Source organism: Salinicola sp. MH3R3-1 (assembly GCF_001937155.1).
In the GTDB taxonomy this organism is placed as follows: Bacteria; Pseudomonadota; Gammaproteobacteria; order Pseudomonadales; family Halomonadaceae; genus Salinicola; species Salinicola halophyticus.
In genome coordinates, this window is record NZ_MSDP01000006.1 from 1 (window position 1) to 53,321 (window position 53,321).

Annotated in this window: 45 protein-coding genes and 1 tRNA gene; 28 read left to right on the forward strand and 18 right to left on the reverse strand. The window is 63.0% G+C overall.

Going from position 1 to position 53,321, the window contains the following annotated elements; genetic code table 11:
• A partial coding sequence (locus tag BTW08_RS04470; protein WP_139313574.1) for an EAL domain-containing protein occupies positions 1–801 on the forward strand: 801 nt, incomplete at its 5' end.
• Between the two features lie 43 nt (positions 802–844).
• On the opposite strand, the gene BTW08_RS04475 is transcribed toward BTW08_RS04470, so the two are convergent.
• The 7 genes from BTW08_RS04475 to BTW08_RS04505 all read right to left on the reverse strand — a co-directional run bounded on the left by BTW08_RS04475 (position 845) and on the right by BTW08_RS04505 (position 8,216).
• The gene (locus BTW08_RS04475) at positions 845–2,122 is read right to left on the reverse strand and encodes a cyclopropane-fatty-acyl-phospholipid synthase family protein (RefSeq protein WP_075561333.1); all 1,278 of its coding nucleotides are present in this window, start codon (positions 2,120–2,122) and stop codon (positions 845–847) included.
• Complete coding sequence (locus tag BTW08_RS04480; protein ID WP_075561334.1) at positions 2,119–2,901, reverse strand: DUF1365 domain-containing protein; 783 nt, start codon at positions 2,899–2,901, stop codon at positions 2,119–2,121. The genes BTW08_RS04475 and BTW08_RS04480 overlap by 4 nt, the downstream gene beginning before the upstream one ends.
• Positions 2,898–4,226: an FAD-dependent oxidoreductase gene (locus tag BTW08_RS04485; RefSeq protein ID WP_075561335.1), complete on the reverse strand. Its 1,329-nt coding sequence runs from the start codon at positions 4,224–4,226 to the stop codon at positions 2,898–2,900. The genes BTW08_RS04480 and BTW08_RS04485 overlap by 4 nt, the downstream gene beginning before the upstream one ends.
• Positions 4,223–5,014, reverse strand: coding sequence for an SDR family NAD(P)-dependent oxidoreductase (locus BTW08_RS04490; protein ID WP_075561336.1), 792 nt, complete (start codon positions 5,012–5,014; stop codon positions 4,223–4,225). The genes BTW08_RS04485 and BTW08_RS04490 overlap by 4 nt, the downstream gene beginning before the upstream one ends.
• Before the next feature lie 70 nt (positions 5,015–5,084).
• Positions 5,085–5,522, reverse strand: a complete 438-nt coding sequence (locus tag BTW08_RS04495) for a nuclear transport factor 2 family protein (RefSeq protein ID WP_075561337.1) — start codon at positions 5,520–5,522, stop codon at positions 5,085–5,087.
• Between the two features lie 126 nt (positions 5,523–5,648).
• Positions 5,649–7,139, reverse strand: coding sequence for a deoxyribodipyrimidine photo-lyase (gene phrB / locus BTW08_RS04500; RefSeq protein ID WP_075561338.1), 1,491 nt, complete (start codon positions 7,137–7,139; stop codon positions 5,649–5,651).
• 138 nt (positions 7,140–7,277) lie between these two features.
• The gene (locus BTW08_RS04505) at positions 7,278–8,216 is read right to left on the reverse strand and encodes a MerR family transcriptional regulator (RefSeq protein ID WP_075561339.1); all 939 of its coding nucleotides are present in this window, start codon (positions 8,214–8,216) and stop codon (positions 7,278–7,280) included.
• A gap of 628 nt (positions 8,217–8,844) precedes the next feature.
• Here BTW08_RS04505 and BTW08_RS04510 point away from each other — a divergent pair.
• The gene (locus tag BTW08_RS04510) at positions 8,845–9,750 is read left to right on the forward strand and encodes a TIGR01777 family oxidoreductase (RefSeq protein ID WP_075561340.1); all 906 of its coding nucleotides are present in this window, start codon (positions 8,845–8,847) and stop codon (positions 9,748–9,750) included.
• A 14-nt stretch (positions 9,751–9,764) separates the two neighbouring features.
• Here BTW08_RS04510 and rapA read toward each other — a convergent pair whose 3' ends face one another.
• Positions 9,765–12,719 carry an RNA polymerase-associated protein RapA gene (rapA, locus tag BTW08_RS04515; RefSeq protein ID WP_075561341.1) on the reverse strand — a complete coding sequence of 985 codons (2,955 nt, stop codon included), beginning with the start codon at positions 12,717–12,719 and terminating at the stop codon, positions 9,765–9,767.
• Between the two features lie 214 nt (positions 12,720–12,933).
• On the opposite strand from rapA, the gene BTW08_RS04520 reads away from it, so the two are divergent.
• Positions 12,934–13,161 carry a hypothetical protein gene (locus BTW08_RS04520; RefSeq protein ID WP_075561342.1) on the forward strand — a complete coding sequence of 76 codons (228 nt, stop codon included), beginning with the start codon at positions 12,934–12,936 and terminating at the stop codon, positions 13,159–13,161.
• A 60-nt stretch (positions 13,162–13,221) separates the two neighbouring features.
• Here the strand turns inward: BTW08_RS04520 and BTW08_RS04525 are convergent, their stop codons facing one another.
• The 6 genes from BTW08_RS04525 to ispB all read right to left on the reverse strand — a co-directional run bounded on the left by BTW08_RS04525 (position 13,222) and on the right by ispB (position 17,732).
• Entirely contained in the window at positions 13,222–13,998 is a 777-nt protein-coding gene (locus tag BTW08_RS04525) for a hypothetical protein (RefSeq protein ID WP_075561343.1), read from the reverse strand.
• A 128-nt stretch (positions 13,999–14,126) separates the two neighbouring features.
• The gene (locus BTW08_RS04530; protein ID WP_075561344.1) at positions 14,127–14,897 is read right to left on the reverse strand and encodes a molybdopterin-binding protein; all 771 of its coding nucleotides are present in this window, start codon (positions 14,895–14,897) and stop codon (positions 14,127–14,129) included.
• Positions 14,884–15,735 (reverse strand): cytochrome b/b6 domain-containing protein, encoded by an 852-nt coding sequence (locus BTW08_RS04535; protein WP_075561345.1) that lies wholly within the window; start codon positions 15,733–15,735, stop codon positions 14,884–14,886. Before BTW08_RS04535 ends, BTW08_RS04530 begins: the two co-directional genes overlap by 14 nt.
• A gap of 170 nt (positions 15,736–15,905) precedes the next feature.
• Positions 15,906–16,268 carry a hypothetical protein gene (locus tag BTW08_RS04540; RefSeq protein ID WP_075561346.1) on the reverse strand — a complete coding sequence of 121 codons (363 nt, stop codon included), beginning with the start codon at positions 16,266–16,268 and terminating at the stop codon, positions 15,906–15,908.
• A gap of 302 nt (positions 16,269–16,570) precedes the next feature.
• Positions 16,571–16,647: transfer RNA gene (locus BTW08_RS04545), tRNA-Pro, on the reverse strand.
• 92 nt (positions 16,648–16,739) lie between these two features.
• On the reverse strand, positions 16,740–17,732 hold the full coding sequence (gene ispB, locus BTW08_RS04550) for an octaprenyl diphosphate synthase (RefSeq protein WP_075561373.1): 993 nt from the start codon (positions 17,730–17,732) through the stop codon (positions 16,740–16,742).
• Positions 17,733–18,096: 364 nt separating this feature from the next.
• On the opposite strand from ispB, the gene rplU reads away from it, so the two are divergent.
• The 16 genes from rplU (at position 18,097) to BTW08_RS04630 (ending at position 36,563) form a co-directional block, all read left to right on the forward strand.
• Entirely contained in the window at positions 18,097–18,408 is a 312-nt protein-coding gene (gene rplU / locus BTW08_RS04555; RefSeq protein ID WP_075561347.1) for a 50S ribosomal protein L21, read from the forward strand.
• A gap of 32 nt (positions 18,409–18,440) precedes the next feature.
• Positions 18,441–18,698 (forward strand): 50S ribosomal protein L27, encoded by a 258-nt coding sequence (gene rpmA / locus BTW08_RS04560; protein ID WP_075561348.1) that lies wholly within the window; start codon positions 18,441–18,443, stop codon positions 18,696–18,698.
• A gap of 135 nt (positions 18,699–18,833) precedes the next feature.
• Positions 18,834–20,027, forward strand: coding sequence for a GTPase ObgE (gene obgE, locus BTW08_RS04565; protein WP_075561349.1), 1,194 nt, complete (start codon positions 18,834–18,836; stop codon positions 20,025–20,027).
• Between the two features lie 90 nt (positions 20,028–20,117).
• Complete coding sequence (gene proB / locus BTW08_RS04570) at positions 20,118–21,254, forward strand: glutamate 5-kinase (protein ID WP_075561350.1); 1,137 nt, start codon at positions 20,118–20,120, stop codon at positions 21,252–21,254.
• Positions 21,255–21,524: 270 nt separating this feature from the next.
• A complete protein-coding gene (gene rpsT / locus BTW08_RS04575) occupies positions 21,525–21,791 on the forward strand; it encodes a 30S ribosomal protein S20 (RefSeq protein ID WP_075561351.1) in 267 nt (88 codons plus the stop codon).
• A 127-nt stretch (positions 21,792–21,918) separates the two neighbouring features.
• Entirely contained in the window at positions 21,919–23,484 is a 1,566-nt protein-coding gene (gene murJ / locus BTW08_RS04580) for a murein biosynthesis integral membrane protein MurJ (RefSeq protein WP_075561352.1), read from the forward strand.
• A gap of 158 nt (positions 23,485–23,642) precedes the next feature.
• Complete coding sequence (gene ribF / locus BTW08_RS04585) at positions 23,643–24,788, forward strand: bifunctional riboflavin kinase/FAD synthetase (protein WP_075561353.1); 1,146 nt, start codon at positions 23,643–23,645, stop codon at positions 24,786–24,788.
• A gap of 98 nt (positions 24,789–24,886) precedes the next feature.
• On the forward strand, positions 24,887–27,757 hold the full coding sequence (gene ileS, locus BTW08_RS04590; protein ID WP_075561354.1) for an isoleucine--tRNA ligase: 2,871 nt from the start codon (positions 24,887–24,889) through the stop codon (positions 27,755–27,757).
• A 28-nt stretch (positions 27,758–27,785) separates the two neighbouring features.
• On the forward strand, positions 27,786–28,343 hold the full coding sequence (gene lspA / locus BTW08_RS04595) for a signal peptidase II (RefSeq protein ID WP_083627682.1): 558 nt from the start codon (positions 27,786–27,788) through the stop codon (positions 28,341–28,343).
• A complete protein-coding gene (gene fkpB / locus BTW08_RS04600; protein WP_075561355.1) occupies positions 28,340–28,807 on the forward strand; it encodes an FKBP-type peptidyl-prolyl cis-trans isomerase in 468 nt (155 codons plus the stop codon). Before lspA ends, fkpB begins: the two co-directional genes overlap by 4 nt.
• Positions 28,808–28,858: 51 nt before the next feature.
• Entirely contained in the window at positions 28,859–29,830 is a 972-nt protein-coding gene (gene ispH, locus BTW08_RS04605) for a 4-hydroxy-3-methylbut-2-enyl diphosphate reductase (protein WP_075561356.1), read from the forward strand.
• A 131-nt stretch (positions 29,831–29,961) separates the two neighbouring features.
• Positions 29,962–30,504, forward strand: a complete 543-nt coding sequence (locus BTW08_RS04610; protein ID WP_168170634.1) for a prepilin-type N-terminal cleavage/methylation domain-containing protein — start codon at positions 29,962–29,964, stop codon at positions 30,502–30,504.
• The gene (locus tag BTW08_RS04615; protein WP_075561358.1) at positions 30,501–31,289 is read left to right on the forward strand and encodes a PilW family protein; all 789 of its coding nucleotides are present in this window, start codon (positions 30,501–30,503) and stop codon (positions 31,287–31,289) included. The genes BTW08_RS04610 and BTW08_RS04615 overlap by 4 nt, the downstream gene beginning before the upstream one ends.
• On the forward strand, positions 31,286–31,840 hold the full coding sequence (locus tag BTW08_RS04620) for a PilX N-terminal domain-containing pilus assembly protein (RefSeq protein ID WP_075561359.1): 555 nt from the start codon (positions 31,286–31,288) through the stop codon (positions 31,838–31,840). Before BTW08_RS04615 ends, BTW08_RS04620 begins: the two co-directional genes overlap by 4 nt.
• A 25-nt stretch (positions 31,841–31,865) precedes the next feature.
• Positions 31,866–36,140, forward strand: coding sequence for a PilC/PilY family type IV pilus protein (locus tag BTW08_RS04625; RefSeq protein ID WP_075561360.1), 4,275 nt, complete (start codon positions 31,866–31,868; stop codon positions 36,138–36,140).
• Between the two features lie 3 nt (positions 36,141–36,143).
• On the forward strand, positions 36,144–36,563 hold the full coding sequence (locus tag BTW08_RS04630) for a type IV pilin protein (protein ID WP_075561361.1): 420 nt from the start codon (positions 36,144–36,146) through the stop codon (positions 36,561–36,563).
• Positions 36,564–36,598: 35 nt separating this feature from the next.
• Here BTW08_RS04630 and BTW08_RS04635 read toward each other — a convergent pair whose 3' ends face one another.
• The gene (locus BTW08_RS04635) at positions 36,599–37,195 is read right to left on the reverse strand and encodes a GspH/FimT family pseudopilin (RefSeq protein WP_083627685.1); all 597 of its coding nucleotides are present in this window, start codon (positions 37,193–37,195) and stop codon (positions 36,599–36,601) included.
• A gap of 59 nt (positions 37,196–37,254) precedes the next feature.
• Between BTW08_RS04635 and thiO the strand changes: the two genes are divergently transcribed.
• Both thiO and BTW08_RS04645 read left to right on the forward strand, forming a co-directional pair.
• Positions 37,255–38,340, forward strand: coding sequence for a glycine oxidase ThiO (gene thiO / locus BTW08_RS04640; RefSeq protein WP_075561363.1), 1,086 nt, complete (start codon positions 37,255–37,257; stop codon positions 38,338–38,340).
• 115 nt (positions 38,341–38,455) lie between these two features.
• Positions 38,456–40,096, forward strand: a complete 1,641-nt coding sequence (locus BTW08_RS04645) for an NAD+ synthase (RefSeq protein WP_075561364.1) — start codon at positions 38,456–38,458, stop codon at positions 40,094–40,096.
• A 121-nt stretch (positions 40,097–40,217) separates the two neighbouring features.
• Here the strand turns inward: BTW08_RS04645 and BTW08_RS04650 are convergent, their stop codons facing one another.
• A complete protein-coding gene (locus BTW08_RS04650; protein WP_075561374.1) occupies positions 40,218–41,030 on the reverse strand; it encodes an outer membrane protein assembly factor BamD in 813 nt (270 codons plus the stop codon).
• 146 nt (positions 41,031–41,176) lie between these two features.
• Here BTW08_RS04650 and rluD point away from each other — a divergent pair, with 146 nt between their 5' ends.
• The 3 genes from rluD (at position 41,177) to clpB (ending at position 45,771) form a co-directional block, all read left to right on the forward strand.
• A complete protein-coding gene (gene rluD / locus BTW08_RS04655) occupies positions 41,177–42,136 on the forward strand; it encodes a 23S rRNA pseudouridine(1911/1915/1917) synthase RluD (protein ID WP_075561365.1) in 960 nt (319 codons plus the stop codon).
• Positions 42,133–42,939, forward strand: a complete 807-nt coding sequence (gene pgeF, locus BTW08_RS04660; RefSeq protein ID WP_083627686.1) for a peptidoglycan editing factor PgeF — start codon at positions 42,133–42,135, stop codon at positions 42,937–42,939. The genes rluD and pgeF overlap by 4 nt, the downstream gene beginning before the upstream one ends.
• A 246-nt stretch (positions 42,940–43,185) precedes the next feature.
• Entirely contained in the window at positions 43,186–45,771 is a 2,586-nt protein-coding gene (clpB, locus tag BTW08_RS04665; RefSeq protein WP_075561366.1) for an ATP-dependent chaperone ClpB, read from the forward strand.
• 149 nt (positions 45,772–45,920) lie between these two features.
• Here clpB and BTW08_RS04670 read toward each other — a convergent pair whose 3' ends face one another.
• Positions 45,921–47,264, reverse strand: a complete 1,344-nt coding sequence (locus BTW08_RS04670; RefSeq protein WP_075561367.1) for a sugar porter family MFS transporter — start codon at positions 47,262–47,264, stop codon at positions 45,921–45,923.
• 589 nt (positions 47,265–47,853) lie between these two features.
• On the opposite strand from BTW08_RS04670, the gene BTW08_RS04675 reads away from it, so the two are divergent.
• Positions 47,854–49,578 carry an acetolactate synthase 3 large subunit gene (locus tag BTW08_RS04675; protein WP_075561368.1) on the forward strand — a complete coding sequence of 575 codons (1,725 nt, stop codon included), beginning with the start codon at positions 47,854–47,856 and terminating at the stop codon, positions 49,576–49,578.
• Complete coding sequence (ilvN, locus tag BTW08_RS04680) at positions 49,578–50,069, forward strand: acetolactate synthase small subunit (RefSeq protein WP_075561369.1); 492 nt, start codon at positions 49,578–49,580, stop codon at positions 50,067–50,069. Before BTW08_RS04675 ends, ilvN begins: the two co-directional genes overlap by 1 nt.
• An 82-nt stretch (positions 50,070–50,151) precedes the next feature.
• On the opposite strand, the gene ilvY is transcribed toward ilvN, so the two are convergent.
• The gene (ilvY, locus tag BTW08_RS04685) at positions 50,152–51,036 is read right to left on the reverse strand and encodes an HTH-type transcriptional activator IlvY (protein WP_075561370.1); all 885 of its coding nucleotides are present in this window, start codon (positions 51,034–51,036) and stop codon (positions 50,152–50,154) included.
• Between the two features lie 152 nt (positions 51,037–51,188).
• Between ilvY and ilvC the strand changes: the two genes are divergently transcribed.
• Both ilvC and pssA read left to right on the forward strand, forming a co-directional pair.
• Entirely contained in the window at positions 51,189–52,205 is a 1,017-nt protein-coding gene (gene ilvC, locus BTW08_RS04690; protein WP_075561371.1) for a ketol-acid reductoisomerase, read from the forward strand.
• A gap of 177 nt (positions 52,206–52,382) precedes the next feature.
• Entirely contained in the window at positions 52,383–53,255 is an 873-nt protein-coding gene (gene pssA, locus BTW08_RS04695; RefSeq protein ID WP_075561372.1) for a CDP-diacylglycerol--serine O-phosphatidyltransferase, read from the forward strand.
• The last annotated feature ends 66 nt before the right edge of the window (positions 53,256–53,321 follow it).

The following is a 53,321-nucleotide window of genomic DNA, read 5'->3' on the forward strand; positions in this document are numbered from 1 at the left end:
GACCGCCAACTGATCATTCTCAACGATCTACGCCAGGCTCTGGCTCAGGGCTCGCAGTTGGAAGTCTATTATCAGACCCAGCATCGTCTCGATGACGGCGGCATGGTGGGTATGGAAGCCCTGCTGCGCTGGCATCATCCCGAGCATGGCATGATTCCGCCCAGCGAATTCATCCCGTTGGCGGAACGCCATGGATTGATGTCGGCGCTGGGGAGCTGGGTCATCGACCAGGCCGTGGCGCAGTTGGCAGCCTGGCGAGGCCAGGGGCTCGACGTGCTACCCATCTGGGTCAATCTCTCGGCGCTGCAGCTGATTCAGGGCGACCTGGAATCCCACCTGATCTCGACACTGAATCAGTACCGGGTGCCGACGCGGCTGCTGGGTCTGGAGTTGACCGAATCGGTGCTGCTCGACGAGCGCGCCGGCGATATCTCTCCGCGACTGGAATCCCTGCGGAGCAGGGGGCTGCAGATCGCGATCGACGATTTCGGTACCGGTTACTCGTCGATGGCCTATCTCAAGCGTCTGCCGATCGACAAGCTCAAGCTCGATCGGGAATTCATCCGTGCCCTGCCGCACGACCCCGCCGATGCGGCGATCACTTCCGCGGTACTGGCGATGGCGCAGGGTCTGCATCTGGATGTCATCGCCGAAGGCGTAGAGACCATCGAGCAACGCGACTTCCTGCTGGCGAGAGGGTGTCGCCACGTACAGGGCTACCTTTATGCCCGGCCGGAGCCGGCCGGTGAAGTGGAGATACGGCTGCGACAGGCGGTGGAGAGCGTCTACTCCCACTCCTGACCGCGCAATCGCAACCAAAAGCGATCTCGCGCGTGAGCCGCGATCACACGCTGCCGATCAGTGGCGCGGGGCGAGCGCCGGGCTTGGCCAGCAACAGATGGCAGGTGCCGATCGCGCGTTCCAGAAAGGCGCCCTCGCAGTAGCAGAGATAGTAGCGCCACATACGAATGAAGCGTTCATCGTAGCCAAGCTCTCGCACTTGATCGAGACTGGCTTCGAAACGCAGACGCCATTCGCGCAGCGTGCGCGCATAGTGCAGACCGATTTCGTCGAGATCGAGCAGATTGAGCTGGGTATGTCGACTCAGCCCGGCGAGCAGCGCGGTATGGGAAGGCAGAAAGCCGCCGGGGAAGATGTAGCGTTTGATGAAATCCATCTCGCGTTTGGCCGCTTCGAAGCGCTGATCGCGAATGGTGATGCACTGAAGCAGTGCCAGGCCATCGGGCGTCAGTAGCCGATCGACGCAGCCCAGATAGGTGCCCAGATACTGATGGCCAACCGCCTCGACCATCTCGATCGACACCAGCCGATCGAAACGACCTTCGAGATTGCGGTAATCGTCCCTGAGTAGCGTGATGCGATCCTCGAGCCCGGCTTCGCGCACACGGGCCGCGGTGTAGGCGTACTGCTCTTCCGAGATGGTCGTGGTGGTCACGCGGCAACCTCGAGTCCTCGCGGCATGAATCGCCAGTCCTCCCCAGCCGGTACCGATCTCCAGCAAATGGTGATGCGGTTCCAGCGCGAGCTTGTCGAGAATGATGTCGAGCTTGTGCGTCGAGGCTTCTTCCAGCGTGGCCTCGGCGTGGGGAAACACCGCGCTCGAATACATCCAGTGTCGGCGATCCAGAAACGTGGCGAACAGCTCGTTGCCCAGATCATAGTGCGCGGCGATGTGGCGTTTCGAACGCTGCGCGGTGTTGCGCTGTAGCGTGTAGAGGGCGGCCAGCCCCCAGCGGCTGAGCCGGGCGGTGCCGTTTTCCATGCGGTCGTTGACCCGTTCGACGTTGCGCGCGAAGAGACGAATCAGCCCGACCAGATCGTCGACTTCCCAGGCACCATCCATGTAGGCCTCGGCAACGCCCACGGTGCCGCCGAAGGCCAGGCGGCGCCACATGTCGGCATCATGGACGGTGAGTTCGACATGAATCGGCGGCGCATCGGGCATCGGCTGGCCCAGCTCGAGGACCTGGTTTCCCTCGCGCAGTGTCAGGCGGCCGCCTTCCAGGGCGTCGAGTGCCTTGATCAGGCGGGGGCGAAGCCAGCGCGACAGGCGTGGCGATTCCAGGGGCCCTCGAGTGGCCGAAGAGCGGGCGGCTGTCATGATGAGGGCGTCTCCCGTTCTGGGTGGTCGTGAATCGGGGTGCGCTTGAGCCAGAGTCTGAGCGCTTGCCAGTGAATGGTGACGATGGTCTTGAGCGTCATGGCGGGATGCTTGATCAGCTCTGCCATCAGCGCGGCGCGAGTCGCCGGCTTGAGCGTCAGGGTCAGCGTGGCATCGAAGTGGCGTGCGTCCTCGTGCCACGTCTCCATGTGCATCATCAACTGACCGTCCGGCGTGTGGAAACGCGGCGTATTGAATCGCCAGTGATAGCGCATCTCCATCGGATTGAACGGCGACACATGCAGACGCTTGTCGAAGGCTGCCCGTTGGGAGTGCCGTTCGGGATCGACCCGGCAGGCATAGACCTGACGCTCGCGCCATGGCGTATTGGTGACTTCGGCCAGCACGGCCTGCAGCCTGTCCTGTCGATCGTAGGCGTAATAGAGCGTCAACGGGTTGAACAGTATCCCGAACAGCCGGATCTGGCTCAGCATCCGAACCGGGCCGTCCGGCGCGCTGCCCAGCTCTTCCGTCAGGCGCGCACGCACGGCGTCGGCCAGCGGCAGCTCATGGGGCGTCAGATAGTCCTCGCGGCGGTAGCGGGCCAGGGCGCCGCGGCGGGTGCCGAAGCCCGGCGTCCGAGCCAGCAGCGCCGGCAGCTCATCGAGATCCAGCCACAGCATCCACACGCGATAGTCGAAGGCGTGCCAGCGCGGCAGATAGCGGCGATGACGCAGGTGGCCCACGGCGAGCCGGCTATGGAGGCAGGAATCGCTCATGCCGTCTCGTCCTGGCGCTCGGCCGTCTCCGATGGGTTAGCCGCCGTCGCCTGCGGCTGGCTGCCGTCGATGGCATCGGCCACGCGCAGCGCGCTCCACACGCCGTCTTCATGAAAGCCATTGCGCCAGTAGGCGCCGCAGAAGTGGGTGCGCCGGGCGCTGTCGGATATTTCACCGTGGCGAGCCTGCGCCTGCTGCGCGGCAAAGGTGAACTGGGGATGCGCGTATTCGAATCGTCCCAGCACGCGGCCGGGGTCGATGCTGTCGTCATCGTTGAGCGTCACGCAGAAGGTGGTGTCGCTTTCAAGCTGCTGGAGAATGTTCATGTTGTAGGTAACCGGTACGCAGGCGTCGGCGTCGCGGCCGTCAAGACGATAGTTCCAGCTGGCCCAGGCGCGCCGTCTTCTCGGCAGCATGCGAGTGTCGGTATGCAGTACCACGCTGTTGCGCCGATAGCCGATCGACCCCAGCACGCTTCGCTCGGCCTCGCTGGCCTGCGTTCCGAGGATGCGCAGGGCTTGGTCGCTGTGGCAGGCGAACACCACCTGATTGAACCGCTGTTCCCCGGCAGCCGTTGTGAGTGCCACACCAGCGCCATCACGGCGAAGGCCGACGACCGGCGTGCCGAGATGAACGCGCTCACGGTAGGGCGCGACTAGCGGGTCGATATAGCTGCGGGAGCCGCCCTCGATGGTGCGCCATTGCGGACGATCGCTCAGCGACAGCAGGCCATGGTGATGAAAGAAGCGGACGAAGAACCGCGCCGGGAAATCGTTCATGACGGCTTCGCTGGCGGACCAGATCGCCCCGCCCATGGGTAGCAGATAGCGACGATGGAAATCCTCGCCGTAGCCGCCGCTGGCCAGGTAATCGCCCAGCGACAGTGAGGCCGGCAGGGCATCGGATCGATGATCGCGGATGGCGCGGCGGTTGAAACGCATGATGTCGTTGAGCAGGCGATAGAAGCGCGGGCGCAACAGGTTGCTACGCTGGGCAAACAGACTGGCTAGCGTATGGCCGTTGTACTCGAAGTCGCGGCCGGTCTCGTGAACCGAAAAGCTCATCTCGGTCGCCTGGCCCGTTATCCCCAGCGACGCCATCAGCGCCTCAAAGTGCGGATAGGTACGATCGTTGTAGACGATGAAGCCGGTGTCGATCGCGAGCTGCTCGGTTCCGGTGTCGACATCGATGGTTGCCGTATGACCACCCAGGCGTGAGTCGGCCTCGAACAGGGACACCGTGTGTCGACGAGACAGCATGTGCGCTGCGGTCATCCCGGCGATGCCGCCGCCGATCACCGCGATTCGCTGAGCCGGCGGTGTCATGACGAGGCTCCGGCGCGATCCCGGTTGGCGATGCGCAGTCCGAGGCGCCGGCGCAGGGCTGGCGGCAGAATGCCCAGCGCCTTGACCAGAAAGGTAAACCGGCGCGGGAAATGGATGTCGAGTCGGCGCCGCTCGAGGCCATCGATGATGTAGTTGGCGGCTTGATCGGCGTCGATCTGCATCGGCATCGCGAAATCGTTGCGCGCCGTCAGCGGGGTCTTGACGAAGCCCGGATGGATCACGCTGACATCGATCGACTCGGCGGCGAGATCGAGCCGCAGCGATTCCAGGAAATGCGAGATGGCGGCCTTGGAGGCTCCGTACGCCTCCGCTCGCGGCAACGGCAGGTAGGCGGCTGCGCTCGAGACCCCCGCCAGCAGCGGGCGATGCTCTCGGTCCCTGGACTGGCGCAGCAGGGGCAGTGCCGCCTCGATGGCGTGGAGCGTACCCCGGAAGTTGGTCGAAAACACCCGCTCGACCAGATCGACATCGAAGTGATCGATATCCAGGTACTCGCAGGTGCCGGCGTTGAGCAGCGCGATATCGAGACCGCCGAAAGCGTTGTCGATGGCGTTGCCGGCGCGGCGGGTGGCATCGCGATCGGTAAGATCGGCCGGTACGACCAGCGCATTGTCATGACCGGCCGCCAGCGCCTGCAAGGCCTCCTCTCGGCGCGCCGTCAGGGCGACCTGGTGTCCGTCGGCCAGCAGACGCTTGGCCAGTGCTTCGCCGATACCCGATGTCGCTCCCGTCAGCCAGATACGCCGCGATCCCGATAGACTCGCCATGATTGATCCTCTTCCCTTGGAAAACGCGACGACGCTGCCGACGGCCGGTCTCGATGGTCGAAAGGGACGACTACAGGCGCTTCTTGACGCCCCGGATCATCCAGCCCAACAGCGGTACCCGTTCATACAGCATGGCGCCGACATCGAAGTAGTCACGGTGACGGCAGACACGATGACCTCGCCACTGCAGCCGGGAACACCCGGCCACGTTGACGGTACGGCCGCCATCCAACCTTGGATGCGTCAGGTGCATGGTCCAGGTCAGAAAGCTGGTATTGCCGACCGTCTGACGGTCATGAAAATCGAAATGGCAGTGCTGTACGCCATCCATCAGTTCGGCGTAGTAGCTCATGACGCGATCGCGGCCGACGTGATGGTGTAGAGGGTCGGTGAAGTCCACGTCGTCGCTGTAGCACTCGGCCAGTGCCGGCAGTTCGCTCGTCGTCAACGGCTGAAACCGGGCACAGAAATGCGTGACCGAATCGATGCTGGGAACTTCGGCTGTCATCGCGGTAGCCTCCCGGGTCATGGGCAAGGATTAAGGATGGAACCCCAGGCAGGCGCCGCAGCCAGGCGTGGCACCGCGACCAGGCGCTCGCGGCACGGCCAGTGCGGTCAGCAGGCGCGGGGCAGGTCAGCCCAGGCTCTTGAATGCCTCCAGGGCACGCTCCCTGGCACGGCGATGATCGACGATCGCCTGGGGATAGCCGGTCTGTCGGCGCTGATCCGGGCTGGGCTGATGTCGGGACTTGACCGGGAGTTCGGCCAGTTCCGGCAGCCAGCGAGTGATGAATTCGGCGTCCGGATCGAAGCGGCGGGACTGGGTGGTCGGGTTGAAGATCCGGAAATAGGGGGCTGCGTCGGTACCGGTCGACGCCGCCCACTGCCAGCCGCCGTTGTTCGAGGCGAAGTCTCCGTCGACCAGATGCTGCATGAAAAAGGCCTCGCCACGACGCCAGTCGAGCAGCAGGTGCTTGCTCAGGAACATGGCGGTGACCATGCGCAGCCGGTTGTGCATCCAGCCGGTGGCGACCAGCTGGCGCATGGCGGCGTCGACCAGCGGAAAACCGGTGCGGCCTTGGCACCAGGCGTCGAACTCCTTGTCGCTGTAGCGCCAGCTCAACTTGTCGGTCTCGGGTTTGAACGGCCGGTAACGACAGACGCGGGGAAAGCCCACGGCGATATGCTGATAGAACTCGCGCCATACCAGCTCGTTGGTCCAGCTCGTGAGCCCTGCATCGCCATCGCCGAGATGACCGCCGTTGTTCGCCATGACCGCTTGCAGGCACTGGCGATACGAGATCATGCCGGCCGAGAGATAGGCCGACAGTTCGCTGGTACCGGCGAGGGCGGGGAAGTCGCGGTCGTTATCGTATCGACGCGCCCGCTGCTGCAGAAATCGCGCCAGCCGATCGGCGGCGGCCTCCTGGCCAACCGGCCAGCTTGGACCGTCGTCCGATGAAGACTCGGTTTTTCGAGAGGACCCGGTGTTTCGAGAGGGCTCGGTCGGAACGATCTCGGAGCGATCCTGATTAGGTAGGTCAGGAATATTGTCGCCGGAGATGTCCGGCCTGGTCTGACGGGAAGGCGTTTCACGCAGCGCCAGCTGTTCGCCGCCGACGCGCTGGTGCCAGGCTTTGGCAAAGGGCGTGAAAACCTTGTAGTAGTCGTCCTGTCCGGTGAGCAGCTCGCCGGGCTCGAATGCGATGTGATCGGTATAGTCGAACACTGCGAGGTTCGCTCGGGCGAACTCCGCCGCGACCTTTTCGTCGCGAGAGCGTTCGTCCAGCGGATATTCGCGGTTGAAGTGCAGCGCCTGCGCGTCGACATCGCGGGCCGCTTTCAGCAGCGCCTTCGGCGCGGCCTCGAAGTCGCCGATGTCACGGTAGAGCAGCGGAATGCCGAGCTCGGCCAACTCCCCCTGTAGCGCCACGACGCCGCGATGCAGAAACGAGATCTTGTTGGCGCCGTGACCATGACCACGCCACTGGCTTCGACAGGCAAGGAAAATGCCGATCACCGGTCCTTTTTCGGCCGCCGCGCTCAGCGCGGAGTGATCGAGCGTCCTGAGGTCGTTGCGAAACCACACGAGTTGAGTGGATGACGCCGGGTGCTTGGCTGCCATGGAAACGTCCCTGTTGCCGATGAGTAAACGACGCGTCCCTGCGTCAAAGTCGGTGTGCCCGTTCCGCGGCTAGTCGCGACCCTCATTCTCGACTCGCGCCGGGAAAACCCGTGCTGCGAGGCCTCGGGGTCGGCGCCATCACCTCATGGGGGCAACGGGATTGGCCGCCGCGTCGATAACCGAACGCATTCGGCTCAGAGCCTGGCCCATGTCCTCGCCCAGGATGGCGACCGGGGTGTTCTCGAAATCGGTGGCGCGGATGCGAGCCACGGGCCCCACCAGACAGACCGGCACTTCGCTCTGCTCCGCCAGTCGCGGAAGCTGTCGACGGATCACGTCGCTGCGCTCGGCATGGCTACTGGCAAGCAGCAGCGCCTTGATTCCCAGGCGTTCGGTAGCCAGTGGCAACTCGCTCAACGGCATGTCGCCATCGATCAGTTGAACCCGATAGCCCGCCGCCGAGGCCGCCAGACCCATCAGCATGGCCCAGAAGCCGCTGCTGTCGTCGGGGAGCCGGGCAACCAGGATCTCGCCGGCGTTGCTGACCTGATTGGTGTGATAGACCCGCGTGCCGATCCGGGTGCGCAGAAATGACTCCAGCACTCGCCGTTGCAGCGTGGCGCCGAACTGATCGCCCCAACGCTCCTCGAGCTGCGAGACAACGGGTTGCCACAGTTCCGCAATGCACAGGCTGACCGGGTAGAGCGACAGACTCTGATTGAACAGGACTTCCAAGCGGCCGGTGTCGAGCGACTCGACCGCCTGGATCAGATGCTGGCGTTGACTGGCCCAGTCCCCCATCTGCGGGGCGGGCGTCTCGACCGCTTCCGGCTGTTCGATCAGTTCGCGGACCTGACTGACCGGTACGCCGCGATTGAGCCATTGCAGAATGCGCTCGACACGTTCGATGTCGTCGCGGCCATAGAGGCGGTGACCCTTGGGCGTGCGCTGGGGCCGGATGAGGCCGTAGCGGCGCTCCCAGGCACGAAGTGTGACGGAATTGACGCCAGTGAGTCGCGATACTTCACGAATCGGGTAGAGCGGCGCGGCACTGGAATCCATAGCCGTGTTAGTCATGCAAGTCCTCCTGCGAGGTCTCTGCGTGCGCCGTCTCGTCGAATGGGATGGTCATATCATTGCTGCGAGTCATTGTCATGAGTTTCGAAATTGTCAGCAGTGGCTGGCGGCGATCGATTGCCCGAGCCTGTCCCGAAGTCCTATCGGCGTTGCTTGCGCATCGCAGCGTATGATCCAGGGACTCAAGTCATGGGCTCAAGGGCGACCGAGTCGATAGCACTCGATCCCGAAACAATGACTTCGACGAGTCGTGACGAGACGATGACGACTGTCTCGATGAGTTCAGAATGGGGCAATATATTGTACGGTTCAAGCAATCTGTACAATTTTTATATCCCGTGCCGGTCACGGTCGTTCATGCTGTGGGTCAGGTTCGGCGATGTCGACCAGCCGCGAAGAGCCGCGGAGGTACCTCGATTCGGGTGATGCCGTGGGCCGCTCGCGGGCGTTACTGGCCAGCAGGATCGTGGCATGCTGCTTCCTGCAGAGGTAACCGGACCTGCCATGACCGAGGGCGCGCCCAGGACGTGGAGAGCCTGGGCCGCGAAAGGTTCGACCGGCGACTATGCTGCGATAGGCCGTTGCAGAGATAAATTGTACAACACGAGTATAACGGAGGGTATCGATCATGCGTCTATTGATCACGGGCGGTACGGGATTCGTGGGGCGGCGGCTGGTCGAGCGCGCGTTGGTCGCGGGCCACGAGGTGATGGTGGTCTCCCGGGATCCGGAGCGGGCAGCCCAGAAGCTGCCTCACAACGTCCGCATCGGTGACGACGCCACGGACTTCGCCGACGCGTTGCCGGAGGCCATCGTCAATCTGGCTGGCGAACCGATCGCCGACCGGCGCTGGAGCGATCCCCAGAAGACCCGGCTGGTCGAGTCACGCCGTCATGCAACCCGAGACGTGGTCGCGTTGTGCGAACAGCTGGCGCAGCGCGATCAGGCGCCACGCGTACTGGTCTCCGGTTCGGCCATGGGCTATTACGGCGATCAGGGGGATCACGATGTCACCGAGCAGACGCCGCCCCACGACGAGTTCGCCCACCGGCTGTGTCAGGCCTGGGAGCGGGAAGCGCTCAAGGCCGAGGCGTTCGGCGTGCGCGTCGCCTGCCTGCGAACCGGACTGGTGCTGGACGCGGGTGGTGGCACCCTGGCCAAGATGATGCCGGCGTTCAAGCTGGGGGTGGGCGGCCGCCTGGGAGATGGACATCAGTACATGCCGTGGATTCACCGCGAGGATCTGGTCGGCGCGATCGAATTCCTGCTCGAGGAAGAGAGCCTGAGCGGCGCGTTCAATGGGTCGGCGCCGCAGCCCGTGACCAACGCCGAATTCACGCAGGCGATGGGCCGCCATCTGCATCGTCCGACGCCGTTTCGTGTGCCCGCACCGCTGCTGAAGCTCGGTCTGGGGGAGATGTCCCGCCTGCTGTTGACCGGGGCCTGCATGCGCCCCGAGCGGTTACAGCAAGCCGGCTTTACCTTTCGCTATCCCACGTTGGACGCGGCGCTGGCGGCGATCGTCTCGCGCTGACGCCCGCCGTCTCTCTAGCGGGCGTCCTTGTCGACGGTCACGATCACCCGTACCGCATCGAGTCGCAGCGCGGCGCCTTCGATGGCGATGTCCAGAGCATGGCGCTCATCGCTCAGCGCCTGCAGCTCGTCATCGCGAATCGCGCCATTGTGGCGGGCCAGCGCCTTGAGCCGGGAGTGTTCGAGATCGAGCGTCTCGCGCATCTGCTGCTGGGCGCGCTCGATCAGCGTCGGCAGCTCGCGCTGGGCTTCCTGCTCGCCCTGCTTGAGCAGCTCCCGCAGCTGATCGTGGCGGGACTTGAGCAGCTCCCGCGAAACGCCTTTCTTGACCCGCTGAAGGTTGCGTGACAGGCCGCTGAAGGTGACCTTGTCGGACAGATTGGCCCCGCTCTCGTCGAGCAGCACCCGCACCCCGGTATCCGGCAGGAAGCGACCCAGCTGCAGGCGTTTCGGCGCCGGGCAGTGGGTCCGGAAAATCAGCTCCAGCATCAGGCGGCCGCCGGGGATGCTCGGGTGCTTGAGCAGGGCGAGTGCCGTGTTGCCCAGGCTCGAGTCCAGCACCCGTTCCATCACCGTGGTGATCAGCGGATGCTCCCACGACAGGCGCTGGATATCGTCCCGGGCCAGGGCTCGGGTGCGCGAGTAGGTCACGGTGTACCCTTCGTCACCCTGGGCCAGCCCCGGCAGGCTGTCGATCATGTGTGCGCCGGGCGACAGGTGGATCTGGCCGTTGCCCAGCTCGCGGCTATCGACCCCGAACACATCCAGCGCCTGATCGACGTAGCGGGGCAGGGCGCTGTCGTTGTCCTGCTCCACGATTGCGCTGATCACCGCGTCGGCCCGCTCGGGGCGGCAGGCGTTCCACTCCAGCAGGCGATTTCGGCCCGCTTCGCGTTCGGCCAGACGGGCATCGTTGAAGGTGCGAGTCTCGCTGATGAGCGTGTCGAGGCTGCCGTTTGCCGTGGCACCATCGTCGTCCAGGCTCTCCCGCAGGGCGTCGCCGAAGGCCGCCAGCACGTCACCCCCTGCCGCGTGCGGCGCCTCGAATGCCGCAAGACCTTTGTGATACCAACGCAGCAGCGTCGCGCCGGGACTCTTCTCGATCACCGGCACGTGAATATCGATCGGATGCAGCTGACCGATCCGGTCGAGGCGTCCGATACGCTGTTCGAGCAGATCGGGGTGCCACGGCAGATCGAACATCACCAGATGGTGGCAGAACTGGAAGTTGCGCCCCTCGGAGCCGATCTCGGAGCAGATCAGTACCTGGCAACCGCCGTCGTCGTCGGCGAACGCGGCGGCGGCGCGATCCCGTTCGACCAGACTCATCTCTTCATGGAAGACCGGAGCCTGGAGGCCGGCACGCACGCGTAGCGCCTCGGCCAGATCCACGGCGGTCTGACGCCAGTGGGCGATCACCAGCGTTTTCTGCTGGCTGCCGAGAGTCTCGAGCTGGCCGATCAGCCAGTCGACGCGCGGGTCGAATCGCCACCACGGCGTGTCATGCTGGATAGCGGCATCGTGCAGGGCACGGTAGGCCGCCTCGGGATAGAGTCGGGCGTCGTGGGTGCTCAGTTCGGCGGCGGTCAGCCGAGCGGCGAAGTGGTCGTTTCCTTCGCGCAGCTCCGCGAACTGGTCGCGATAGGCCGCCGGCATCGCCAGCGTGGTGGTATGCAGATGACGTTCGGGAAAGCCGCCGACATGGCGCCGGCTGTTGCGGAACATGACCCGGCCGGTGCCGTGACGATCCAGCAGCTGTTCGCGCAGCTGGCGGCGTACGCTATCGCGCTGCGCGGCGTCGCTTTCCGGATCCAGCAGGGTGTCGAGCAGCGCCAGGCTGTCGCTGTCGTCGATAAGCGCGGCGAGACGCTGGCGATCGGCATCCTCGCCGGGCAGCCGCTCCAGCGCTTCGACCGCTTCGGCGACCGCGGTATAGCCATTTTCTTCCTCGCGGAAGCGTTCGAGGTCGTGATAGCGATCGGGGTCGAGCAGGCGCAGCCGGGCGAAGTGGCTCTCCAGCCCCATCTGTTCTGGGGTCGCCGTCAACAGCAGCAGCCCCGCGATTCGACGCGACAGCCGCTCGATGCAGGCGTAGCCGGGGCCTTCCGCCTGCGGCGTCCAGTCGAGATGATGCGCCTCGTCGACGATCAGCAGGTCCCACTGGCAGCTTTCCGCCTGACGCTGGCGCTGCGGATTGGCGAACAGCCACTGCTGGCTGGCCAGGATGCACTGGCCCGTCTCGAAAGGGTTCTCCTCGTCGAAAGATTCGCTCTGGGCCTCGTCCAGCAGCGTGACCGACAGCGAGAAGCGGCGCAGCAGCTCGATCAGCCATTGGTGTGTCAGGCTGGCGGGGACCAGAATCAGCGCTCGGCTGGCACGTCCGGTCAGCAGCAGGCGATGCAGGATCAGCCCGGCTTCGATGGTCTTGCCCAGGCCGACCTCGTCGGCCAGCAGCACGCGCGGGGCATGGCGTCGGGAGACTTCGTCGGCAATGTAGAGCTGGTGAGGGATCAGGTCGATGCGCGGCCCTGCCAGCCCCAGCGCGGGGCTGCGTGCAATGCGCTGATGGTGGTGCAGCGAGCGATAGCGCAGTTCGAACCAGTCGTTGCGATCGACCTGGCCGGTCAGCAGGCGATCCTGAGCCTGATGAAAGCGCATGCTGTCGGAGAGCTTGGCCTCGTTGAGCGAGACCGGCTCGCCGGCATCGGTATGGCCGTGATAGATCACGCAGCCGTCGCGCTCCTCGACTCGCTCGACGGTCAACTGATCACCGTCGGCGGTATCGATACGATCACCGGGGCCGAAGACCACGCGGGTCAGCGGGGACTGGCGGGCGCTGTAGGTACGGGTTTCCTGGCTGGCGCTGAACAGCACGGTGACGCTGCGCGTATCGGCGGTGAGAATGGTGCCAAGCCCGAGCTCGGTTTCGCCGTCGCTGATCCATCGCTGGCCGGGAGAGAATTCGCTCATGATGCCTCGGTGGTGTGTACGCTGCGGGAACGGATCGAATGGGCGAGGCATTCTAGCGTAAACCGCGTGCCGCCTTAAGCGTTGAACGGTTCAGCGTGCTGTGGGATGGGCGTTACACTGCGCCGACGAGCCGCTGGACGAACCTCTGGGGTAGACTCGTTGCAGGCGTCGCGGATGGGGGCGCGGTAGTCGAAACACGTCACGAGGAGAGATTATGGCGGGGGCAGCGCCGAGAGACGGTCTGCGTCGAATCGCGATCGGCAGTCAGGCGGTGGGGTTCATCCTGATCATTACGCTGGAGACGGTGATGGGCGACGATGCCAGGCCATGGCAGGGCGTGACGCTCGCTGCCATGCTGGCCACGGCCGCTTGCCTGGCGCTGATGCGACGCTATCGACGCAACAGAAAACGCCGCCAGCGCGAGGCGCATGACGACGTTTGAGGCACGCCGGTCGGCAATCGTGACGGAGCCGGCCGGCGATGATGCTAGAGCGGTCGACCTTTACATCGGCGGAATGGTGCCGTCACGACCCACGATCACTGCCTTGGCCTGAATCGGATCCTGATCGATGTCGCCGGCAACGAATACCGCGGCGCCTTTCTCGAGATCGTCCTTCGACCCTTTGCTGACCTTCACGGTGGGCACGTCGCTGGGTACGCGGATCTGCTTGCTGCCATCGCCGTAGTCGACGGTCAGCGTCATCATGCCGTCCTCGTCGGCGGCGTTGTCCACGGTGCCGTTGGTCATGGTCGAACCGCTGGAGGCGCCGCCCATCTTGCCGCCGGTATCGCCGCTCTTGGCGTCGCTGGCATCGGTGGCGCTGACGGTGCCGTTGGTCATGGTCGAACCACTACCGCTACCGCCGAGTTTTTCGCCCCCTGAGCCGCCCTGGGTGGCGCCGCGCGGCATGTCCCACGGATAATCGCCCTCTCCGGTCCCCTTCATGGAGTCCGGGAAGATCACCATTTCCAGCGCCTTGGCGGGTTGCCCATCTTCGCCGGGCATGTTGGCCGTACCGATGAATGTGCCTTTCTCGATCTCGTCGAGGCTACTCTCGCTGACGGCGGCGAGCCGGGTGTTGTCGCCGATCGTCACTCGATGGCTGCTGCCGTCGGTGGTCGATTCGACCGTGAAGCCGTCGTCGCTGACTTCGGTGATGGTGCCGCGCAGGTTCTTGGGCATGTCCTGAGCTGCCAGGGCGCTGGTCGCGAGGCAGCCGATGGTGAGGCCGAGCAGCGCCTGACGAAGCGTACGGATGGCGTGTTGTGTGACTGGCATGAAGGTTACTCCTGATGAGTGCGAGGGGCTGATACCCAACTTAAGTTTTCTGAGAGCCCCGACCATTTGAGTTCAGTTCATCGTGACGGATTGTCAAGCGTAGTGATGGTGCCAGTGGCAGCCGCCGGCTATATCCCGGCATACCAGGTGTAGCCGCGATCTTCCCAGTAACCGCCTTTACCGCCGGCGATATCGTCGAAATCGGTGACCAGCGTGATGGCGGAGAGATATTTCGCCATCTTGTAGCCCAGCTGGCGCTCGGCGCGAAGCCGCAGCGGCGCGCCGTTGGCGATCGGCAGTGGCGCATCGTTGAGCGAGTAGGCGAGGATCGTCTGCGGATGACGCGCTTCGCTCAGATCCAGACTCTCGTAGTAGTAGTCTTCGCCGCCCAGCTGATCCATGCAGTGGAACACCACATAGCGCGCCTCGGGTTTCACGCCCGCCCGCTCGAGCAGGTCGGCCAGCACCGGACCGCGCCACTGGCCGATGGCACTCCAGCCTTCGACGCAGTCATGGCGGGTGATCTGGGTTCTGGCCGGCATCGCCTGCAGCTCGGCGAGCGACAATGACAGGGGCTCATCGACCAGTCCGCCGATCTCCAGGCGCCAGTCACGAAACTGGCCGGCGGCAAGCTGGCGATAGCGAGAGGCCTGCGGGTCGGTGGAGCCGTTGGGGCGGAAAGTCTTGTCGATCATCGATGGCGGATATTCCGGCGCCAGACCTCGTTCGCCGGCCAGGAAGCGCTGAGCGCGCAGATTGAGACGTTCGGCCAGATCCAGCGTTTTCACGACCTGATCGTTCCGGGACAGCCGGTCGCAACCGGCCAATCCCAGCGTTGCGACGCCAAGCGCCGCGCGTTGCAGGAAGAGTCTGCGGCCAGCGGCATCATGGCGTTTCATGCTGGGTGCTCCCTTGGCTTTCGGCAGGCGTCACGTCGCGTCTACCGCCGGTCAGCATGTCGCGCACCTGCCGTAACGGCCCGCTCAGCAACACCATCAGAAGATGAACGATCACGAACAGCACCAGCGAACCGGCGACGATGAAGTGAATCGAGCGCGCACTCTGGCGACCGCCGAACAGATCGAGTAGCCACGGCGCCGCCGCGTTGAAGGTGGGCGACATGCACAGGCCGGTCAGAATCATGACGGGCAATGCTACGAATAGCACGCCCAGATAGCTGAGCTTCTGCAAGCCGTTGTAGCCGCCATGACCGGTGTGAAAGCGCAGCCGTAGATGATCGAGAATGTCGCGACCCAGGCCGCGCCATTGGGATGCGGGTAGCCACAGATCGCGTTTCAGATGACCGCTGAACAGCGCATACAGCGCGAACAGTGCGCCGGCGCCGGCAAACAGCCAGGCAAAGAAAAAATGCCAGAGTCGCCCCATGGTCAGAAACTGATAGCTCGGCAAGGTGATCCAGCCGGGGAACCCGCGCACGCTGGCGTTATCGTCGCTGCCGGAGTAGCCCAGGATGCCGGTGGTATCGAAAACCCAGGGCCCCAGCGCGGTCTGGCCCTTTATGTCGCCCTCGGCGCCGCGAATGGCGTACATCTCCAGCCACGGATCGTCAAAATTCGAAGCGCTACCCCAGTAGAGTGCCGGGTGTGCGTTGAAGATCTGCAAGCCGCTCATCAGCAGCACGATCAGGCACCAGAGATTGACCCAGTGCCAGAGACGCACGGGAAGTCGATGGCGACGTTCGCGGCGCGGCCTGATCCGTGCAGTGGAGTTGGTCATGAGCCCGTGTCCTTGGCGGCAGTGGCGGTGGAACCTGCCAGTCATTGTGGCATTGATGCGCCGCCTCGATGGCGCGGCCCGTAGACTTGTACGTCGATAATCCGGTACTGGATGCCGGCGTTGTCTCGAGGCGGGGGATCGCCGATCTTTTCGCCGTCTTTTCGCCGTCTTTATTGGGATTCGAGTACCGCCGAGCACTGGTCGAGCGTCTTGTCCAGTGCGGGCGGGCGGCTGGCTTCACTATCGCCGGGGTCATGTTCGCGCTTCATTTCGCGCACCTCTGCGGCGGTGAAGCGAGCCTGCAGAGCGGTAGTGACGCATTCGCAGTAGCGTTCGACCTTAGGGCCTTCGATTCCGCTGGCGGCCATGTTGGCGTGACATTGGGCCTGAGTCGATTCGACGGCTTCCGCCGACCACGGTGGCGGCGCCTCGTCATCCTGGGCGCCGGCCCGTACGGTGCCGAGGATTAACAGGAGTATGGCGCAGAGCGCGACGGTGACTGCGGCAGTGGGCGAGCGAGACCATCTCGACATGGCTTTTCTCCTGAGGGGCGGGCCCGCGGCGGGCGTTCCGGCAGTCGCTCGCCCGCGGCTGCCGGATCCATAGCGGCGCTGCTGGCTTCAAAGGCACTGCTCTGCTTCGGCGCACTATTTCTTTCGATTCCAAGCACTACCTCTTTCGATTCCAGGCAGCATCTCTTTCAATTCTAGAAAGTACGCCGGTGATTGCCATCAGTCTTAAGTGGGACTCAGGCTCGCGCCGAGCGCATCGAGCCGTGTTCGAGCATAAAAAAACGCCCGCCAGGCAGAGCCTGAACGGACGTTTTTCAATGCGGTGGTCGGAATAGCAGGATTCGAACCTACGACCTCTGCCTCCCGAAGGCAGCGCTCTACCAAGCTGAGCTATATTCCGATCTGATCGTCGATGCGTAGCCGTTGAGGCCAGCTCGACGGGGGTGAATTATACTCATCAAAGGGCGCGGTGCAAGCCCGATCTCACGCCTTTTAAACGTCGCGCTCCACGGCCACTCGCGTCAGCGTCTCCATGCTCTCGCGGTAGGCGCTTGGTGCCAGAACCTGAAGCTGCGTCCGAGCCTTCTCGGCCATCTCTTCCGCGCGCTGCTGGGTGTACTCGAGCGCGCCGGTTTCCCGCACGATGGCCAGTACGTCATCCAGCCGTTCGAGCCCCCCATCGGTGATCGCCTGGCGAATCAGCGCGGCCTGCTCCGGGGAGCCGTTGCGCATGGCGTGGATTAGCGGCAGCGTCGGCTTGCCTTCGGCCAGATCGTCGCCAACGTTCTTGCCCATGGTTTCGGCATCGCCCTGATAGTCGAGCAGGTCGTCGATCAGCTGGAAGGCGAGGCCCAGGTAGCGGCCGTAAAGCTGTAGCGCCTGCTCCTGTTCGGCGGTGGCGCCAGCGAGAATCGCGCCGCTGTGGGAGGCCGCCTCGAACAGCATCGCGGTCTTGCCCTGGATGGTGTCGAAGTAGTCCGATTCCGAGATGTCGGCGTTGCCGATATTGGTCAGCTGCTGGACTTCGCCTTCGGCGATGACGCAGGTGGCGCCGGAGAGCACCTGCATGACCCGCATCGAACCGACCTCGACCATCATCTGGAACGATCGTGAGTAGAGGAAGTCGCCGACTAGCACCGACGGGGCATTGCCCCAGGTGTCGTTGGCCGTGGCCTTGCCGCGGCGGCGGCTGGATTCGTCGACGACATCGTCATGCAGCAGCGTGGAGGTGTGCATGAACTCGATCAACGTCGCCAGGGCGATGTGTTTGTCGCCGGCGTCGTTGCTGTCTCCGGGATAACCGAGCGCCCGCGCGGCCAGCAGGACCAGCAAAGGACGCAGCCGCTTGCCACCGCTTTCGATGATGTATTGGCCGATGGTCTCGACCAGGGGAATTCGCGACGCCAGTTGATCGAGGATCGTACGATTGACGGCGGCGAAGTCCTCAGCCACCGATGCATGTATGGATGCAGCGTTGGATTGCATGGTCGGCTTGTCAAAGAATCGGATGGGGCTTGAGTAGGGCCGCTCGACGCTGACCATGGGCCGGGACCCGGTGGCCGAGAGAGGCGATGTGAGGGCTATGCTAGGTGGCGCCCACAGGTGCGTCAACCGACGAGAGCCGGGGCGTGCCGAGCCATGCACGCCGCCGCGCCCCGGGGCGGCGGGCGACGGTCGGCAAAGACTTGCCTGGAGCCAGCGTAGTCGTTATAATCCGCCGCCCAACTCGTCATGCTCCCTGTCAGATGGTTGCCGGAAGGGGCACCACTCGCCGCAGGTCGATGAAAGAGCGCTCAGTATCGATGAGTTTGGACCGATGAGCCTTGGCTCGAAAAGCCCGGAGAATGTTATGTACGCTATTATCAAGAGCGGCGGTAAGCAGTACCGCGTGCAGGAAGGTCAGACACTCAAGCTCGAGAAGCTCGAAGTGCCGACCGGCGACACCCTGGAGTTCGACCAGGTGCTGCTGGTTGCCGACGGCGACGACATCTCAGTCGGTGCGCCGCTGCTGAGTGGCGCCAAGGTGGCTGCGGAAATCGTCTCCCACGGTCGTGGTGACAAGGTGCAGATCATCAAGTTCCGTCGCCGGAAGCATCACATGAAGCGTCAGGGCCACCGTCAGTGGTTCACTGAAGTCAAGATCACCGGAATCTCCGCTTAAGCGGAACATTCCCCCAGAGAGAGGGTTTCTCCATGGCTCATAAGAAGGCTGCCGGTAGTACTCGTAACGGTCGCGATTCCGAATCCAAACGCCTTGGTGTCAAGCTGTACGGTGGACAGAAAGCGATCGCCGGCAACATCATCGTTCGCCAGCGTGGCACTCGGTTCCATGCAGGAACCGGCGTCGGTATCGGCAAGGACCATACCCTGTTTGCACTGAATGACGGCGTCATCAAGTTCGAGCAGAAAGGCCCGAAGAACCGCAAGTTCGTGAGCGTAGTCTCCGCCTGAGACGTCACGAACCTTGTATGAAAGCCCCGCTCAGGCGGGGTTTTTTCGTTTTTGCACCAGTACTTTTGCAGCAGTGCTTTTGCAGTAGTGCTTTGCAGCATCCACGCGTGCGGCGCCCGCCGCCGGGAGAGTGACATGCAGTTCGTCGATGAAACCTCGATCACCGTCGAAGCCGGCAGGGGCGGCAACGGTTGTCTCAGCTTCCGGCGTGAGAAGTACGTGCCCAAGGGCGGCCCCGACGGTGGCGACGGCGGCCATGGCGGCAACGTCTACCTGATCGGCGACGAGTCGCTGAACACGCTGATCGACTTCAAGTTTCAGCGCTTCTACAAGGCTGATAGCGGCCAGCAAGGCCAGGGCCGTCAGATGAGCGGCAGGGCCGGCGACGATCTGCACGTCAAGGTGCCGGTAGGGACCACGGTGATCGACGAGGAGACGCTCGAGGTGATCGCCGATGTCACCGCCGAAGGGCAGGTGGTGCTGGTCGCCCAGGGTGGACGCCGCGGGCTGGGCAACATCCACTTCAAATCCTCGACCAACCGTGCGCCCCGTCGGACCACTTCGGGCACCGATGGCGAGCGGCGCAAGCTGCGCCTGGAAATGAAGGTAATGGCCGATGTCGGGCTGCTGGGCATGCCCAATGCGGGCAAGTCGACGCTGATCCGCGCGGTTTCCGCCGCCAAGCCGAAAGTCGCCAACTATCCGTTCACCACGCTGGTGCCCAACCTCGGGGTGGTCAAGCTGGGTACCCACGAGCACTTCGTGATGGCGGACGTACCCGGCCTGATCGAAGGTGCCTCCGACGGCGCCGGCCTCGGCTTGCGCTTTCTCAAGCACCTGACCCGCACGCGACTGCTGCTACACGTCGTCGATGCGGCGCCCTTCGACGAATCCGATCCGGTGGCGGCCGTCGAGGCGATCGCCCAGGAACTGGAGCAGTTCTCGCACACGCTGGCGGAACTGCCGCGGTGGCTGGTGATCAACAAGCTCGACCTGTTGCCTCAGGAGGAGCGCGAGGCGCGCGTCGCGGAGATCGTCTCGCGGCTCGATTGGCAGGGGCCTGTCTTTCAGATTTCGGCCATTTCCAGCGACGGCACCGATGAACTGGTGCAGTCGGCGCATCGCTGGCTGACCGAGCAGCGCCAGCTGGAAAACGAGGACGAAGAGGCCGCCGAACGCGAGCGCGAGATGCGTCGTCGCATGGAAGCCGAGTCGGTGGAGCGGGTGGAAGCGCATCAGACTCGGCTGCGCGTCAAGCGTGGCGAAGTGGCGGAAGAGATCGACGATGACGACGACGATCATGATGTCGAGATCGAATACACGCGCTGACGGCGGCGGGTTGATTGCCGTATCGAACGCGTTGGCAATGTGTTGGGCCGGGAGAATTCATACCCGGCCGGCTCCCGGGCGGAGGCGAGGATGACGGCGGATCGGCAGGTGGGGCGAGCGGTGCTAAAAGGCGCAAAGCGGGTCGTAGTCAAGATCGGTAGCGCCTTGCTGACCAATGACGGTCGCGGGCTCGATGAGTCGGCGATCGGCGGCTGGGTCGATCAGATGGCCGAGTTGCACCGGCGCGGGGTCGAAGTGGTGCTGGTCTCGTCCGGCTCCATCGCCGAGGGCATGGTGCGACTGGGCTGGCACACGCGACCGACCGCCGTACACGAGCTTCAGGCAGCGGCGGCCGTCGGCCAGAGCGGGCTGTCGCAATGCTACGAGACGCACTTTGCCCGCCACGGCCTGCGTAGCGCGCAGGTCCTGCTGACGCACGACGACCTTTCCAACCGCAAGCGCTATCTCAATGCGCGTTCGGCACTGCGGACGCTGGTGCAGCTCGACGTGATTCCGGTGATCAACGAAAACGATACCGTGGTCACCGACGAGATCCGCTTCGGCGACAACGATACGCTCGGCGCGCTGGTCGCCAATCTGCTCGAAGCCGATGCGCTGCTGATTCTGACCGACCAGGAAGGGCTGTTCGACGCCGATCCGCGGCAGAACCCCCAGGCTCGCCTGATCGGCGAAGGTCAGGCCGACGACCCCGTGCTGGATGCCGTGGCCGGCGGCGGCGGGGTGCTGGGTCGCGGCGGCATGGCGACCAAGCTGCGCGCGGCGCGGCTCGCGGCGCGTTCCGGCGCGGTCACGGCGATCGCCAGCGGGCGTCAGCCTCGCGTGCTGGCGCGGCTGCTCGAGGGCGAGTCGCTGGGTACCGTGCTGTCTCCCGATCACGCGCCGCTGGCGGCGCGCAAGCGCTGGCTCGCCGGCCAGCTGCAGGTGCGCGGCACGCTGACGCTGGATGCCGGCGCGATCAACGTGCTGCGATCCCAGGGGTCCAGTCTGCTGCCGGTCGGCGTCAAGCAGGTGCAAGGCGCTTTCCGGCGCGGCGACATGGTGGTCTGCGTGGATGAGCGCGGCACCCGCGTGGCCAAGGGGCTGGTCAACTATTCGAGTGCCGATGCGGTCCAGCTGATCGGGCAGCCGAGCCAGCGCATCGCCGAGATACTGGGCTACATGGAAGCGCCGGAGCTGATCCACCGCGACAACCTGGTCGTGATCTGAGTTCGAATCGATCATAGGCAGAGCGCGAGAGCCCATGGGGAGTTGGCGCTGGTATCGTGCCATGGCCTTGTGATAGACTCCCGCATCCTCTCAGACATGGCCCGTTTAAGACTGCCTGAACCGCAGTCGAAAGTGGCTCCGAAACGTTTCGTTTTCGGGTGTCGCTGAACATTCGGCCGAATCATTCAGGGTTGGCCTGAAGCGGTTTCGAGGCTGGCCTGGGTGATTTAACTTACAGAATTGACTGCCCATATCTCCAAGGAGGCGACGGTGGCGAATACCAAGCAGGCGCGTAAGCGCGCACGTCAGGCGGAAGAGCGCCGCCAGCACAACGCAAGTCAGCGTTCGATGGTGCGGACCTACATCAAGCGCGTGATCAAGGCCATTCAGGCTGGCGATCAGACGCAGGCGAACAGCGAATTCAAGGCCGCTCAGCCGGTCATCGATCGCATCGCCGACAAGGACGCCATGTCCAAGAAGAAGGCTGCGCGCATCAAGAGTCGCTTGAACAAGCGAATCAAGGCGCTGGCTGCCTAAGCCGGACGCGCTTGACGAGAAACCGGCTTCGGCCGGTTTTTTTGTATCTGCTCTTTCTGACGGCTTCTCAATGAGCGACCAGTACGGACCTGCAGACAATCCTCCGGATGATTCGGTAGCCGACGCGATGGCGGCGGATACGGCAACGCCCGTCTCTCGCGGCGGGCTGCTGCGTTCCGGCATGGTCGTCAGCACGATGACGCTGCTGTCACGCGTGCTGGGTCTGGCGAGAGACGTGGTGATCGCGGCGCTGCTGGGGGCCGGTAGCGGCGCCGATGCCTTCTTCGTGGCATTCAAGATTCCCAACTTCATGCGCCGGCTGTTTGCCGAGGGGGCCTTCAATCAGGCCTTCGTGCCGGTGCTGTCGGAGTACGCGACGCAGCGGACGCGGGCCGAGGTCCGCGAGCTGCTCGACGCGGTATCCGGCAGTCTCAGTGTGGTGCTGGCGCTGATCACCGCGCTGGCCATCGCCGCCGCGCCCTGGCTCGCCTGGCTGTTTGCGCCGGGTTTCCAGTCCGATCCGGGCAAGTTGGCGCTGACGACGGAAATGCTGCGGCTGACGTTTCCGTATCTGCTGTTGATCTCGTTGACGGCATTCGCCGGCAGCGTGCTCAACACCTGGGAGCGCTTCGCGATACCGGCGTTCACCCCGGTATTGCTGAACGTCAGCCTGATCGGGGCGGCGCTGTGGCTGACACCCTGGATGCGCGATCCGGCGCTGGGTCTCGCCTGGGGCGTGCTGATTGCCGGCGCGGCGCAGCTGCTTTTCCAGCTGCCGTTCCTGGCCCGCCTGGGCCTGATGCCTCGGCCGCGAGCCCGTTTCAAGCATCCCGGCGTGCGGCGTATTCTGCGTTTGATGACGCCGGCGCTGTTCGGCGTCTCGGTATCGCAGATCAACCTGCTGCTGGATACCGTGCTGGCCTCTTTTCTGGTCTCCGGCAGCGTCTCCTGGCTCTACTATTCCGATCGCCTGGTGGAGTTACCGCTGGGGGTGTTCGGCATCGCCATCGCCACGGTGATCCTGCCGGCGCTCTCCAAGCGTCATGCCGACGAGTCCCGGGACCATTTCGCGCGCATGCTCGACTGGGCGTTGAGAATGGTGCTGTTGATCGGGCTGCCGTCGGCGCTGGCACTGATTCTGCTGGCCGAACCGCTGCTGATCAGTCTGTTCCACTACGGGGCGATGACCGACCACGACGTGGTCATGGCATCCCGCAGCCTTCGGGCCTATGCACTGGGGTTGCTGGCGTTCATGCTGATCAAGGTATTGGCGCCGGGCTACTTCGCGCGGCAGGACACCAAGACGCCGGTCAAGATCGGCATCATCGCGATGTTCGCCAACATGGTCATGAATCTGGTGCTCATCGTGCCGCTGGCCCATGCCGGGCTGGCGCTGGCCACGGCGCTTTCGGCGTTTCTCAACTCCGGACTGCTGGGGCTGGGCCTTCACCGGCAGGGCGTGCTGCGTTTCCAGCCGGGCTGGGGGCGTTACGCGGTGCAGGTCGTGGGCGGCTGCCTGCTGATGGGTGCCGGGCTGTGGTGGTTGTCGCCGGACTGGCACACCTGGGTCACCTGGAGCGCACCGCACCGCGCCGGCATGCTGATGGCCCTGGTAGTCGGCGGCGTCGCTATCTATTTTGGCTGGCTGGCGCTCAGCGGCATTCGGTTGCGGGATTTCCGCCTGCACGGCTGACACGAGCCGAAGCGCCTGAATGGCGGGACGAGCTCTTCGATGGTGGGATGCCCTCGTTGATGGAGGGACGCGCTCCTTGGTGATGGGAAGCGCCCTCTGGTTATAATGACGCCTTTTTATGCAGCAATGCGGTTCGCACTGTAACGGGAACAGACCCTATGGAACTGATCCGAGGCTTGCACAATCTGCCGACTGTCGCCGACGCCGCGCAGCGGCGGACGTTGCCTGGCTGCGTGGCCACCATCGGCAACTTCGACGGCGTGCACCTGGGTCATCGGGCCATCCTGGAGCAGTTGCGCACGCTGTCCCGCGCGGCGGGGTTGCCGGTCACGGTGGTGATCTTCGAACCCCAGCCACGGGAATACTTCGCAGGCGACCAGGCACCGCCGCGATTGACCCGGCTGCGCGACAAGGTTGCGCTGCTCAAGGCCCAGGGAGCCGATCGGATCCTGTGCCTGCCCTTCAACGACGCCTTGCGCAGTCTGACCGCGCGACAGTTCATCGAGCGGGTGTTGATCGAGGGCCTGCAGGTCAAGCATCTGGTCGTCGGTGACGATTTCCGCTTCGGCTGTGATCGCGCCGGAGATTTCACCCTGCTGCAGGCGGTCGGGCGCGAGCAGAATTTCGCCGTCGAGCATACGCGCACCTTCGTTCTCGACGACGAACGTGTTTCGAGTACGCGAGTGCGCACGCTGCTGGCCAGCGGCAACTTCTTTCAGGCCGCGCGCTTGTTGGGCCGCCCCTATGGCTACCAGGGGCGGGTCGTGCGCGATCGTCAGTTGGGGCGCACCATTGGCGTGCCGACCGCCAATATCCCGTTGACCTCGCGGCCCTTGGCCCTGCGTGGCGTGTTCGCCTGCGCCACCCGGTTGCCGGACGGCGAATGGGTCGCGGGTGTGGCCAACATCGGCTGGCGGCCCACGGTCGGTGCCGATCGGCCGATGCTCGAAGTGCACCTGCTGGATCGTGAAATCGACCTCTACGGTCAGTCGCTGACCGTCGTGCCCTGTGCACGACTGCGTGGCGAAACCAAGTTCGACGATTTCAGTGAGCTGGTCGCCCAGATCCATCGCGATCTCGACAGTGCCCGGCACTATTTTCGGCTAGCGCTATCGCCGACGCGCCGGCCGGCCGAATCTCTCGCCTCATCTTTGACCGATGCCGAGACAGACGCGGCCGAGAGCGGGGGGCTGTGTGCCGCGACGATGCCGCAGGCGCGGTTCCCCCTCGCCTCGGCGCCATTGCCGCTGGATACCGCCGCCGCCGAACATCCGGGGCCGACCTCCACCGATGCGCACGAATGACGCGGCCGAACGAGATAGCCGAACGATACAGTCTTGAACGGCCCTGACGGACACAGCCCTGAGTGGGCCAAAACAGCCTTGAGCGGACCCGAAAATCCATGAGCGACTACAAGCACACGTTGAATCTGCCATCGACCGACTTCCCCATGCGCGGCAATCTGCCGGCGCGGGAGCCGGGTCGAATTGCGCAGTGGAACGACATGAATCTTTACGCCAGGCTGCGGGAAACGCGCCAGGGGCGGGAGCGGTTCGTCCTTCACGACGGCCCTCCCTATGCCAACGGCAGCATTCATATCGGTCACGCGGTCAACAAGCTGCTCAAGGACTTCATCGTCCGCTCGAAGAATCTGGCCGGCTTCGATGCTCCCTACGTGCCGGGCTGGGACTGCCATGGTCTGCCGATCGAACACAAGGTCGAGACCACTCACGGCAAGCATCTGCCGGCCGACGAGGCGCGGGCACTGTGTCGTGAATACGCCGCGGCCCAGGTCGAGGTGCAGAAGGAAGGTTTCGTGCGTCTCGGCGTCCAGGGCGACTGGGACAACCCCTACCTGACCATGAACTTCGCCAATGAAGCCGGCGAAATTCGCGCGCTGGCCGAGATGGTCAAGGGCGGCTACGTGTTCAAGGGCCTGAAACCGGTCAACTGGTGCTTTGACTGCGGCTCGGCGCTGGCCGAAGCGGAGGTCGAGTATCAGGACAAGCAGTCCGACGCCATCGATGTCGCCTTTCCCAGCGCCGACGATGCCAAGCTGGCGGCGGCGTTCGGTCTCGACTCGCTGACCAAGCCGGCAGCGGCGGTGATCTGGACCACCACGCCCTGGACCATCCCGGCCAATCAGGCGCTGAACGTTCATCCCGAATTCGTCTATGCGCTGGTCGATACCGGCGATCGCCTGCTGCTGCTGGCCGAAGAGCTGGTCGAGTCGTGCCTCGAACGCTTCGGCCTGCGCGGCGAGACCATTGCCACCGCGCCGGGCGCGAGTCTTGAGCACATCGCCTTCCACCATCCGCTGGCCGGGCTCGATGCCGGCTTCGATCGGCTCTCGCCGGTCTATGTCGCGGATTACGTCGAGCTGGGTGCCGGTACCGGTATCGTTCACTCGGCGCCCGCCTATGGCGAAGACGACTTTTATACCTGCCGCCAGTACGGCATGAGTTTCGACGAGATTCTCAACCCGGTGCAGAGCAACGGCGTCTATGCCGCCGATCTGCCGCTGTTCGGCGGACAGATGATCTGGAAGGCCAATCCGCAGATCGTCGCCAAGCTGGAAGAGGCCGGCGCGCTGCCGGCCCACGAGAAGATCAACCACAGCTACATGCACTGCTGGCGCCACAAGTCACCGGTGATCTATCGCGCCACCGCCCAGTGGTTCGTGGGCATGGATCTCGAGGGCACCGATGGCAAGACGTTGCGCGACAAGGCGCTGGCCGGTGTCGACGCCACCGACTTCATCCCCGCCTGGGGCCAGGCGCGGCTGCACTCGATGATCGCCAATCGCCCGGACTGGTGCATCTCGCGTCAGCGCAACTGGGGCGTGCCGATCCCGTTCTTTCTCGACAAGGCCAGCGGCGAGCTGCATCCGCGCACGGTTGAATTGATGGAAGCCGTTGCCCAGCGCGTCGAGCGCGACGGCATCGACGCCTGGTTCAAGCTCGATCCGAGCGAGCTGCTGGGCGACGAGGCCGACGATTACGACAAGGTCACCGATACGCTCGACGTGTGGTTCGACTCGGGTACCACGCACTGGCACGTGCTGCGCGGCTCCCATGGCTCCGTTTTTCAAGGGCAGGGTCAGGAGCGGGGCCAAGAGCCGGTCGCGGATCTGTATCTGGAAGGCTCGGATCAGCACCGCGGCTGGTTCCACTCGTCGCTGCTGACCGGCTGCGCCATCGATGGCCACCCGCCGTACCGATCGCTGCTGACTCACGGTTTCACCGTCGACGAGAAGGGCCGCAAGATGTCCAAGTCATTGGGCAACGTGGTCGCGCCGCAGCAGGTGATGGACAAGCTGGGCGCCGACATCCTGCGGCTGTGGGTCGCCTCCACCGACTACTCCGGCGAGATGGCCGTCTCCGACGAGATCCTCAAGCGCACCGCTGACGTTTACCGCCGGATTCGCAACACCTCCCGCTTCCTGCTCGGCAACCTGACCGGCTTCGAGCCGAGCCGCGACGCCGTGGCCTTCGATGACATGCTGGCGCTGGATCGCTGGGCGGTGGATCGTGCCGCCGAGCTGCAGGGGCGTATTCAGAAAGCCTACAGCGACTATCGTTTCCGCGATGTCTACCAGCAGGTTCACGACTTTTGCGCGCGGGACATGGGCGGTTTCTACCTCGACATCATCAAGGATCGTCAGTACACCACCCAGCCTGACTCGCTGGCGCGGCGAAGCTGTCAGACCGCGCTGTATCATATCGTCGAGGCGCTCTCGCGCTGGATCGCGCCGATCCTGTCGTTCACCGCCGAGGAGATCTACGAGAACATCCCCGGCGAGCGCGGCGAGAGCGTGCATCTGGAAACCTATTACGACGGGCTGAGCCAGCTGCCTGAAAATGCCGAGATGGGGCGGCAGTTCTGGGAGCAGGTGATCGCGGTCAAGCAGGCGGTCAACAAGCAGCTCGAGGACGCGCGTAACGCCGGCATCATCAAGGGCGCGCTGGATAGCGAAGTCACGCTCTACGTTGACGACTCGTTGAACGCGCTGCTGTCCCGGTTCGAGGACGAGCTGCGCTTCGTGCTGATCACCTCGGAGGCGACGCTCGCGCCGCTGGAGAAAGCGGGCGATGCCAAGGCCACCGAGCTCGAAGGTCTCAAGGTCGCGGTGCGCATGAGTCCGTACGAAAAAGACGAGCGCAGCTGGGAACGTCGTCCTGATGTGGGTGCGAATTCCGAGTACCCCACACTGTCGGCGCGCTCGATCGCCAATCTGCCTGATGGCCCGGGCGAGGTACGCCGCTTTGCCTGATTCCGCGTCTCATCAACCCACTGAGCGGATGCATCGGCCACTACGCTGGCTGTGGCTGTCGCTGGCGGTCATCGTGCTCGACCTCGGGATCAAGGCGCTGGCCTCGGCCCATCTCGACTATGGCCGGCCGCTGGAAGTGCTGCCGATCTTCAATCTGACGCTGCTGCATAACACCGGCGCAGCGTTCAGCTTTCTGGCCGAACATGCGGGCTGGCAGCGCTGGCTGTTCGCGCTGATCGCCATTGGTGCCAGTATCGGTCTGACGGTGTGGCTGTCGAAACTGAAGCGTGGCGAGACGCTCACCGCGATCTCGCTGACGTTGGTCATCGGCGGCGCCATCGGCAACCTCTATGATCGGCTGGTGCACGGCTACGTGGTCGACTATCTGTCGTTCCATTGGGGCGATTGGTACTACCCGGCATTCAATCTGGCCGACACCGCGATCACGCTGGGCGCGGTCGGTCTGGTGTTGCAGTCGCTGTTCGAGTCGCGGCGGCCGAAAGCCTCTCCCGCCGGCCAGGACAAATCTTCTTCGGCTGATTCTTCTTCAGCTGATAAATCTTCTTCGACCCGAGGTGACTCATGAGCGAGAACGGCCACCACGACGATCACGACTACCGCGTCGGCGACGGCATGGAAGTCACCCTGCACTTCACGGTGAAACTCGAGGACGGCGAAGTGGTCGATTCGACCCGTGACAAGCAGCCGGCCACGTTTCAGCTCGGCGACGGCAACCTGCCGCCGGGCTTCGAGGCGCCACTGAAAGGTATGGTCGCCGGCGATACCGGGGCCTACGAGATCACGCCGGAACACGCCTTCGGTCAGCACAACCCGCAGAACGTGCAGCGTCTCTCCCGCGACAGCTTCGAAGAGGCGGTTGAGCCGGGCACGGTGATGTCGTTCGCCGACGCTGCCGGCGGCGAAGTGCCCGGCGTCATCGCCAGCGTCGACGAGCGACATGTCGAGGTCGACTTCAATCATCCGCTGGCAGGGCGTACCCTGACCTTCGAGGTGGAGATTCTGGCAGTGAAGCCGGCGACGACTCACTGAAATCCAGCTTCGTTTTCACCACCAGATTCGAGCGTATTAAGCGAGGTCGCCATGTCAAAGGTTCCCATGCAAATCAAGCTGGCCAATCCCCGCGGTTTCTGTGCCGGCGTCGACCGCGCCATCGACATCGTCAATCGTGCGCTCGACGTCTTCGGACCGCCCATCTACGTCCGCCACGAAGTCGTGCATAACCGCTTCGTGGTCGATTCGCTGCGCGAGCGCGGCGCGGTCTTCGTCGAAGAACTGCATGAAGTGCCTAACGACGTCATCGTGATCTTTTCTGCGCATGGCGTCTCCCGTGCCGTGCAGCTGGAAGCCGAAAATCGCGGTCTCAAGATCTTCGATGCCACCTGCCCGCTGGTGACCAAGGTACACATGGAAGTGCTGCGCTACGCCAAGCGCGGCCAGGAATGTGTTCTGATCGGTCATGCCGGGCATCCGGAGGTCGAGGGAACCATGGGGCGCTACGACGACAGCCACGGCGGCTCGATCTATCTGGTCGAGGACGAAGAGGACGTCGCCAGGCTACCGGTACGCGATCCTTCGCGACTGGCATTCGTTACCCAGACCACGCTATCGATGGACGATACCGCCAAGGTGATCGCTGCGCTGCGCCAGCACTTTCCCCAGATACAGGGGCCGCGCAACGACGATATCTGCTATGCCACCCAGAATCGCCAGGATGCCGTGCGCGAACTGGCGACAGACTCCCAGCTGGTGCTGGTGGTGGGTAGCGTCAACAGCTCCAATTCCAACCGGCTGCGCGAGCTCTCCGAACGCATCGGTACGCCGGCCTACCTGATCGACGACGCCGAACAGATCGAGCCGAGCTGGCTCGACGGTGTCGAGACCATCGGGATCACGGCGGGCGCCAGCGCCCCGGAAGTGCTGGTCAAGGGCGTCATCGACAAACTGCAGGCATTGGGCGCCAGCGTGCCGGAAGAGCTGTCCGGGCGCGCCGAAACCATCACCTTCTCCATGCCGCGCGAACTGCGTGAACGCGTGATTACCAGCGAAGTATGACGACCGCTAAATCTTCTTAGCCTGAAGCCGATATAGGGTAAACGAATGTAACTGGTCGGGTTGTCTCGGCCAGTTCACGAACCTTTATCGGCCGCTCCTACCGCGGCTGCGAACCTGGTGCGGGGTCTCGCGTGTCCGCTGTCCCATCCCGACGTCTGATATCGAAGTCGAGCGAACGTCTGTCGATCCCTTATGCCGGTTTTGGCAGGCATGAGTGCGGTGTCACATTGATCGAATCCCTGATTGCGCTGCTCGTCCTGAGTATTGCGCTGCTGGGCGTGGCCAGTCTGCAACTGTTCACGCAGAAAGAGGAGATCGACGCCCGCTGGCGTTCGATAGCCGTCGCCATGAGCGGCACGCTCATCGAGCAGCTGCGCATCGACCCGGTGGCGGTCGAAAAGCTCGCCATCAACGGCAACGCGCTCAGCGGTTGCGATGCGACCAATCAGTGGCTGTGCAACCTGATCGGAGATTGGCAATCGCAGGCAGAGGAACAGTTGCCCAATGTGGTCACGCAGTTGCAGATCGAAGGGCAGACCGATGACTTGATGATGGCCACCGTGTCGATCGTCTGGCAGCGTGTAGCCAGCGACTCACCCGTGACCGCATGCAGACCGCAGGACGGCACGCTGATCGACGGCGGCGGCTGTATCCGCGTGGAAACGGCGCTATGACGGGCTCGCCGACAATCCGGGCTTTGCCACGCGCTCAAGCGGGTATCAGCTTGATCGAGCTGATGGTCGCCATGGTCATCGGCCTGATGCTGGTACTGATGGTGACCAGCTACCTGATTTCGAGCCGACAGAGCTATCAGACCTCGATGGCTAACGTGGATGTGCAGGATGCCCGCCGCTTCGCGCTCAGTGTCGTTCAGCAGCAGCTGTGGATGACGGGGTACAGCGACAGTTGGGAAGATTTCGATGTCACTTTCCCCGCCTATGACGGCTCGCACAGCGAAGTGCCGAATTTTGCGACGGCGCAACTCGTTGCTTCCACCGAAGACGGTGATGTCTGGGTGCGCTACCGGGCGCCCGAGCTGACGAATCAGCCGTTGACCCACTGCGACGGTACGAACTTCGCGCGTAGTGCGACTGGCGATGACGACTCGATCGCCATGACGCGGCTCTATCTCGACGGCCATACCCTGCGCTGCAAGGTCTACTTCAGTGATGGAGGAGATCCCCACAACTCGCTGCCGCTGCTCAACGACGTCGACGCATTGCAATGGCGCTATCTCGATGACTCGGATCAGTGGCAAGTGCAATCCAGCGTGAAGGACTGGCACTCGATCAAGGCCATTCAGATGCAATTGATCCTGGCGTCGAGCGAATCCACCGGCAGTCGTTTCGAACAGCAGTTCACGTGGGGCGATGCCACCGTCAGCTTCGACGACGGCAAGGCTCGTTCGCTGGTCAGTCTGACGACAGCGTTGCGTAATCTGCCGGAGGCCGCCCAGTGACTCGATCCGGCCCCCCCCGCGGCAATCAACGCGGCGCAGCGCTACTGATAACGCTGATACTGGTTGCGTTGATTTCGCTGCTGGCATTCGGTGCCAGTCAGGCAACGCGAACGCAGCAACAGCTCGCGACCAACGAAGCCGCAAGTCAGATCGCCTTTCAAGGCGCTGAAGCTGGGCTGCGCGCGGCAGAAGATGTCCTCGATAACGCGAATGAATTGGCCTTGTTCTGCAATGCAGGGGGAGCGCTTTACAACATCACGACTCAGGACGATCTGGATAACGATACTCGTTGGCAATCATTGGAAAGTTTGGGGGCTGTCGCCGACTTTACGCTCTATAGCAGTGACAGCGGCGGCTTTGTGCCCGCACCGCGGTACATGATTGGGTGTATCACTCCGGCGCTAGTCGATGACTACCAGGTGGTCGATCCCGCGGTGAAGGGGCAGATAGAGGAGGATCCCGAGCAGCGTTATTTCTTCCGGGTATTCAGTATTGGATTCGGCCCTGGCGGCCGTGCCATTCAGCACCTGGAGGCTCGCTATGTCTATTAAACTGTGGGTGTTTGGAAGCTTGCTCTTGGCGGCAACACACCAGAGCTGGGCGGCCGATGATGTATCGCACTATCCGCCGCTGAGCGCACAAGCCGATTCGGCACCGCGCAGCATGCTGGTGCTTTCCAATGACCACAACTGGTATTCGAAAGCCTATACCGACTGGTCCGATCTGGATGGCGACGGAGTGATCGATTCGACCTATCGAAGCGACTTCGAGTATCACGGCTACTTCGATAGCCGCGGTTGTTACGCCTACGATAGTGGTTTGAACGATGGTGCGTTCAGGAGAGTTGGTGATACTGGAAACGGAAACGCCGAAGATGGCGAGTTCAGCTGCAACGGTAACAATTCCTGGAGCGGCAACCTACTCAATTGGGCAACAATGACGCGTATCGACATCATCCGTAAGGCGCTCTATGGAGGTAAGCGGTACCGCGATGACACCACGCAAACTACGCTACTGGAGCGTGCCTTTCTGCCGATGGATTCCCACAGCTTCAGCAAGATTATCTCTGATAGGAATATCATCAACAAGAACACTCCTTTCAATGGAGTCAGTGCCGTCACTTTTTGCAATACGACTTATCATGCGAAGGAAAACATCTACTCTGGCGCGGTGACAGATCCACCGTTGATCCGTGTCGCCACGGGTGACGAGAATGGCAGCAAAGTAGGATGGCCCAAGTGGGCAAGCACCGAGCAATGGCAGTGCCCTTGGCGAGGTGAGCGTCAGGATTGGAGCGACTTTCCCCTGAAGACGGCCACGAACTCCAAGGAGTATCGGGCGCGAGTCGAAGTCTGCACCAGCGCGGGCGAAAATGGCGACTGCACTTCATATCCAGATTCCGCTTATCCGAAGCCGACGGGACTACTGCACGACTATGCCAAGGATATCGAATTTGGCATGTTTACCGGCTCCTACAAGAATAACAAGCAGGGCGGAGTGCTCAGGGCCAATTTCGAAAGCTTCGGTAGCGAATTCAGCGCATCTTCCGGCGTGTTCGATACCAACTATAGCGGGATCGTCAGTAACCTGGATGCGTTCAAGATCGCCAAATATAGCTATCAGGATGGAAACTACAATTCCAGTTCCGGAGACGACTGCCCTTGGGGACGCGGCTCATTTTCCAATGGTAGCTGTTCCAACTGGGGTAATCCGCTGGGAGAGAGCACGCTCGAGGCGCTGCGCTATATTAGTGGAGAAAGTTCGCCGACCGATATCTTCTCGGTAGGAACGGGTGACGTCGAAACCAGTTATATATCGGGATTGACGTCGCCAGCCTGGAATAACGACCTATCCGACAAATGGTGCGCTGCCCATTCATTATTGCTGGTCAATGCCAGTGAAATCTCTTTTGACAGCGACGATCTTGGTGCGCCCGGTTCGTCTCCTATCTCCGCCGCCCAGATTCGAACTCAGACCAATGCCGTCGGCACTGCCGAGGGAATTTCCGGAGAGTATTTCGTTGGCCAGACCTCGGCTAGCGGCGGTACCAGTAGTGACAAGTTCTGCACCGCCAAGACACTTTCCGGCCTTAGCGATGCGAAAGGGGTGTGTCCCACGGCGCCTGGGCTCGAGGGCAGCTACAGCGTGGCGGGGCTGGCCCGCTTCGCCCACAACGATGCCGTGATCCAGGGCCCGAAGGGAGACGCAGGGCAACCGATCGATACCTATGCGGTACAGCTCGCGTCCAACGTACCTCTGGTGTCGATTCCCATAGGCGGTGGTGAATCCGTGTCACTGATTCCCGCCTGCTCGAATACCACGGCGGGCGGCAAGTGCGCGATCGTCAACTTTCTCGTGGAATCCCAGGCATCCGATGGTTCGAGCGGCAGCTTTCTGATCGACTGGGAAGATTCGGAGTTTGGCGGCGATTACGATTTCGATGCCGAAGTTCGCCTGAGTTACGCGCTGTCGGGTGAGCGCCTGTCGATCACCACCAGCGTGACCCGCGCTGCGGCCTCTCACAAGCTTGGCCTCGGTTACATCCTCAGTGGCACCAGCGGGCGCTACGGTGCCGAAGAAGCCAATAACAACAAGATCGTGGTCCCACAGAGCGATGGCTTCAACGTCCATACGGGGATCAATGGCTACATCAATGATTACCCGGGGTCGCTGTGCCCGGCCGGCGCTCCCTGTGACGGGAGTCCGGCAACGACCGCCACGTACCGTGTCTCGGGCAATACCGGGCAAGAGCTCCAGACGCCGCTGTACTATGCCGCCAAGTACGGCAACGATAGTCGGCGTGAGGATGGCTCCCCCGGGGCTTACTTCGAGGTGAACCGGATCGACGAATTGGCCGAGACGTTGCGCAATCTGCTGGATCAGGTACTCGAAAATACCAATCGGACCGGGGCGGGGGTGACCATCGGCTACGACGGTGACGTCAAGGATTATATCTTTCAAACGCTCTACAACAATCAGTACAGCTGGTCGGGCGATGTCCAGGCGGTAAAACTCAAGGACGATGGCACTGTCTCGAGCGTATGGAGTGCGCGCGATAAATTGCCGTCTGCTTCCAGTCGTCAGATCGTTACCCGAAACCCCTATACGGGCACCGGCATCCCCTTTACCGCCAGCGCTTTCGAAAGTGCCGGCCTGCAAATGACATCGACGCTGCGGAATCTGATCGGTTATCTACGTGGTCAGGCCGAGAACGAACAGCGGTACGGTGGAGATTACCGCGATCGCCTATGGCTCAACGGCCGTGAGAGTGCCAAGCTCGGCGATTTCATCGGCTCCCAGCCCTATCTGGTCGGCGTGCCGAACACCTATTTCGTGCCCGATGAAGGCGACACGTCCTACGCCACGTTCCGAACAACGCATAGGGACCGTACACCCGTGCTTTACGTGGGGGGGAACGACGGGATGCTGCATGGCTTCGATGCCGCAACCGGCGTCGAAAGGCTAGGCTACGTCCCCGGACTGCTACTCGAACAGCTACCCGAGCTGGCTGATCCCGACTACAACCACCGCTATTTCGTCGACGGAAGTCCGACCGTGCTGGATGCCCGTTACGGCGAGAGGGGAGCCGGCGCCTGGGTCTCGCTGCTGGCGAGTGGCTTGGGCTCTGGCGGCAAAGGTCTGTTCGCACTGGACGTCACTGATCCAAATCGCTTCAGTGAGTCGAATGCGTCGTCCCTTTCGCTCTGGGAGTACGGCCCTGATGATGACGCGGCCGTATTTGGCGAAGATGGCCGGCAGCTCGGCTACGTCTACAACCAGCCTAGCGTCGTGCGGATGGAAAACGGGCGTTTCGCCGTGGTGTTCGGCAATGGCTATGCCAACGATGCTGGCAAGGCGAGCCTTTACATCCTGTTCATCGATGGCGGCAAAGGCGGGAGCTGGTCGAGCTCGGATGTCGTGCGTCTCACGCCTGCCGCTACCGATAATAACGGTGACAACGGTATGACGACCGTATCGCTGTTGGACCGCGATGAAGATGGTCGGGTCGATCTCGCGTACGGCGCGGATCTACAGGGCAATATCTGGCGTTTCGATCTCTCCTCCACCGACCCGGCCGGCTGGGATGACGGTATCCATCAGCTTTTCAGTGGGATCCGAGATGGCGAGCATCAGGTGATCACCTCGACGCTGGAAATCGGGGAACACCCAGACGGCGGGCTGATGGTCTTTTTCGGCACAGGTACGCAGGACAATTACGGTCTACCCACCACGCAGGACCGTAAGACGGCTGACAGCTTCTATGCGATCCGTGATTTCGCCGGTCGTACCGCTAGAGATGACACGCTGACACGCGATGATCTGAGTGGACGCGCTCTCCATCAGGCTACGCTCGATGATCAAGACGGCACTTCTGCCGTGGTGCGCTATCTCGATCCCATCGATACCAGCCGCTATCCCGCCAACGGCTGGTATCTGGACTTTTTCGGTACCGAGCGGGTCGTCGACGGCCCCTCGCTTCGTGGCAACCGTATTCTCTTTGCCTCACTGATTCCGGGTTATGGCATCTGTGGCGCCGAGGATGGGGGATATCTCTACGAACTCAATGCCTGGTACGGCTCGGCTTTCTCGAGACCGGTGCTGGACGTCAACGGCGATGGGGAGGTCGATGAGCAGGATGGCTATTATCCGTCGAGTGGCGGCGATGGCATTTACGTTCCGATCGGTGTTGCAACTAACGGGGCGATATTTACCCCCAGAGTCATGCTGGACGATGAGGGCAAGCAGGAGATCAAGGTGAGCGCGGGTACCAATGGCTCCCTCACTCAGATCGCCGAAAAGCCGCTCAACAGCATGAAGCTGGGCCGCGTCACCTGGCGAGTTCTGGAGTAATTGATGACCCATTCGAAGCAGCGCGGTTTTACCCTGATCGAGCTGATGATCGCAGTGGTGATCGTCGGCATTCTCGCCGCTATCGCGATCCCGAGTTATCTCCGTTACGTCGAGCGAGCGCAGGCGCGGGATGCTCAGGCGGCCATGCAGTCGTTGGCACTGGCACTGGAGCGGCGCTACTCGCAGACCTACCGCTATGGCGAAGATGCGGAGTCGATAAAGCCGTCAACGGTCGATCTTTCCCCCAGCCAATCACCGGAAAGTGGCGATGCGAAATACACATTGAAGCTGACGATCAGCGATGGTGGACAGCGCTATCTTGTCAGCGCCGATAGAGTCGCAGGCAGAACCAGCGGAGCGTGTGATGCGATGAGCCTCGATAGCCAGGGCAAGCGTTCACCCGCGCCGGGTACCTGTGATTGAGCCCGGTCTCGACTGGCTCGAGGGAATGCTCGGCGCTAGGTGTTCGGCTCGTCGTCGGGATCACTGTCGGTATCATCCACCGGTTCGGTACGGATGCGCGCGAAGTGCACCACGATCTTGGTCCCGCCTGTCATCAACGCAGGATTGGTCAAAATGAAGGTGCCTGCCTTGCGGTCGCGAGTGAAGCCGAGCGGGGTGTACCCCAAGCCCTGCGAGAAGCTGCCGGGGTCGACGCTGACCTGACTGCCGCTGGGCTGACTGACCACGATCAGTCGCTCATTGTCGTCGAGCGTCTTGTCGCCATTGCTATCGATGAACAACAGCAACGAACGATTCCATTGCCCATTGTCGCTGCAGCTCGCGCCATCCTGAGAGGGGCAGAGCCAGGTCGACTGCCCGCTGCTGGCGGCTTCCTGGCGCGCCCGCCGGAGCAATTGCCAGACCCGTTCCACTTCGCTATCCAGCGTCATGCGCGCATTCAGGTTTGCCAATCCCGGTGCGGCCCAGCTCGCCAGGATGCCCATGACTACCACGCAGATCATCAGCTCGATCAAGGTGAAGCCTCGCTGTCGTTGGCGTCTCGAAGCGCAGCGATCAGTGCCAGTTTGCGAAGCTGAAGAGCAAGAAACCATTGCGGAGCCCGGGTTGTGGACGAATGATAGAATCGTCCTTTTGTCAGGATATCGACAGCATGCAGGATTTCTTGATCGCGGGCGGCGGGGTCATCGGCATGATGACGGCGTTGCAACTGGCCGATGCCGGTCATTCGGTGGCGCTGGTCGAGCGCGGCCAGTGTGGTCGCGAGGCCTCCTGGGCAGGTGGCGGTATCGTCTCGCCGCTCTACCCTTGGCGGTATTCCCAAGCGATCTCGGCGTTGTCCAGCTGGTCCGAGGGCCGCTACCCTGAGCTGGCCGGCCGGCTGCTCGAGGAAACCGGTATCGACCCCGAATATCGTCAGAAAGGCCTGCTCTACCTGCGCGTCGAGGATGTCGATGCCGCGCTCGCCTGGGCGCGAGAGGTCGCTAAACCGCTGGCACGTATCGATGCCGAAACGCTCTATGCCAAGGAGCCCAACGCGGCACCGGGTTTCGACGGTGCGCTGTGGATGCCGACCCTCGGCAGCATTCGCAATCCGCGGTTGGGGCAGGCGCTTAGGGCGCGACTGTTGCAGATGCCGAATGTGAGCCTGCATGAGGATTGCGAAGTCTCGGCGCTGATTCGAGAGGGCGATGCCATTCGCGGTGTCACCACGTCACAGGGTGCGATCCGCGCCGGGCAGACAGTGATCTGTGCCGGCGCCTGGTCGCGAGCGCTGCTGGCGGGTATCGGCGTCGAGCTGGCGGTTCGGCCGGTCAAGGGCCAGATGATTCTGTTCAAGGCCCCACCGGGGCTGGTCGAGCGGGTCGTGCTCAAGGATGGGCGCTACGTGATTCCGCGCGGAGACGGTCGGGTACTGGCGGGGTCGACGCTCGAGGAAGTGGGCTTCGACAAGCAGACGACCGAGGAGGCTTACGCCTCGTTGCACGAAAGCGCACTCTCCATCGTCCCGGCGCTGGCCGAGTGTCCGGTAGAACATCACTGGGCGGGCCTGCGTCCGGGCTCACCGGACGGCATACCGATGATCGGTGCCGTGCCCGGCTTCGAGGGCCTCCATGTCAACGCCGGCCACTATCGCAATGGTCTGGTGCTGGCGCCGGCCGCTACCCGGCTGCTGGTCGGCCAGCTGATCGGCTGCGAGCCGATCGTCGATCCTCGACCCTACCGACCCTTAGGCTGAACCGAGCGGTGCGTTCAGCGCCGTGGGATTTTGCCTCTGCGCATGGCATGCGCGAAAATGGACGACAGCCAACGAGGCGCTCGAGCGCCGCATCTGTCTGGAGACGAGTTTACTCATGCAAGATCTGACCCTGGTGATGGCGCAGCTGGACCCGATGGTGGGGGATATCGCCGGTAACGCCGCCACGGCGATCGAGGCCGTGCGCGAAGCCCGCATCGAACATGGTGCGGACGTGGTCGTGTTCAGCGAGCTGTTCCTGACCGGCTATCCGCCGGAGGATCTGCTGCTGCGCGGCGCGATGGAATCACGCCTGCAGGAAGCGCTGGAGGAGATGGCGCGCAAGATCGACAAGATCGCACCGGAGACACTGGTCATCGTGGGTTATCCCGGCATGCGAGACGGTCAGCGTCGCAATCTGGCGGGCGTACTGCTGGGCGGTCAATGGCGCGGCGAGTACGCCAAGCAGGCCCTACCCAACTATCAGGTCTTCGACGAGGACCGATATTTCGAGTCGGGGGAAGAGCCGCTGGTGATCGAGCATCAGGGCGCGCGACTTGGCATCCTGATCTGCGAGGATCTCTGGGATGGAGCGCCGGTGCGGCAATCGGCCGAAGCCGGGGCGGATATTCTGGTGACGCTGAACGCCTCGCCGTTTCATCTCGACAAGCCTGCCGAGCGCGAACGCCTGTTTGCGGAGCGCGCGCGGGAGGTGGACAAACCGCTGGTCTACGTCAACGCGATCGGCGGCCAGGACGAACTGGTTTTCGACGGGGGATCACTGGTGCTCGATGCGGCAGGCGAAGTCGCCGTGCGTGCGCCGTTCTGGCAGGTCGGACTGATGCCGGTGCGCTTTACCCGTGAGGCGGACGGCTGGACTCCCGCGGCCGGCGAGCGCGAGCCGCTGCTCGATGCCGAGGAAAATCTCTACTGCGCGCTGGTGACGGGGCTGCGCGACTATGTCAACAAGAGCGGTTTCAAGGGCGTGGTGATGGGGCTTTCCGGCGGTATCGACTCGTCGCTGTCGCTGGCCATCGCGGTAGACGCGCTGGGGCCGGAGCGGGTCCATGCGGTGATGATGCCGTATCACTATACCGCCGAGATCTCCCAGGCCGATGCCGCCGAGCAGGCCAAGATGCTCGGCGTCGGGTACGAGGTCATGCCGATTGCGCCGATGGTCGAAGCCTTCACCGCAACGCTGGCCCAGAGCTTCGAGGGATTGGCAGCGGACACCACCGAGGAGAATCTGCAGTCGCGGGTGCGCGGCGTGCTGCTGATGGCGATCTCCAACAAGAAGGGGCTGATGGTCCAGACCACCGGCAACAAGAGCGAGATGGCGGTGGGCTACGCAACGCTCTACGGCGACATGGTCGGGGGCTACAACGCGCTCAAGGATGTCTACAAGACCTGGGTCTATCGGCTGGCCAACTGGCGCAACACTCAGGATCCGGCCATCCCCGAGCGCGTGATCACGCGGCCGCCCTCTGCCGAGCTGGCGCCGGACCAGCAGGATAGCGACTCGCTGCCGGGCTACGACGTGCTGGACGCGATTCTCGAGCGTTATATCGAAGGCGACATGAGCGCCGAGGCAATCATCGAGGCGGGCTTCGAGCGCGACGACGTCTACCAGGTAGTCAAGCTGGTCGATCGCAACGAGTACAAGCGGCGTCAGGCGCCGGTCGGCGTAAGAGTGACTCTGCGCGGCTTCGGCCGCGACCGCCGCTATCCCATCGTCAACGGCTGGCAGCCGGGGAGCTAAAATTTCTTCTGCTTTGGAGCCAACGAAAAGCGCCGCTTGCCTTGTCAGCAAGCGGCGCTTTCGATTGAAGCTCGTAGCTCGTAGCTCGTAGCTCGTAGCTCGTAGCTCGTAGCTCGTAGCTTCAGCCCTTGAGCGTCAGCGGCGGATCGACGTCAACGTGCTTGGGCACGAAGGTATCGCCGTCGAGCTGGCTGTTGTCGGGGTCGTTGTGAATCAACGTCTGCAGCACGGTCTGGGCGCGGTCGCGCATGTTGAGGCCGAGATAGCCTTCGACCATGACGGCCAGCGCGTCGCGGGTTGCCTCGGCCTTCGGGTAGTGCTCAATGACCCAGCGTCCGCGCTCGACGGCCGCGACGTAGGCACCCTTGCGTAGATAGAAGTCGGCCACCTGCAGCTCATGGCGTGCCAGAACGTTGCGCAGATAGATGACGCGCTGACGGGCATCCGGCGCGTAGGCGCTGTCGGGGAAGCGACGCACCAGTTCGCCGAAGTCGACGTAGGCATCCCTGGACGCGCCCAGATCGCGCTTGGAGATATCGATCAGCGCCAGACTCTCGAGGCTGAAGCGCCCTGCCTGATACGCTCCGAGACCGCGCATGTAGTAGGCGTAGTCGACCTGGGGATGATCCGGATGGAGGCGGATGAAACGGCTGGCGGCAGCGCGAGTCTGTTCCCAGTCCTCGACCTCATAGTAGGCGTAGATCAGTTCGAGCTGGGCCTGTTCGGCATAACGTCCGAACGGGAAGCGTGTATCTAGGGCTTCCAGCTGTTTGACGGCAGTCGTGTAACGGCCGGCATCGAGGGAGCTCTGGGCCTGCTGGTAAAGATCCTGTTCCTGCAGGTCGGGGGCAGGCTCGTTGCTGGCGCAGCCAGCGAGCAGGGTGCCTACCACCAACATGGCGGCCAGAGCGGAACATCGCGCAGAAAATCGCATCATCATCCTCGTATCAACCATTCCTTGGCGGCCGTGCTAGAATCCGCCGAATCCGACTCACTATAAAGCAAACCTTTGTGCTGACGAAACGCACTCACGAAACGTGCTGACGAAACGCACCGGCGAAACGGACCCCATTCCCACGTATGGCCGACATCCTAAAGCGTGACGAGCGCATACCCGAGCATCTGGCCGGACGACGTCTCGACCAGACCGCTGCCGAAATGTTCCCCGAATTCTCGCGAGAACGCCTGAAAGGGTGGATTCAACAGGGCGAACTGACGATCAACGGCCAGCCGGCGCGACCCAAGGATAAGGTGATCGGCGGCGAGCGGCTAGCGCTCGATACCCAGCTCCAGGAAGAGACCCGTTGGGAGCCTCAGGCCATCCCGCTGTCGATCGTGTTCGAAGACGACGACGTGATGGTCATCGACAAGCCCGCGGGTCTGGTCGTGCATCCCGCTGCCGGCAACCCCGACGGCACCCTGCTCAATGCGCTGCTGCATCACCATGCGCCGCTGGCGGCGGTGCCGCGTGCCGGTATCGTCCATCGTCTCGACAAGGACACCACCGGGCTGATGATGGTGGCGAAGACCCTGACGGCACAGACCGCACTGGTGACGCAGCTGCAGGCGCGGACGGTATCGCGAGAGTACGATGCCATCGTCGTCGGGGCGATGACGGCCGGCGGCAAGGTGGACGCGCCGATCGGCCGCCACCCCAAGGATCGCCAGCGTCAGGCGGTGACCGAGGCGGGCAAGCCCGCGGTCACGCACTACCGGGTCCAGGAGCGATTTCGCGCACATACTCACGTTCGCTGTCGGCTCGAGACCGGGCGCACGCACCAGATTCGCGTGCATCTGGCCCATGTTCGCTACCCGCTGATCGGCGACCCCGTCTATGGGGGGCGATTGAAAATGCCCGCTGGCAGCAGTGAATCGCTGAAGACGGTGCTGCGAGAATTCCCGCGCCAGGCGTTGCACGCCCACAAACTTCGCTTCCAGCATCCGGTCAGCGGGGCGCCGGTCGAATGCAAGGCGCCCTTGCCGGACGACATGTTCATGCTGCTAGACGAGCTGCGCGAGGATCGGGAGTCGGATCGATGAGTTCTGAAGCCTGTTCGCCGGCCTCGGCAACCGCTCCCGCGTCAACGCGGGATGAGGCGCCGACACTTTTACTGCCCGACTGGCCCGCGGCGAGCACGGTGGGGGCGTTCGTCACCACCCGCGAAACCGGCCCCAGCCGTGGAGATTTCGCCGCCTTCAACCCGGCGGCTCACGTCGGGGACGATCCCGAATCCGTGGTTCGCTGTCGGGACCGGCTGGTTGCCGAGGTCGGCGACGAACGGCCGCTGTTGTGGCTCGACCAGGTACATGGCGCTCGTGTCATGCAGAGCTATCAGGAAAGATATCGGCAGCATCCGCCCCAGGCTGACGCTTCGGTGGCGTTCGACCGCGGCCACGCCTGCGTCATCTTGACCGCTGACTGCCTTCCGGTCTTTTTCTGTGACCGTCAGGGAACGCGTGTGGGGCTGGCTCACGCCGGTTGGCGAGGGCTTGCCGGCGGGGTACTTGAGGCGAACGTGGCGGCGCTGGGCGTCGACCCCGAAGAACTGATGGTATGGATGGGCCCGGCGATTTCCAATGCCCAATTCGAGGTCGGTCCCGAGGTCTTCGAGGCCTTCGTTGCGATGCAGCCCGAAGCCGAAACCGCTTTCGAGCGCAGCCCCTACCGCCTGAATCACTATATGGCGGATATCTATCGCCTCGCCCGGCTACGGCTGGAGCGCATCGGGGTTCTCTCGATCAGCGGCGGGCATTTCTGTACCGCCTGCGACACGCGTTTCTACTCGCATCGTCGCGACGACGGCCGTACGGGGCGAATGGCCAGCGTCATCTGGTTGCGCTGACTCACGTCCTGGTCGTTGTTCTCGGCTGTCTTTTTTGACCTCACCCCATCTCCTCTCACCTCATCTCTCGGCCGCTTGTTCGATGTTGGTCGGGTTTCATGAATCTGATTCGTCTGGGGCGCTCTGCCGCAGCGAATTTTTCATGCGTCATGCTTGAAAAGCTTCAACATACCTCCATTTAAGTGTCAACTAATAAACAACTGAGCCGCCAGGCCATGACCTGCTGCGGTTTCTGGAGGAAGAGATATGCGTATGGATCGCATGACGACCAAGCTGCAAAACGCGTTGGCCGAGGCACAGTCGCTGGCGGTAGGGCGCGGGCACAATCAACTCGATCCGGGCCACCTGCTGATGGCGCTGTTCGAGATGCGCGACAGCGGCATCAAAGGTCTGGTTCAGAAGGCCGGCGGCGACGTCAGCCGCCTGCGTCAGGGGCTGGTCGGCTATCTCGACGGTCTGCCCGAAGTGGGACAGTTCGACGGCAACGTCGGCATGAGCCAGGATCTGGCGCGGCTGTTCAATCTCGCCGACCGTGAGGCGCAGACTCGCGGCGATCAGTACATCGCCATCGAACTGGTGCTGCTCGCCGCGCTGGACATGAAGAACGGGCTGACCAAGGTGCTGACCCAGGCGGGGCTGGATCGCAAGCGTCTCGCCAGTGCGATCGCCGAGCTACGCGGCGGGGCCAACGTCGATGATGCCAACGCCGAGGAGAAGCGCGAGGCGCTGGAGAAGTACACCCTCGATCTGACCGCTCGTGCCGAGGAGGGCAAGCTCGATCCGGTGATCGGCCGCGACGACGAGATTCGCCGCACGATCCAAGTGCTGCAGCGTCGGACCAAGAACAATCCGGTCCTGATCGGCGAACCCGGGGTGGGCAAGACCGCCATCGTCGAGGGGCTGGCGCAGCGGATCATTAACGGCGAAGTGCCGGAAGGTCTCAAGGACAAGCGCGTGCTGTCTCTCGACATGGGCTCGCTGCTGGCCGGCGCCAAATTCCGCGGCGAGTTCGAGGAGCGGCTGAAGTCGGTGCTCAACGAGCTCTCCAAGGAAGAGGGTCGGGTGATCCTGTTCATCGACGAGCTGCACACCATGGTCGGCGCCGGCAAGGGCGACGGCGCGCTGGATGCCGGCAACATGCTCAAGCCGGCCCTGGCTCGGGGCGAGCTGCACTGCGTCGGCGCGACCACGCTCGACGAATATCGTCAGTATATCGAGAAGGACGCCGCGCTGGAGCGCCGCTTCCAGAAGGTACTGGTGGACGAGCCGAGCGAGGAGGACACCATCGCCATCCTGCGTGGCCTCAAGGAGCGTTACGAGGTGCACCACGGTGTCGATATCACCGACTCGGCGATCATCGCCGCGGCCAAGCTGTCGACCCGCTACATCTCCGACCGCCAGCTTCCCGACAAGGCGATCGATCTGATCGACGAAGCGGCCTCGCGCATTCGCATGGAGCTCGACTCCAAGCCGGAAGAGATGGACCGGCTCGATCGGCGTCTGATCCAGCTCAAGATGGAGCGGGAAGCGCTCAAGAAAGAGACCGATGAAGCCTCCCGCAAGCGGCTCGACAATCTCGAGGTCCAGATCGACGAACTCGGGCGCGAATATGCGGATCTCGAGGAAGTCTGGAAGGCCGAAAAGGCCAGCATTCAGGGCGCGGCCCAGTACAAGGCGGAACTCGAACAGGCGCGTATCGATCTCGAGGCGGCCCGCCGGCAGGGCGATCTGGGACGGATGTCCGAACTCCAGTACGGCACCATTCCCAAGCTCGAGCAGCAGATTGCCGAAAGCAGCGACAGCGAAAGTGCGGACACGTCATCGCATCAGCTGCTGCGCTCCAACGTCACCGAGGAGGAGATCGCCGAAGTCGTCTCGCGCTGGACCGGGATTCCCGTCGCCAAGATGCTCGAGGGCGAGCGCGACAAGCTGCTGCGCATGGAAGACGCGCTGCACGAGCGGGTGATCGGTCAGGACGAAGCGGTCACTGCCGTGGCCAACGCGGTGCGGCGTTCGCGGGCGGGTCTTTCCGATCCGAATCGACCCAACGGCTCGTTTCTGTTCCTGGGCCCGACCGGCGTGGGCAAGACCGAGCTGTGCAAGTCGCTGGCCAACTTCCTGTTCGACACCGAGGAAGCGATGGTGCGCATCGACATGTCCGAGTTCATGGAGAAGCACTCCGTGGCTCGTCTGATCGGCGCGCCTCCCGGCTATGTAGGTTACGAGGAGGGTGGCTATCTGACGGAAGCGGTACGTCGCAAACCCTATTCGGTACTGCTGCTCGACGAGGTCGAGAAGGCGCATCCAGATGTGTTCAACATCCTGCTGCAGGTGCTTGAGGACGGCCGCCTGACCGATGGCCAGGGCCGCACGGTGGATTTCCGCAACACCGTGATCGTGATGACGTCGAACCTGGGCTCCGATGTGATCCAGCGCATGGGCGGCGAGGAGAGCGACTACTCGGCGATGCGGGACGCGGTGATGACGGTGGTGGGCAACCACTTCCGGCCGGAACTGATCAACCGGATCGACGAGGTCGTCGTGTTCCATTCGCTGGGACAGGAGCAGATCCAGGCGATCGCCTCGATCCAGCTCGACCGCCTGCGCAGTCGCCTTGCCGAGCGCGATCTCAAGCTGGACATCAGCGACGAGGCGATGGCGCAGTTGGCAGTGGTCGGCTTCGATCCGGTGTTCGGCGCGCGTCCGCTCAAGCGGGCGATCCAGAGCCGAATCGAGAATCCGCTGGCCCAGGATCTGCTGTCGGGTCGATTCGTGCCCGGCGACACCATTCGCGTCCGCGCCGACGGCGATCATCTGGTGTTCGACAAGTAAGGCGATCGGCCCGGCTGCGACGCCGGGCCGATTCACTGGCGAGATTCATTTCGACATACGGTCGCGTCCTGACCGTTTTCCCGCCCGCGGCGTTCAACGTCGCGGGTTTTTCATGCCTGTCTTTCGTGTCTGTCTTTCGTTATCCGCCATCATGCCCCTGATTCCCCGCGCGGCGACAGCTTCTGCTGCAGTTTTTCCAGCGACACGCCTTTGGTTTCCGGCATCAGGAAGGCGACGAAGACGATCTGCAGCACCATCATGAAGGCGAAGAAGGCGAACACCGGGCCGCCGTTGAACACGCTCAGCACCCACGGTGTGACCAGGGTGATGACGGCGGCGAAGAACCAGTGGGTAAAGCTGCCGAGCGACTGGCCCCGGGCGCGTTCGCGGTTGGGGAAGATTTCCGAGATGAACACCCAGATCACCGTGCCCTGGCTAATGCCGTGGGCGGCCACGAACAGGCACAGCTGAATCGGGATCAGTGCGCCGCCGAGATTATCGGTGAAGAACGCATGCGAGATGATCGATAGCGAAATGATGTAGCCCACCGAGCCGACGTACATGAGCTTGCGGCGGCCGAAACGGTCGATCAAGGCCATGCCGAGCATGGTGAAGAGCACCATGATCAGACCGATACCGGCGGTGGAGAGCAGGGCGGCGTTATCGCCCAGCTGCGCCGACTCGAGAATACGAGGCGCGTAGTAGAGCACGAAGTTGATACCGGTGAACTGGTTGAAGAACGCGATCAGAAACGCCAGCGTGATCGGCAAGCGGTAGCGGCGCGAGAAGAAGCGCGAGTGGACCTTGTTGTCTTCTCGATCGGCGGCCTGGATCTCCTCGATCTGCTTTGCGGTGTCACTTTGCGGATCGATCTGGCTCAGCACACCGGCGGCAGTTTTCGTATCGCCTCGGTTGAGGATCAGCCAGCGCGGGCTCTCCGGCACCTTCAGCAGCGCCAGGGTATAGACCAGCGCCGGCACGGCTTCGACGCCGACCATCCAGCGCCAGGCGTCGTCGCCGAGCAGGCTGCCGAGAATGGCATTGGAGACATAGGCCATGAAGATGCCGAACACCACGTTGAACTGATAGAGCGCCACCAGATTGCCGCGCCGTTCGGCCGGGGCGATTTCGGAAATGTAGGCCGGTGCAGCGACCGAGGACATCCCCACCCCGAAGCCGCCGATCAGACGGAAGAACGAGAACCAGAACGGGTCAGTGGCGAGCGCCGAACCGACGGCGGAAACGAAGTAGAGCACGCCGATGATGAACAGCGTCGCGCGGCGACCCAGGCGATCGGTCGGCCAGTTGCCGAAGATCGCACCCAGTACCGTCCCCCATAGCGCCATCGACATGATGAACAGGCCATGCTGAAGATCGCTCAGCCCCCACAGCTCCTGGATCGGTCTATCCGCACCGGATATCACGGCGGTATCGAAGCCAAACAGAAAACCTGCCATGGCCACGAATGCAGACCATTTCACGATAGGAGACATGCGCGTTACCCCGATTGATTGGCGAGTCATGCGTTAGCAGTCGAATTCAGTACAGCAGGGATGACTCGATGGCGCTGCGCAAAACGATCCAACTTTAGTCGCCGATACTGGCGGCGTTCAGACGTTGTTGCCGTTGAAGAGCGGCTGGCTAGCGTCGAAGGTTGACAGCCCCCGGGTGCTGGTGGAATCTATGCGGTTCCTGATTGTGGGCGCAGTCATCCACGGGCGATCCCCGGCCGCTGCGTGAAGGGTAGGTTCCCAGTGACCTCTACCCGCCTGACGAAGGACCTCTTTCTCAGCGTTGTTGAGAAACCTAGGGCGCGGGCCAAACGCCTGTTCCCGCCAACCCCGATGCGGCTATCTGCCGTGTCAGGAATTGCCAGCGCCATGGCGCGAGCGGTTCCTATGAGTGCGGGTCCCCACCCCGGGCCCAGGACGCCAGGATATGGCATCAGGCGTCGACCGCAGGTCGACAGCGGCTTACCGCCGTGATTGAGCTTCGTTTCCGTGGATAGCGCCAGGCGCTCACGGATCGGTTTCGGAAGCGGAACCACGAAGCGGCACTCGAACTTCCAGGGGAGACTTACCAGTGGAATTACTTTCCGGCGCCGATATGATCGCCCGCTTTCTGAAAGACGAAGGCGTCGAGCGCATCTATGGCTATCCGGGCGGCGCGGCGTTGCACATCTATGATGCCCTGTTCCGTCAGGATAGCGTTCAACACATTCTCGTTCGTCACGAACAGGCCGCGACCCACGCCGCCGATGGCTATGCCCGCGCTTCAGGCAAGCCCGGCGTGGTGCTGGTCACTTCCGGTCCCGGCGCGACCAACGCCGTCACCGGTATCGCTACCGCCTACATGGATTCGATCCCGATGGTGGTACTGTGCGGCCAGGTCGCCAGCCATCTGATCGGCGAGGATGCCTTTCAGGAAACCGACATCGTCGGCGTGACCCGCCCCATCGTGAAGCACAGCTTCTCGATCCGGCACCCCAGCCAGATTCCGGAAGTGCTGAAAAAGGCCTTCTATCTTGCCGCGACCGGCCGGCCCGGCCCGGTGGTGGTGGATATTCCCAAGGACATGACCGCGCCCACCGAGCGCTACGAATACGTCTATCCGAAGAAGGTCAAGATTCGCTCCTACAACCCGGTGACTCGCGGGCACAGCGGCCAGATCAGGAAGGCCGTCGACATGATGCTCAAGGCGCGCCGGCCGGTATTCTACACCGGTGGTGGCGTCGTCACCGGCGGCGCCAGCGAGGCACTGACCGACCTGGTCCAGCGGCTCGGCTTCCCGATCACCACCACGCTGATGGGGATTGGCGGCTATCCGCAGGGTGACCGGCAGTCGCTGGGCTGGCTCGGCATGCACGGCAGCTACGAGGCCAACATGGCGATGCATCACGCCGATCTGATCGTCGCCATCGGCGCGCGCTTCGACGACCGCGTGACCAACAACACCTCGAAGTTTTGCCCCACGGCCAAGATCGTGCATGTCGACATTGACCCCAGTTCGATCTCCAAGACCGTGCGGGCGGATGTACCGATCGTCGGCGCGGCGGGCAGCGTCATCAACGAGATGATCAGCCTGGTGCAGGAGCGCGATGCGACCAACGCCGAGGCGCTGGGCGAGTGGTGGAAGAGCATCGAGGGCTGGCGTGGCGAGCGCGAAGGCAAGCTCTACGAGCCTTCGAAACCGGGCGAAGCGCTCAAGCCGCAGGAGGTGGTCGAGGCGGTCTATCGCGCCACCCGCGGTGAGGCGTTCGTGACCACCGACGTGGGCCAGCACCAGATGTTCGCGGCGCAGTACTACAAGTTCGCCAAGCCCAATCGTTTCATCACCTCGGGCGGCCTCGGCACCATGGGCTTCGGCTTCCCGGCGGCGATGGGCGTCAAGCTCGGTTATCCGCAGGACGACGTGGTCTGCTTCACCGGGGAAGGCAGTTTCCAGATGATGATGCAGGAGCTGTCGACGTGTAAGCAGTTCGATGTCGGCGTCAAGATCGTCAATCTCAACAACGGCTCGCTGGGCATGGTGCGCCAGTGGCAGGACTTGAACTACAAGTCCCGCCACGCGCACTCCTACATGGAGTCGCTGCCGGATTTCGCCAAGCTGATCGAGGCGTACGGTTTCACCGCGATCACGGTGAAGACTCATGAGGAGCTGGCGCCGGCGCTGGAACGCGCCTTCGCCGACACCAACGAGCTCGTGTTCCTCGATATCTATGTCGATCCATTCGAACACGTCTATCCGATGCAGGTGCCGTTGGGCTCCATGCGTGACATGCTGCTTTCGAAGACGGAGCGGACCTGATGCGCCATATCATCTCGATTCTGCTGGAAAACGAACCCGGCGCTCTGTCCCGCGTGGTGGGGCTGTTCTCCCAGCGCAACTTCAACATCGAAACCCTCAACGTGGCGCCGACGGAAGATCCGTCGCTGTCGCGGCTGACCGTGACCACGGTGGGCGATGACCGGGTGATCGAGCAGATCACCAAGCATCTCAACAAGCTGATCGACGTGGTCAAGCTGGTCGACCTGACCGAGGGCAATCACATCGAGCGCGAACTGATGCTGGTCAAGGTCAAGGCGCTGGGCGCGGCCCGCGACGAGGTCAAGCGCACGGCGGATATCTTCCGGGCGCAGGTCGTCGACGTCACCCCGAGCGTCTACACCGTGCAGATCACCGGCGACGCCGGCAAGCTCGACGCCTTCGTCCAGGCGATGGCGCCGATCGGCATTCTCGAGGTCGCGCGGACCGGCGTTTCGGGCATTGCCCGTGGCGACAAGCTGCTCACGCTCTAAATACGATCCATCGCCAGACCCACGCCCGGCAGAAGCGATTCTGTCGGGCGTTTTGTGTTTTCAGACTCTTCGGCGGGCCGGGTCAGTTGGGTAGCTGGGCCCATAACGCTTCGATCAGCGCACTTTTCAAGCGGCGCTTGAGCACGCACAGGCCGACATCGTAGTGCGGCAGCTCCGGCTTGACCGGCAGGATCGTGATGCGGTCCAGCAGCGGGCTGTTGTCGAGCACGATGCGCGGCACGATGCCAACCCCGAACCCCAGCCCGACCATGCTGACGATCGCTTCGTTGCCGGCGACCTGGGCGTAGATACGCGGACTGATGCCCATGGCCCGGAACCAGGTATCGGCGTGGTCTCGCGACAGACCGGATTCGGAAAGAATCATCGGCACGCCTTTCCACTGCGAAGGCGTCGGCGTTTCCGGCGTGGCCGGTAGCCAGTCGGCGCCATCACGGGGGGCGATGAACACCAGCGGCGACGTCGTCAGCGGTTTGAATGCCAGTGCGTCCGGCAGGCTGCGCGGGCGAGCGGTGATGGCGATGTCTTCGTTTTCGGCCTGGACGCGAGCGATGGCATCCGCCGGATCGCCGGTATGCAGCTTGATCTCGATGCGCGGATGACGCTGACGGAATTCGCTCAGTAGCCGGTAGAGGAAGCTGTAGCTGGCGGTGACCGAGCAGTAGATGCTGATCTCGCCGGCCAGTTCGCGAGTCTCCGCCATCAGCGTGGACTGCATCGCCTGCCACTGTTCCAGTGTCTCCCGGGCATAGGAGTGAAACAGCTGACCCTCCCGCGTCAGCGTGACATGACGGTTGTCGCGCTCGAACAGGGTGACGCCGAGCGTCTCCTCCAGCTGGCGGATCGCACGGCTCAGCGTCGATGGGCTGACGTGGCAGGCATCGCTGGCGCGGCCGAAGTGCAGGTGTTCGGCCAGGGCCAGGAACTGGGTGAGCGGGCGGTAGTCCATTGTCGTTCGATCGGCTTGTTTCAATTTATGAAATGTCGCGTTGCAAATATAGCGTTTTACGCAACAAGTTGCCTGACTTATCGTGGCCTTACGCGATAACACAGGGCATCGCACCAGACGGCGCCCATCAGATTCCACTTCCGGAGTACGACATGCACGTTTATTACGACAAGGATTGCGACCTTTCGCTGATTCAAGCCAAGCAGGTCACCATCGTGGGTTACGGCTCCCAGGGGCATGCTCATGCCAATAACCTGAAAGAATCCGGCGTCGACGTGACCGTCGGCCTGCGCAAGGGCTCTTCCTCTGCCGCCAAGGCGGAGAGCGCCGGGCTCAAGGTGGCAAGCGTTGCCGAAGCGTGCAAGACCGCCGACGTGGTCATGATGCTGGCTCCCGACGAGAATCAGAAAGTGATTTACGAGCAGGATGTCGAGCCGAACCTGAAAGAGGGCGCCACCGTCGCCTTCGCTCACGGCTTCAACATCCATTACAACCAGGTCGAGCCGCGTGCCGATCTCGACGTCATCATGATCGCTCCCAAGGCGCCGGGTCACACCGTGCGTTCCGAGTTCGTCCGTGGCGGCGGTATCCCGGATCTGATCGCCATCCATCAGGATGCCTCGGGCCAGGCCAAGGAGATTGCACTCTCCTACGCGGCGGCCATTGGCGGTGGTCGTAGCGGCATCATCGAAACGACTTTCAAGGACGAGACCGAAACCGATCTGTTCGGCGAGCAGGCGGTGCTTTGTGGTGGCGCGGTCGAGCTGGTCAAGGCCGGCTTCGAAACCCTGACCGAAGCGGGCTACGCACCGGAAATGGCCTACTTCGAGTGTCTCCACGAGCTCAAGCTGATCGTCGACCTGATGTACGAAGGCGGCATCGCCAACATGAACTATTCGATCTCCAACAACGCCGAGTACGGCGAGTACGTCACCGGCCGCGAGATCATCAACGACGAATCCCGCGCCGCCATGAAGAAGGCGCTGCAGCGTATCCAGGACGGTGAGTACGCCAAGATGTTCATCGCCGAGGGCGCCTGCAACTATGCGTCACTGAACGCTCGTCGTCGTCAGACCGCCGAGCATCCGGTTGAAGTGGTCGGTGCCAAGCTGCGCGGAATGATGCCGTGGATCACGGCCAACCAGCTGGTCGATAAGAGCAAGAACTGAACGCTTTTCGACGACAGCAGGCATGGAACGGGGGTGCGACGACGGTCGTGCCCCCGTTTTCGTATTGCTGGTACAGTGGAATCGGGTTTTACGCGGGCATCTATCGTGATTCCCGCTAGGCTGTAGAATGAGCCGGCTATCAAGCCCGAGCGCACTCGCCAATAAAGGACTCGCTTCATGACGCAGGATGACCGCCACCACGAGCAAGAGCCCGAGACCATTACTATCGGCGCCACGTCTCCATTGTACGATGACGAAGACGAGGTGATCGAGGAAACGGTCGAGAACGGCAAGCGGATACGCCGTCGCGGCATCTACTTGTTGCCCAACCTGTTCACGCTATCCGCGCTGTTCGCCGGCTTCTACTCGATCGTCGCGGGCGTCAACGGCGACTATGCCAAGGCCGCCATCGCCATCTTCGTGGCCATGGTGCTGGACGGGCTGGATGGGCGAGTCGCGCGTCTGACCAATACCCAGAGCGCCTTCGGCGAAGAGTTCGACAGCCTTTCCGACATGGTCTCGTTTGGCATGGCGCCTGCGCTGGTGACGTTTACCTGGATCCTGCAGGACATCGGCAAGATTGGCTGGATCGCCGCGTTCATCTTCGTGGCCGGTGCGGCGTTGCGCCTGGCACGTTTCAACGTGCAGATCGGCAGCATCGACAAGAAGTGGTTCGTCGGTCTACCCAGCCCGTCGGCGGCGGGTGTGGTTGCCGGCTGCGTCTGGGTCTTCCATACCTTCGATGCGGAATCGCTGGGCTTCAAGATACTGATGACCGTGGTAGTGGCAGCAGCCGGCGTTCTGATGGTCAGCAATGTGCGCTACCACAGCTTCAAGGAAATCGATTTCAAGGGGCCGGTGCCGTTCGTGTTCTTGTTGGCGATCGTGCTGCTGTTCGTGCTGATTTCTATCGAACCCTCCGTGATGCTGCTGGCGCTGTTTGGCTGCTATGTCGTCTCGGGCCCGGTACTGGCATTGGGTCGTATGAACAAGGCGCGTAGAGAGAAGCGTCGCAGCGAAGCGGGCGGTCAGAACGCCCAGGATGACTAGCTTCTGACGAAGCGATCAATTCGCTGAACAGTGCTGAAACGCCCGCCCTGCGCGGGCGTTTGGGTT

Bases quoted from the DNA above. Each gene is read 5' to 3' on its own strand.
- BTW08_RS04510 (WP_075561340.1), top strand. From the start codon at position 8,845: ATGCGTCTATTGATCACGGGCGGTACGGGATTCGTGGGGCGGCGGCTG.
- BTW08_RS04530 (WP_075561344.1), bottom strand. From the start codon at position 14,897: ATGAAACGCCATGATGCCGCTGGCCGCAGACTCTTCCTGCAACGCGCG.
- rapA (WP_075561341.1), bottom strand. From the start codon at position 12,719: ATGAGCGAATTCTCTCCCGGCCAGCGATGGATCAGCGACGGCGAAACC.
- proB (WP_075561350.1), top strand. From the start codon at position 20,118: ATGACGGCGGATCGGCAGGTGGGGCGAGCGGTGCTAAAAGGCGCAAAG.
- BTW08_RS04485 (WP_075561335.1), bottom strand. From the start codon at position 4,226: ATGACACCGCCGGCTCAGCGAATCGCGGTGATCGGCGGCGGCATCGCC.
- ileS (WP_075561354.1), top strand. From the start codon at position 24,887: ATGAGCGACTACAAGCACACGTTGAATCTGCCATCGACCGACTTCCCC.
- pgeF (WP_083627686.1), top strand. From the start codon at position 42,133: ATGAGTTCTGAAGCCTGTTCGCCGGCCTCGGCAACCGCTCCCGCGTCA.
- BTW08_RS04670 (WP_075561367.1), bottom strand. From the start codon at position 47,264: ATGTCTCCTATCGTGAAATGGTCTGCATTCGTGGCCATGGCAGGTTTT.
- murJ (WP_075561352.1), top strand. From the start codon at position 21,919: ATGGCGGCGGATACGGCAACGCCCGTCTCTCGCGGCGGGCTGCTGCGT.
- BTW08_RS04525 (WP_075561343.1), bottom strand. From the start codon at position 13,998: ATGCCAGTCACACAACACGCCATCCGTACGCTTCGTCAGGCGCTGCTC.
- BTW08_RS04490 (WP_075561336.1), bottom strand. From the start codon at position 5,014: ATGGCGAGTCTATCGGGATCGCGGCGTATCTGGCTGACGGGAGCGACA.
- ribF (WP_075561353.1), top strand. From the start codon at position 23,643: ATGGAACTGATCCGAGGCTTGCACAATCTGCCGACTGTCGCCGACGCC.
- phrB (WP_075561338.1), bottom strand. From the start codon at position 7,139: ATGGCAGCCAAGCACCCGGCGTCATCCACTCAACTCGTGTGGTTTCGC.
- BTW08_RS04495 (WP_075561337.1), bottom strand. From the start codon at position 5,522: ATGACAGCCGAAGTTCCCAGCATCGATTCGGTCACGCATTTCTGTGCC.
- rpmA (WP_075561348.1), top strand. From the start codon at position 18,441: ATGGCTCATAAGAAGGCTGCCGGTAGTACTCGTAACGGTCGCGATTCC.
- pssA (WP_075561372.1), top strand. From the start codon at position 52,383: ATGACGCAGGATGACCGCCACCACGAGCAAGAGCCCGAGACCATTACT.
- BTW08_RS04505 (WP_075561339.1), bottom strand. From the start codon at position 8,216: ATGACTAACACGGCTATGGATTCCAGTGCCGCGCCGCTCTACCCGATT.
- BTW08_RS04475 (WP_075561333.1), bottom strand. From the start codon at position 2,122: ATGACAGCCGCCCGCTCTTCGGCCACTCGAGGGCCCCTGGAATCGCCA.
- ilvC (WP_075561371.1), top strand. From the start codon at position 51,189: ATGCACGTTTATTACGACAAGGATTGCGACCTTTCGCTGATTCAAGCC.
- BTW08_RS04535 (WP_075561345.1), bottom strand. From the start codon at position 15,735: ATGACCAACTCCACTGCACGGATCAGGCCGCGCCGCGAACGTCGCCAT.
- ilvN (WP_075561369.1), top strand. From the start codon at position 49,578: ATGCGCCATATCATCTCGATTCTGCTGGAAAACGAACCCGGCGCTCTG.
- BTW08_RS04630 (WP_075561361.1), top strand. From the start codon at position 36,144: ATGACCCATTCGAAGCAGCGCGGTTTTACCCTGATCGAGCTGATGATC.
- ispH (WP_075561356.1), top strand. From the start codon at position 28,859: ATGTCAAAGGTTCCCATGCAAATCAAGCTGGCCAATCCCCGCGGTTTC.
- BTW08_RS04645 (WP_075561364.1), top strand. From the start codon at position 38,456: ATGCAAGATCTGACCCTGGTGATGGCGCAGCTGGACCCGATGGTGGGG.
- clpB (WP_075561366.1), top strand. From the start codon at position 43,186: ATGCGTATGGATCGCATGACGACCAAGCTGCAAAACGCGTTGGCCGAG.
- obgE (WP_075561349.1), top strand. From the start codon at position 18,834: ATGCAGTTCGTCGATGAAACCTCGATCACCGTCGAAGCCGGCAGGGGC.
- fkpB (WP_075561355.1), top strand. From the start codon at position 28,340: ATGAGCGAGAACGGCCACCACGACGATCACGACTACCGCGTCGGCGAC.
- ispB (WP_075561373.1), bottom strand. From the start codon at position 17,732: ATGCAATCCAACGCTGCATCCATACATGCATCGGTGGCTGAGGACTTC.
- ilvY (WP_075561370.1), bottom strand. From the start codon at position 51,036: ATGGACTACCGCCCGCTCACCCAGTTCCTGGCCCTGGCCGAACACCTG.
- BTW08_RS04635 (WP_083627685.1), bottom strand. From the start codon at position 37,195: ATGGTTTCTTGCTCTTCAGCTTCGCAAACTGGCACTGATCGCTGCGCT.
- BTW08_RS04480 (WP_075561334.1), bottom strand. From the start codon at position 2,901: ATGAGCGATTCCTGCCTCCATAGCCGGCTCGCCGTGGGCCACCTGCGT.
- rluD (WP_075561365.1), top strand. From the start codon at position 41,177: ATGGCCGACATCCTAAAGCGTGACGAGCGCATACCCGAGCATCTGGCC.
- thiO (WP_075561363.1), top strand. From the start codon at position 37,255: ATGCAGGATTTCTTGATCGCGGGCGGCGGGGTCATCGGCATGATGACG.
- rplU (WP_075561347.1), top strand. From the start codon at position 18,097: ATGTACGCTATTATCAAGAGCGGCGGTAAGCAGTACCGCGTGCAGGAA.
- BTW08_RS04615 (WP_075561358.1), top strand. From the start codon at position 30,501: ATGACGGGCTCGCCGACAATCCGGGCTTTGCCACGCGCTCAAGCGGGT.
- BTW08_RS04650 (WP_075561374.1), bottom strand. From the start codon at position 41,030: ATGCGATTTTCTGCGCGATGTTCCGCTCTGGCCGCCATGTTGGTGGTA.
- BTW08_RS04520 (WP_075561342.1), top strand. From the start codon at position 12,934: ATGGCGGGGGCAGCGCCGAGAGACGGTCTGCGTCGAATCGCGATCGGC.
- BTW08_RS04540 (WP_075561346.1), bottom strand. From the start codon at position 16,268: ATGTCGAGATGGTCTCGCTCGCCCACTGCCGCAGTCACCGTCGCGCTC.
- lspA (WP_083627682.1), top strand. From the start codon at position 27,786: ATGCATCGGCCACTACGCTGGCTGTGGCTGTCGCTGGCGGTCATCGTG.